Here is a 57,671-nt window from a genome sequence, read left to right as displayed (position 1 = left end):
ATGCCTGATATTCTACAAATATTACAGCTAATCGTTGTGACGATGCTGTTTCTTGTTATGATTTTTGGAATCGGTTTTATTCTGAATATGCTGCTCAAAACAACCTGGTTTCCGATCTATCTGTTCGTTATCGTATTGCTGCCGCTCGCGATTTGGTGGACGTGGGATGACAGCAAATCGACGCTGGACAATTTTACAGCCTTCTCTTATGTCGATATTCTTCCGGTTATCGGCGGTTTTATCGGAGCGTATGTCAGCGGTGCAGCCATTCGCGCGCTGCGGCGCGGCGGCTACAAAATGTTCTAGAATGGTATACCGACAGAGGCACGGCCAAACGAAGGAGCTTGCTTGCCAGCTATTCAGCAATCAGGAACCCTTGAATAGGCGAGATGCCTCTTTTTTTATTATAATGTTCCCTCAATCGGGGGAATTTTCTTTTTTTCAATCCTGAAAGACCGCTGTCATTTATGTTAAACTAGTAGAAAGTAAACGTCGGACGGAGTGCATGGGATGCGGATCGGGAACTTGCATCAATTTACGGAGCATCATCGTTATTTCATCTTTCGCGATTTCTCGCTAAGCGCTGTAGACCGCAAGATGATAGGACTTATTTATCAACCGATGATCGGGGCGTTTGCGATCGGTTTATACCAGCAGATGTATCAGCAAATTGCTGATGATCGTGTCGGGTACTCCACATTGGAGCCGCAGCGCAAGCTGCTTCTAGGCTCGGGACTTGATATGAACGAGCGCGGACGTCAGGAGCTTGTCGATCAAGCTTCTCGCCTTGAAGCGGTTGGACTGCTGCAAACCTCCAAGCTTGGCGTGGCGGACAACGAAGACGTTGTTTTCGAATATGAGCTTGTGAAGCCGTTGTCGCCGGATGAATTTTTTCGCAACCCTCATCTGATGATGCTGCTTCGCGACAAGGTCGGCAAATATACCGTTATTGCATTGCGAGAATCGTTCTATGAGAAGGAATCGGATGAGCTTGCAGGAGCAGAGCTGGTACGCGAGAATATTACTGTGCCGTTCTATGAGCTGTTCAAGCTGGGAACAGGGACAGTCGATTCAGAGCTTGAACAAGCGCTGACGGAGGTTGCGCCTGCGCGTCAGGTTATCCCTAAGGAGAAGCTGGAAACAGCGGGCATTCAATATGGGGAGATTATTATGCGGTTTCCCCGCAATTCTGCGAATCGGCAGTATGTGGAACGGCTTCGCGGCGATGAAGAGCAGATGGCGCAGTTGAATTATATTGCTTATAAGTACAGTCTGACCGTGGTGGACATGTGCAGGCTGCTCGATGAGGATCATGTATTTAATTCGCGTGGCGAGCTGTTGGTGGATGAGCTGCAGCTTCGGGCGAACGGGATGTACCGTCAGGACCGCAAGCGTGATGACGAACGACAGCGCATGTTTGGACGCAACGGGGCGGCAGCTGGCGGCAGCAGCGCTGCAGATGATTCGGGAAGCGACGATATGCCGGATGAAGTGGCGGTCAATGCTGAATTTTATATGGAAGTGCCCGCTCAGCTGGCAAACCGCTGCGATATTCATCAATATAATATGCTGATGCGCAATGAGCCCCATACACGGTTCTTGTCCCGCTTTTTCCCTGGTGCTGTGCCGGAATGGATCATTCGAGTCTATGAAGTGATCGATTTGAATTACAGGCTCCCCGGTTCAGTCATTAACGTACTTATCCATTATGTATTCGGTATGAATGATGCACAGCGGGTGACGAAGACATACATAGATGCCGTTGCATCGAATATGCTCGTGAAGCAGGTTGATGGATTCGAGAAGGCTGTTCGTTATGTCAGAGAGCAGGTTCGAATGGAAGCGGAGAAGGAGCGCAGACGCGAAGGCGCTGGCGGTGCTTCAGGAGCAGCATCAGGGGTGAGAGGAAGTGGCTCAGGGGCTGGCGGAGCGCGTGGAGGACGACGCAAGCCGGCGATCTCCATTATTCAGGATTCACAGGGCGACTCTGCGTTGACACCGCAAGAGATGGAAGAAATACGAAGCCTGGCTCGTAAACTAGACGGAAAATCGTAAATCGAGGTGATTTCGTATGGCGATGGAATCGCTTGGCGAGCTGCTGAAATCATTCCCCAGCGGCAATAACGCGCTTCAACAGGCAGAACGGCTCATGGAGGAGCTGCTCCGAGATCCGCTCGTGGAGCGGCTGATGGCCAAAAACCCAGAGCTAAACCGAGAGACGATTCGGTTGAATTTGAATCGGGTTTACCAGCATGTAACCGAATATCGCAACTGCTCGAACTGTCCGGGTCTGGACAGCTGTCCCAATGATTTTGAAGGGCATTATACACTGCTTTCCTGCAATGTTATTGGGGATCAGGTTCAGCTGACGGATCGGAAGGTGACGTGCAAGAAGCTGCTTGCGCGTCAGAGCGAGGAGCAAATTCGGAGCCGGATTAACAGCTTCTATGTCGATGAGCGGGCGCTATTGCAGGGCTACTCTGCCGATGAGATTGTGTCGAGCGATCTGGAGCGGATGAAAGCGGTCGGACAAGTGCTGAACTATATTGAACGAACGAAAGAGCAGGGACTGCAGAGAGAGGGCATGTATCTGGCGGGCCTGTTCGGTACGGGCAAGACCTTCCTCATGTGCTATATGCTGCATGAGCTGGCTAAAGCGGGCTTCACCGGTGCAATTGTCTATATGCCGGAGTTCGTAGAGGACTTGAAGTCGCTTATGTTCGAGCCGGGCAAGCTGAAGGAAACGGTAGATTTGATGAAAGAAACGGATCTCCTTATCTTCGATGATATCGGTGCGGAGAATCTCAATCCATGGGTGCGGGATCATGTGATGGGCGCCATTCTGAATTATCGGATGAACCGCAAGCCGACCTTCTACACCTCCAATTACGATCTGGATGCTCTGGAGCAGCATTTCAGCTTCACGAATAAAGATGGCGATGAGCTGCATAAAGGTCAGCGGATCATGGATCGGATCAGACCTTACGTGGAGATTGTTCATGTAACGGGACATAACAAGCGCGGGCGAAAAAGCCAGTAAGTTGTCAGTCAGCGAATAGTGGTGCAATGAACAATGGCCGAACAGGGGGTGTCTCCTGTTTGGCTGTTTTTTTCGTTCATCGGCCGTCTTTCTTATATTCATATTTCCTTAACTGGGGATAACATGCTGTCAAAATATTTCATTGTTATTCACCTCCATTACTCGCAATATCGCATACCTCCAGGGACTTTCATGAGCCCACTGTACCATATCTCCAGAGACAGCCGCGCATAGCTGCACAAACTCTCATAACATCGTTCACGTCACCCCGTAATGAAAATAGGAGTAGCTATCTTTTTTCGCATCAGATGAAGTTCCTGCATGGAAAGCGGCTTCATTTAGCCGAAAGTACTGCATAAATCAAGCTATTGCAAAAGCTTAGGGGACATTTTCCCGATGTAAGCTGTTCCAAACGTTGCTTGCTGGCTGGCATCTCCGTTACTGCTGAAATACAGGTAATATGGCTAGAAAGGACGTTTTCAAGCCATTTACCTGCGAAAGTACATCAAAAAGTCAGTAAAGTACCGCATACGCTGGTTTCTGGCGATAGTTGATGTATTTTTACAGTTACTCCGTCCGTGTGCTGCTATATTTGATGCAGGAGATGTATTTTCGCTTTTGCAGGTATGTGCGATTGATAGCAGGTTAGATAAGACGGCGGATGATCCTTCCACAGATAACGAACGGTCGCGGTTCTCTTAAGCGAGAAGGCTGTCCCATTTAGCTGGGACATGGCTCCTGCTATCGGAAACAGCCTATTTTCCATATCGAATATCGGCACTATATAAGCAAATATTATATGGTCGATCAATAATTCGAAAAATAATGATTGACAAGGGAGCTTGTCCGTTGCTATTATTCTTCCATAACCAACTAAACAGGTAGGATTAATTTAGTTTATAACCGGACAACCGGAGTAGGCCATTAGCCCGTTATCTGTCACATGAAAAGACTAGGGGTGCTTGTTATATGTCAACTCAAACAAACAGAAATCATTTTCCGGTTCGTACTTTAATCGTCTTCCTTGTACTAGCGATCGCGCTGGTCGGATGCGGCAACAGCAGCAACTCAACCGACAACAATAAGAAAGCAGCTAATGCTGCCAATACATCAGGTACTGACAAAAAAGACAACGGTGCAGAAACAACGCCAGAGCCGAAAGAAGCAGTAGAATTGCTCAACGTATCCTACGATCCAACTCGTGAATTGTATGCAGCCTACAATGAGCTGTTTGCGAAGCATTGGAAGACGGAACAGAACCAAGAGGTTACGATCAAGCAATCGCATGGCGGATCAGGCAAGCAAAGCCGTGCAGTTATCGATGGACTGGAAGCAGATGTCGTTACATTGGCGCTTGCTTACGACATTGATGCCATCGCAGATCAGCAGTATTTGAAGACCGACTGGCAGAAGCAATTCGATAAGAACAACTCGCCATATACTTCCACCATCGTATTTCTAGTTCGCAAAGGAAATCCGAAGGGCATTAAGGATTGGAATGATTTACTGAAGGCAGGTGTAGAGGTTATTACGCCGAATCCGAAAACAAGCGGCGGCGCTCGCTGGAACTATCTCGCAGCATGGGGCTACGCGCTGAAGAAGAATGGCAACGATGAGGCGAAAGCGCAGCAGTTCGTAACGGATCTGTTCAAGAATGTGCCGGTACTGGATTCTGGCGCGCGCGGATCAACAACAACTTTCGTTGAACGCGGCATTGGCGATGTACTGCTGGCTTGGGAGAACGAAGCTTACCTGTCCGTGAATGAGCTGGGCAAGGACAAATTCGAGATTGTATATCCATCATTAAGCATTCTTGCTGAACCGCCAGTTGCCATTATTGATAAAGTGGTTGATAAAAAAGGAACGCGTGAAGTAGCGGAAGCTTATCTGAAATTCTTGTACACAGAGGACGCTCAGAAGCTGGTAGCAGAGCATTACTACCGTCCGACATTGGAGTCGGTAGCCGAGCAGTTTACGGCTCAATTCCCTAAGCTTGAGCTGCTTACCATCGATGGCGATTTCGGCGGCTGGAAAGAAGCCCAGACGAAACATTTTGCAGATGGCGGCGTATTCGATCAAATCTATGTGCCGGGATCTTAAGGCTAATGACAGGAGCTGACTTCTCATGAAAGGTTCCAAATCCCGCAGCATATTGCCAGGGTTCGGTTTGTCGCTTGGTTTCACCATTTTCTACCTCAGCGTGATCGTACTTATCCCGTTAGCCGGCGTGTTAATCAAAACCGCCGGGTTAACCTGGGAACAGTTCTGGGACACCGTCACCAATGCACGCGTGCTGGCCTCGTATCGAGTCAGCCTTCTTACAGCCCTTACAGCAGCTATCATTAACCTTGTATTCGGACTGTTGATCGCATGGGTGCTCGTCCGTTACCGTTTCCCAGGCAAAAAGCTCATTGACAGCCTTGTCGATCTGCCGTTTGCTCTGCCTACAGCAGTAGCAGGGATTGCGCTTACTGCGATCTATGCTCCGAACGGTTGGATGGGCCAGTTTCTAGAGCCGCTGGGCATTAAGGTTGCTTTCTCGCCGATTGGCATCACAATCGCGCTAATCTTCATCGGCTTGCCCTTCGTTGTCCGTACCGTTCAGCCTGTGCTGCAGGATCTCGATAAGGATGTGGAGGAAGCTGCTGTCATGCTGGGCGCATATCGCTGGCGGACCTTTCGCCGGATCATAATGCCGGAGCTGCTGCCGCCATTGCTTACTGGATTTGCACTTGCATTCGCTCGTGGTATTGGTGAATATGGCTCGGTCGTATTCATCTCCGGCAACATGCCGCTCAAGACAGAGATCGCTCCGCTTCTTATCATGACGAAGCTGGAGCAGCATGATTACCAAGGAGCTACGGCAATTGCGCTTGTTATGCTGGTCGCATCCTTCATCATGCTGCTCATTATTAATTATTTGCAATGGCGGAGCAACCGCCGTGTAGCAGTGGGTTAGGGGGCGTACATCATATGGCTGGAGCAATTACCGCCCACTTGTCCGAGAAGGCGTCTAAGCGACCGAAGCATATTACGGAATCACCTATAATACGTGTTGTACTTATTGGAATCGCACTGCTTTTTCTGGGACTTATCGTTCTGCTGCCGCTTGCCTCGATATTCGTTGAAGCATTTAAGAAAGGTTTCGAGGTGTATGTCGCTTCGGTAACCGATCCGGATGCAATATCGGCGCTCAAGCTCACTTTAATGACAGTTCTTATCGCTGTGCCGCTTAATACAGTGTTCGGTATTGCGGCGGCTTGGGCAATCAGCAAGTTCCAATTCCGCGGTAAAAATGTCCTTATTACGTTGATCGATCTTCCTTTTGCCGTATCGCCGGTTATTTCAGGTCTTATCTTCGTGCTGCTCTTCGGAGCGCAGGGAATGTTTGGACCTTGGCTGGCAGAGCATGATATCAAAATTATTTTTGCGCTGCCGGGTATCGTACTGGCAACGACCTTCGTTACATTCCCGTTCATTGCCAGAGAGCTGATCCCGCTTATGCAGGCTCAGGGTGTGCAGGAGGAAGAGGCAGCAGCGAGCCTCGGCGCCAAGGGCTGGCAAATCTTCTGGCGTGTGACGCTGCCGAACGTCAAATGGGGACTGCTATACGGCATTATTCTTTGTAATGCTCGCGCTGTAGGGGAATTCGGGGCAGTATCCGTCGTATCCGGCCATATTCGCGGAGAGACGAACACACTGCCGCTGCACATTGAGATTCTTTACAATGAATACCAATTCTCAGCATCCTTTGCCGTTGCATCGCTTCTTGTTCTGCTTGCGCTAGTTACGTTAATCGTGAAAAGCCTCGTGGAATGGAAATCGGCTCAGCAGCAAGCTGAGGAATGAAGCAGGCTCAGCAAGCAAGGCGATGGATGGAATCAGACACAACAGCAAGTTGCGAGATGGAAGCAGATATAGCCGCAAGGCGAGGAATGGAAGTTGTCAGAGAAGCGAGCGCGGAAATGTAAAAGGCTATCGGGTTTTGCTTGGAATAAGTGAAGGGCAAATGACCGCAGCGGAAGGGAGAGGTCCAAATGCATATCGAGGTACGTGGAATATCGAAAAATTATAATGGACATCAAGCGGTTTCGGATGTGAGCTTTTCCATAGAGCGGGGCAAGCTGATCGGGCTGCTGGGGCCGAGTGGCGGAGGGAAATCGACGCTGCTTCGCATTTTGGCAGGATTGGAAAGTCCGGATGCCGGTGAAATTTACATCAATGGCAAGCTTGTGAATGATGTTCAGCCGCAGCAGCGCGGGATCGGCTTTGTATTTCAGAATTATGCGCTGTTCAAGCATATGAACGTATTCGATAACATCGCGTTTGGATTGACAATTCGCAAGAAGGACAAGGCGGAAATCAAGCAGCGGGTGGATGAGCTGTTGGACCTGACTGGACTGCGCGGCTTTGAGAAGCGATATCCGCATCAGCTGTCAGGCGGTCAGCGCCAGCGTGTCGCTTTCGCAAGAGCGTTAGCTCCTAGACCGGAGCTGCTGCTTCTGGATGAACCGTTCGCAGCGATCGATGCTAAAGTACGCAAAGAGCTGCGCACTTGGCTGAAGCAGTTGATTAGTACGATAGGCATCACATCGATATTCGTTACGCATGATCAGGATGAAGCGGTTGAAGTCGCAGATGAAATGCTGATTGTCCAGCAAGGAAGATTAGAGCAGCAGGGGACGCCGGTTTCGATCTATACAGAGCCGAAAACCGCCTTTGTTGCCGGATTTATTGGACATTCTACTGTCGTCGAGCAGCCGACCTCTCTGCGGGGCTTCGAGCTAACGAAGCTGTCAGTCGGGACACAGGCGATCATTCGACCGGAGTTTGTTGAGGTAGGACGAGAGCAGGAAATCGCCTTTCCTTCTGCGGCGGCAAAGGGCACTGTGAGGCATATTTTTTTCCGGGGGGCGCATCTTGAGCTTGATATTCAAGTAGGCGATAACCGTGTCGCTGCTCATCGTTCACTGGATCAGGAGCCGCTGCAGCCGGGAGAGGAAGTTTCCGTACTTATCCATCGTTTATATGTTGTATCTGAGCAGTCTGCCACCATGGTGGAGAATCCGCTCAAAGTCGATCCGCTGCCGGTCCATATATAATATTGAGTAGGAGTGATAATAATGGCAAAGCCTATCGTGCTTGATCAAGAATGGCTGGAGCGTATTGCGACACAAGTGAATGGACTGGAATATGGATCGGTGCTCATCACCGTCCATGATGGTCGTGTCGTTCAGATCGACCGAACCGAGCGGAAACGGTTTGACGCCGCGAGCAGCAAGCAGCAGCAACCGCAATCCCAAACACAATCACAATCACAGCAAGCTCATCAGCAATCGCAACAACAGCGGCAATCGGCGGGCAATGGCTCTGCTGACAAGCTGAAGGCTGTTGGCGGGTAGAGCGGGGATAGGGGCAAATGCTCACAGAAGAGCTGTCTTTTCAACGAATGCGTATCGTTGATAGAGACAGCTTTTTCTTGCGCAGCAGCCATGCACCTGGATCTCTTGTTGTCAGCTATGAACGTATACGAGTAAAGACGCCCCCTCCCCTACGAAAATAGTAGTCTTGGAGGCGTTTTTGCTCATTATTAGGGACTGGCTCCCCGCTTATAACCTTTGGCGACAGCCGACAACCTTATCTATAGCTGCAACCCTGCTCTCACAGTTTATTACTCCAATCGATATCTACCTCCCTTGGAGGCGGCTCGTTTGTTGGAGCTTTTTTTGAGACGCTGACTGACGGATTGCTCTTTGCGTGCCATGTGGGCAAGCTCCTTGCCGGTTTTTTTGTAGCTGGCGAAGCGTTTGGCATCGAGCGTGCCCTCGGCTATCGCTTGCTTCACCACACATCCGCTTTCTTGTTCGTGTCGGCAGTCGCGGAACCTGCATGCTGCAGCCAAAGCTTCGATGTCGGCGAATGCTTCCTGCCAGCCTTCATCGGCATCCCAGAGCTGGAGCTCGCGCATGCCAGGCGTATCAATCATAACTGCGCCGCTCGGGAGTGGGAACAGCTCGCGATGTGTTGTCGTATGACGGCCTCGCGCGTCATCTTCGCGAATGCCTTGCACACGCTGAAGGTCATCTCCTGACAGCCAGTTCAGCAGCGTTGATTTGCCGACGCCGGATGAGCCGATGACAGCTATCGTACGGCCGCGCTGGAGATAAGCCTCAAGCGCTTCTTTTCCCTGATCATTCATTGCACTAACCGCGTGCACCGCTACACCTGGCGCAATTGACTCCACAGTAGCAACACGGCTTGGCGCATCCTCGCACAGATCCGCCTTGGTCAAGAGAACGACCGGCGCAGCACCGCTTTCCCATGCGGCAACGAGATAACGTTCGAGTTTGCGCAGATTGAAATCGTCGTTGAGCGCATTTACGATAAACAAATAATCCATATTCGCACCGACTACCTGCTCGACTGGGACACTGCCGGCGGCTCTGCGGATCATGGCGGATCTTCTCGGCAATACAGCATGGATAACTGCCTTCGGCTCTCCCTGTAACGGCTGCACTGCTACCCAATCGCCAACAGCTGGAAATTGGCTTCGTAATACCGCTTCAAACTCAAATTTGCCGGTTACCTCAGCAATTCGCTCGCCCTCCGCCATAACAATTCGATAGCAGTGAGAATACTGCGCTGTCACACGCGCAGGCAGCAGCCCTGCATAACGTTCCCCGTTCATAGTCGCTTCCCAGCCATCATTCCAGCCATATGTGGTCAATAATTGATTATCATTTATAGATGTTGTCATTTGTATATAAGCTCCCTTATTCGTATCTTGTGTGATAAAAGCATAAAAAAAACCGCAGGAATGTATCTCCTGCGGCAGAGAAAAACAACCAATAATAAAAGCCGCAAGAAACCTGTGCGGTCTCTTACGGCTGGGTGTGAATAGTGAACTTCAAAGCAGCTGCAGACTTATATCAATAAGTCATGCGCCGCTCCAAAATCAAGTTGTCGGGTTCCGCCTGAGACCGCTGCATATGCAATTAACGTGTTCACTGCCATATTCGTTGAATTGTACATCGTGCATCAGCCTCCTTGTTATAACCTATAATTGACATTGTATGTTCTAACGAACGAGATGTCAACGGACAACATTACGGACAATATTATGAAAATAGCTTCATACCGAGATGAACCGGTACGAAGCTATCTTGTAACGTATCGTTACGAAATGAGAAGTTTAACAATCACCGCAGCGGCGAATATGACGAACATAACGCCGAAAAAACCAATGAAGCCGAATGCGACATCAAACAGGTCATCGCGCGGTTCCTCGTTCAAATGCTCGCGCGGATCTCTAACGTTTTCCATAGCTACATTTCCTCCTCAAAAACAACGATTGCTCCCCATAGTATACCCAACTTCACGAATCATTGTAAAGCCGCTGTTCGTGACAATTATGAGGCGAATTGCACCTTGGCTCCGCGGAATCCTTGAAGCGCTCCCGTTTTTTATTCCCCCGCTATGCTACAATAGAGACAATGACAGGTCGGGAGGAGAGTCGGGATGGAGGAGCAAATGACAGCACGCTCGGCGGCGGAGCATATTCGCGGCAAGCTGGCGCTGCTGCCGGATCAGCCGGGATGCTACTTAATGAAGAATGCTGACGGAAGCGTCATTTACGTCGGCAAAGCCAAAGTTCTTAAAAATCGCGTACGTTCTTATTTCAACGGAAGCCATAATGGCAAAACACAGCGGCTCGTATCGGAAATTCGCGATTTCGAATATATTGTCACCTCAAGCAACATGGAAGCACTCATATTGGAATGCAATTTGATCAAGCAATATTTTCCAAGGTACAACGTTCTTCTCAAGGATGATAAAACTTTCCCTTATATCAAAATAACAAACGAACAGCATCCCAAGCTGGAGGTAACCCGTCGGATCGTGAAGGACAAGGGCAAATATTTTGGCCCGTATCCTAACGCATATGCCGCGCAGGAGACCAAGAAGCTGCTGGATCGGCTGTATCCGCTGCGCAAATGCAAGACACTGCCGGACAAGGTATGTCTGTATTATCACATCGGACAGTGCATCGCGCCCTGCGAGTATGACGTTGCCCCAGAAACTTATGAGGGAATGGTGCAGGAAATTACCCGTTTCTTGAATGGCGGACATAACGAGGTCAAGAGGACGCTTGAGACGAAAATGTCGGCAGCAGCCGAGGCGCTTGAATTCGAGAGAGCCAAGGAATTTCGCGATCAGTTGATCGCTATCGATGCGGTCATGGAGAAGCAAAAAATTAATATGGCGGACGCAATGGACCGCGATGTGTTCGGCTATTTTACGGACAAAGGGTGGATGTGTGTCCAGATTATTTATATGCGTCATGGCAAAATGATCGAGCGGCGAGCGACCACGTTTCCATATTACGGGGAGCCCTATAATGATTTCATGACGTTCGTCACGCAATATTACAGCGATAATCCAGCGTTGCCCAAGGAAATATTGCTGCCTGCCCCCCCTGAATCAGAGTCGCAGGCTGGAGAGCGGGAGAATGAACCGGAGGAGGGCTCCGCTTCGTCGGAAGCTGCTGCTGATGAGGTTGGCTCCACCCTCCAGGAATGGCTGAAGGTGAAGGTATTCGTTCCGCGCAGAGGGCGCAAACGTGAGGCTGTCGAGATGGCCGTAGCCAATGCCAAGGTCTCGCTCGACGAGAAATTCCGTCTGATCGAACGGGATGAGGAGCGGACGTTCAAGGCTTCAGAGGGTCTTGCGGAAGTATTGGGATTGCCGACAGCAAGCCGGATCGAGGCTTTTGACAACTCGAACATTCAAGGAACGAATCCCGTATCAGCCATGGTTGTCTTTACCGATGGCAAGCCTGATCGCAAGGAATACCGCAAATACAAAGTCCGAACTGTTACAGGACCGGATGATTACGAAACGATGCGAGAGGTTATTCGCCGCCGTTATGAGCGTGTGCTGAAGGATGAGCTGCAGCCTCCTGATCTTATCGTTGTGGACGGGGGACGCGGACAAATATCTGCGGCGCTGGACATTCTGGAGAATGAGCTTGGCCTTGCAATTCCGGTATGCGGCCTTGTGAAGGATGCCAAGCATAAAACCGCGCAGCTTATGATCGGCGAGCCGCCGGAGATCGTTCCTCTGGCGCGGGACAGCCAAGAGTTCTACCTGCTGCAGCGCATTCAGGATGAGGTTCACCGGTTTGCCATTACGTTTCATCGCGAGCAGCGCGCCAAATCGATGGTCGCCTCGCGTCTGGATGCGATACCGGGCATTGGCGAGAAGAGGCGCAAGCTGCTGCTCAAGCATTTTGGCTCCATTAAAAAAATAAAAGAAGCCGGAATTGAAGATTTCCGGCCTCTGTCTATCGGCGAGAAGCTTGCCGCCCAAATTTTAGAAGCGTTGAGGGAGGAACCGTAACTTGGGTCCCTCTTCTTTTTTGGACACAAGCAATTCGTGTACGAAGGTTGTCGTGATATGCGTGGAGTGAGGGGCGTCGATGCTGGAGACTGCTGTAAGCAGAAAAATCCTGCTTAAAGCTGCTGAAAGGGAACGCGATCGGTCGTTTAAGCGGGGAAAATCGCCTTACAGCGCGAGCGAGCGAGTGAAATGGACTTCGGTGGGGACGATAAGCAGACAAAAACCGCTTACAGCTACCAGAAAATGCGCGATCCTTCTTATAAGCCGGAAAAATCGTTTTACAGCACAGCCCGAAGGAGTCAATGAGAAGGAGTCAAGGAGAGTGCCTGGAGTATTACAGAGGTACACTAGTGTGCGATGTCGAAGCAACATATATTTTCCAATTCCACAAGGGGGGCTGTCCCAAAAGTCATTCTTGGAGATTTCAACTCCCGCCTTCTTCGTAATATTTAGTTAAAAAAACAACCTTCATCTCCACTTTTATAGTGGTTTTGAAGGTTGTTTTTTGAATTTTATGGAATTGACCTAATCGGATTTACCCTTTTGCGATAGCCCCTTTAAAAAAACTAAGTGGCAGGGTTCGGGTCCTTGTCAAGGGATGGAGACAGCGGCTGCGGCCTGTTCCGCGCTGCTCTGTTGTCCCACAGCCGGATGAGCCAAGCAATTGGGATCGGCAGCAGGATGTAGAAGATGCCCCACAGGATATTGCCCAGCGAGCCCATGAACATGAGGGAGATCGCCATCATGACGCTGTTGAAGATCGCATGGGTGAAGACGGCCGTAATAAATCCGTATCGCAGAAACAGGAAGCTGAAGATTAGTCCGAGAATCGTCAGCTCGACCAGCCGCGTAGTTGCCGGAAAGATCGGGTAGGTGACATGTCCCAGCGCCCAGATCACAGTGGGGATAAGCGCGGCGACAAAGGTATTCTTGAACCACTTCTTCATGAGTCCGATTCCGAACAGCCGGTAGATGGCCTCCTCGGATATCGCTGCACACCAGGCAAGGAGGGGGAGCAGCCATGGTATCGACAAATTATAAGGAGACTGGGTAACATCGGACGTTGCCCAAGCGCCTGTCATGCTGGTCCAGATTATGAAAATAACGGTTTGAAGGCCGAGCAGCATGAAAGCGGCCAAATATCCGAGCCACATACTGCGCCACACATGATCGCCGTAGCCTGCTTCGCGGAATCTCGGCCATAGCGTGCGTCCCGTGGAACGCCACAGTCCATCTCCGCCGACAAGGGAAAAGTAAACAGAAACGGCCAGCAAAAACGTGAAAATGGTTGTAATGATCAGAGTGATGGCGATTATTGCGCCTTCGTCGGCAATGGTGTCCTCCCCTGAGCCTGCAAGTATGCCATCGATCATATTAAAATTGTTCACCGCATAGAACCCAAGGAATATCAAGGTCAGCAATATTCCCCGCACAAATGAAGTATGCTTCCGGTACAGGATGGCGTAGATGACCGCAAGAACAAACAGTACAAAGGTTAAGAACAGATACCCGCCGTAGGACAGCCACATGGCAAGCGTGCTTTGCTGATCTACATAGTGCTCATAATCCTTTGGCGCGATAAAAGCAGGCTTATACTTGGTAATAACGATGCTGCCATCGTCAATCTGTTGGCTGCGAATCTCCAGCATAAGTTCTGCTTCTCCGATCGCGGCTCCTTTGGGCTTGAGCCACACGGTTCCATTCAATGCGTTGTGCTTGTGCACATCCAAGTCGGCTTCCTTGAAGCCTTGCTCCTTGGCAAAGGCAATCGCCGCTTCAAGCTGCTCCTTCGTTCCTGGAACCGCCGCATAGGAAGCCTCTCCCCAGTTCCAGCTAACGACCTTGCCGGTTTCCATATGTACATAAATAAAGAGCATGCTGTCATCCGGCATCACCGTGTTGACCTGAAAAGTATCGGTTGGGAATGCCTGATCGTAATCCCTGTCGTAGCGGTCGAACAGCTCTTCTTTGGACAAATAGCCGTAGAGCAAGCTGTCTGACTGATGAACAGCATGCGTGCCTAACGGCTGCAGATCGAAATGGCTTCGAACGAAGTCGTCTGCGGCTTGCTGTGCGTCGCTCTTCTCGATAATCTGACCGCCTGTATCACTCTCGAAAAAGGATTGTGCTGTAGCAGGCAGCACTTGAATCACAATATAAATAACGATGCCGATTGCCGCAAAGATCGAATACAGGGTCCAATTTGGCTGCAGCTTGTTGTACGGGTTCATTCATACACCTCTATCTTTGAAATATAAGCAAATAATCATTTACATCTACCATATCATACAACTTCCGTATTTATCCATCCAATTGCGGTCATTTTCATACATTGGGCGAGATAGAGGCTGGATAATACAAGCCCTGAGCCGATTTAAGCGGCGCATGGGGTTAATATGGCGTTTTTCGGTTCTATTTCTCCTTAATTGTCGGTTGTTCTTTCTATACCATTGGTTTTATAATGTGAATCAATTGCATATGAAAAGCCGAATTTCACACGAAATCGGGGGAACCAACTGCTGTCGAAGATATGGGCATCATGAACAAGATGCTGCTCGGCGGCAAGGGGTGAATTTCGCGCAAGCGAATAGGGCGGCCTGTCCGGGCCCGAATCCGTCAGCTAACCTCGTAGGCTTCATGGAACAGGACTCACCGCATCATTGCATTGGGACTCCAGTGCTTTTTTTGTGCGCTGAATCTGCAATGGAAGTGAAAGGGCGTTCAACGTTTCTGTATTGCAGATTTTCAAGTGAGTGGGGGTATGACTATCATTTCTTTCTTTCGTTTGAGCAGATGGTCGCCGCCCCGTGTGTTAATGACAGGTTTCGCGCTCATTATCCTCATCGGGGGCGTGCTGCTGTCGATGCCGTTCGCATCGCGAGACGGCACTGCAACTGCATTTATCGATGCCTTGTTCACTGCTACTTCAGCTACTTGTGTCACAGGACTTGTAACCGTGGATACGGGAAGCCACTATTCCATTGCAGGACAGATCATCATTCTTATTCTCATTCAGATCGGCGGACTTGGCTTCATGACGATGGCGACATTGTTCGCGCTCGTTCTCCGCAAGCGGATTTCGCTCAAGGAGCGGCTAATTCTGCAGGAAGCGATGAATCAGAACAGTATGGAAGGGATAGTCAGACTGATCCGCAAGGTGGTCCTCTATGCCTTTATCATTGAGCTGGTCGGCGCCGCGTTATTCGCGATTCGCTGGTCGCTTGATATGCCGCTTGGGCAAGCGATCTACTTTGGGATCTTCCATGGCGTATCGATGTTCAACAACGCAGGCTTTGACCTGTTCGGCCAATTCGGCACGCCTTATGTCAGCTTCACGCAATATGTGAACGATCCGCTCGTTAATATCGTGACCATGCTTCTTATTATATTGGGAGGCATCGGCTTTATCGTTATGTCCGATCTGCTTGAATTCCGCACCCTGCGGCGGCTTTCACTGCACTCCAAGGTCGTATTGTCGGCAACGGGAGCATTAATCGGGGTCGGAACGATTGTAATCTTCATCTTTGAATTTTCGAATAAGGGAACACTAGGCTCACTTGGCTGGGGCGGCAAAATATTGGCTTCCTTCTACCAGTCAGTTTCTCCTAGAACGGCCGGACCTAATACGGTTGATCTTGCATCACTGAGACAGGCCACGCAATTTTTTATCATTATTCTTATGTTTATCGGCGCTTCGCCGGGCTCGACCGGCGGCGGGATCAAGACGACTACATTTACGACATTGATCGGCGCCGTTATTGCCATGATAAGAGGCAAAGAGGATATTGTGCTGTTCAACTATCGTCTGGCGCGCGAGCGAATCTTCAAGGCATTGACCATTACGGTGCTGTCGTTGGCTCTCGTCGTGTTCGTTACGATGGTGCTTTCAACAACAGAGGATAAAGCTTTTATCAAAATATTATTCGAAACAACTTCCGCCTTCGGCACCGTCGGATTATCGCTTGGCGTAACTCCGGAGCTGTCGATGATCGGCAAGATCATTATATGCCTTACTATGTTTGCCGGACGGCTTGGTCCGCTTACGCTTGCGTATGCGCTTGGACCGCGTACAGAGAAAGAGCTGTACAGGCATCCGGAAGGGAAAATTATTATCGGATAGGGGAATAGGAAGCAGGATGAAGACCAAACAGTTTGTCATTATCGGCCTCGGCCGTTTCGGATCAAGCCTTGCAAGGGAATTAATTGAGCTGGGCTACGAGGTGCTCGGTGTTGACAAGGACGAGGAAGTTGTGCAGGAAATGAGCCATGTGCTCACCCATGCCGTCGTTGCGGAATCGACCGACGAGGAGGTATTGCGCTCGCTGGGCGTGCGCAATTTCGATACGGGCGTAGTGGCGATCGGCGATGATATACAGGCGAGTATTCTGACTACGATTCTGCTGACCGATCTTGGCGTTAAGCATGTTGTGGCGAAGGCAATGACGGAGCTGCACGGCAGGGTGCTGGAGAAAATCGGCGTGCATCGCGTTGTCTACCCGGAGCGGGACATGGGCATTCGCGTCGCGCATCAGCTCGTATCCCCGAACCTGCTGGATTACATTGAATTGTCCAAGGAATATACGATTGCGGAGCTTTCTGTTCCCAAATGCTTATCCGGCAAATCGTTGCAGGAGCTTAATCCGCGCGCCAAATACGGCTGCAGCATCGTGGCGATCAACAAGCCAAGCGGCATCATTATTGCGCCAGCAGCTACGGATGAATTGCAGGAGAAGGATGTTATGGTCGTCATCGGCACGAATGATCAAATCGAGGAATTCGAACGGTCGGTCACACGCTGATTCGGCTTGGAGAGCAAGGATTGCTATGCGGCGGCAGTACGGATGGATTTAGATGTGAAAGTTGGCAACAATATAAGGACAGGGCTGCAGCAAGCAGCTGCTGTCCTTTCTTTAATTAGAAGGAATCGGCGGCGCATACCTATTGCGGCCGCTTGAAATGCGATGTGATATGGTCAATCCACAGCCTTACCGCAGGGCTGAGGCTTTCTTCCTCTGCGTGAATAAGCGAGGTCGTCCGTTTCGATTCTTCCAGCTCGCGTATCGGGATGACGATCAGATCATTATCGCTGAGCAGCTCCGGGCGCAAATACGATTTGGGCAGCAGCGTTCCGGCGCGGCAGGTGTGCAGGAGACGGAGAATCGCCTCGAAGGAATCGATTTCCATTCGGACATCCGGCCGTAGAAGGAATCGCTCGAACAGCTCGTCCGTCAGAATCCGGTACCAGGTTCCTTTGGAGAACAGAATCATTGGAAGCCCGTTCAAGTCGCCGATAACAGGCTGCCCCTTGTCCATGACAAACTGATTGCGCGGCATGACAAGGACGAGATGATCGTCGAACAGCGGGATGCAGTGCAGCGCAGGATCATCGATCCGCGAAGCAACGATGCCGATATCGGCTTTTCTGTCCCTGACCAGCGTAACGATTTCATGCGTCTTCCCTGTAATGGCCTTAATATCCAGCTCGGGGCTCGTTGCAGTTAACGCCTGAATCAGATCAGGGAGCGTCGTTTGGAGGGTCGTGAGGCTCGCCCCGATCGTCAGCGCTGAACGTCCGGCGGAATTGTAGTCCGCCAGCATTTGCAGGTATCGCAGATGCCGCTGGCGCAGCTCTACAGCGTAATCATAGGTGAGCTGGCCAATGCGCGTCAGCTCCAGCCGCTTGCCGATGCGCCGGAACAGCACAACACCCAGCTCCTCCTCAAGCTTCGCTATTTTGCGCGAGAGGGCGGGCTGCGAGAGATTAAGCTTGGCTGAGGCTTTATTCATGCTTGATTGCTCGACGACGATGGCAAAAACATGCAACTCATCCAACATATCGAAATCCACCGCCTGTATATGCGTATTGGTTATAACCTTTAATGAAAAATATGCAATTCCATTATAAGCGTAAAAGGAGTATGATGTGAAGTGTGGCTAATTTGTGTCGCAAGGATTATTGACGCCAAATTTAGCCAGCGTTACAATGATACATGGTTTTGGCGAAGTTTGGAGAAGAATGCTACCCACAGTCTTGAAAGGAGAACGTAAACGTTATGAAAGGTAATACCTACTTATCGCGCAAGATCCACTCTCTTCTTGGAGTGATCCCGCTCGGCCTGTTCTTCATTGAACATATGGTGACGAATTTCGCCGCAGTCGAAGGCGGCCCGCAGGGCTTCAAGGATGCGGTGATTTTTCTGAACAGCCTGCCGCTTGTTCCGGTTCTGGAGGCGACCCTTATTTGGATTCCGCTGCTGTTCCATGGCGTATACGGTCTGTACATTGCTTATCAGTCCAATCTGAATACGGGACAGTACCATTATGGCCGCAACTGGGCATTTACATTTCAACGGATATCAGGTGTCATTACGTTTATTTTCATTGTCTGGCATCTATACCAGACGCGCGTTCAGGTAGCAATTGGCAATGTAGGGCATGATGAGCTTGGCGGTGTCATGCATGACATCTCTACAAATGTATTATTCCTGATTTTTTACGTGATCGGTGTTGTTGCGGCAGTGTTCCACTTCAGCAACGGCATGTGGTCATTCCTCGTTAGCTGGGGCATTACGGTCGGACCGCGCGCACAGCGCATCTCGTCTTACATTTGGATGGTCGTGTTCGTAATTGTAACGGCTATGTTCCTGATGTCGCTGTTTGCATTCCGCGGAGATGAATTTAAAGAGGCGGCATCTGCTGCTATCGCATGGACGAATATTGTATAGGACTTAGACAAGGAGCGAATCGAGATGGCTAAGAATAAAGTAATTGTCGTCGGAGGCGGCCTTGCCGGTCTGATGGCTACTATAAAAGCAGCGGAAGCAGGCGTGCATGTCGACCTGTTCTCTGTTGTGCCCGTGAAGCGTTCACACTCCGTGTGCGCGCAAGGCGGCATTAACGGTGCGGTGAATACGAAGGGCGAAGGCGACTCCACATGGGAGCACTTCGATGATACAATCTACGGCGGCGACTTTCTTGCGAACCAGCCGCCGGTTAAAGCAATGTGCGATGCGGCGCCAGGCATTATCCACTTGATGGACCGGATGGGCGTTATGTTCAACCGGACGCCGGAGGGCTTGCTTGACTTCCGCCGCTTCGGCGGTACGAAATATCACCGTACAGCATTCGCAGGCGCAACGACCGGCCAGCAGCTGCTGTATGCGCTTGACGAGCAAGTACGCCGCTGGGAGACTGCGGGTCTTGTAACGAAATACGAGCATTGGGAGTTTCTTGGCGCGGTGCTTGACGATGACGGCGTATGCCGCGGCGTATCCTGTCAGGATCTGCGTTCGATGGAAGTGCACATCATTCCTGCGGATGCGGTTATTCTGGCTACTGGCGGACCTGGCATTATTTTTGGCAAAACGACGAACTCTGTCATTAATACAGGAACTGCGGCGAGCGCTGTTTATCAGCAGGGCGTTCATTACGCCAATGGCGAGTTTATCCAGATTCACCCGACAGCCATTCCAGGCGATGACAAGCTGCGCCTTATGTCTGAATCCGCTCGCGGTGAAGGCGGTCGCATCTGGACGTACAAGGACGGCAAGCCATGGTATTTCCTTGAAGAGAAATATCCCGGCTACGGCAACCTCGTTCCGCGCGATATCGCAACTCGCGAAATTTTCCACGTGTGCGTCGATATGAAGCTCGGCGTGAACGGCGAGAACATGGTTTATCTGGACCTGTCGCATAAGGACCCTAAGGAGCTTGATGTCAAGCTTGGCGGCATTATCGAGATCTATGAGAAATTCATGGGCGATGATCCGCGCAAAATCCCGATGAAAATTTTCCCGGCTGTTCATTACTCCATGGGCGGCATGTGGGTCGATTACAATCAAATGACGAACATTCCCGGCCTCTTCGCAGCAGGCGAATGCGAGTATCAATACCATGGCGCGAACCGTCTGGGAGCGAATTCGCTTCTGTCGGCTATCTATGGCGGCATGATTACTGGACCTAAAGCGGTTGAATATATTCGCGGCTTGAAGAAATCCGCTGAGGACATTTCCTCCACCGTGTATGATCGCGAGAAGAAGGTTCAGACCGAGAAGTATGAGCGGATTCTCAAGATGGACGGCTCAGAGAACGCTTACGTGCTGCACAAGGAGCTTGGCGAATGGATGACCAACAACATGACGGTCGTTCGCTACAACAAGAAGCTGGAAGAGACAATTGCGAAGATCAAGGAGCTTAAGGGACGTTTCGGCAACATCAACATTAATGACACGGCACGCTGGAACAATGCAGGCGTCGCCTTCACACGTCAATTATGGAATATGCTGGAGCTGTCCGAAGCGATGACCAAGGGCGCCTTGCTCCGTGATGAAAGCCGTGGCGCGCACTATAAGCCTGATTTCCTTGAGCGCAACGATGAGAAATTCATGAAGACGACGATTGCGAAATGGACGGCGGAAGGTCCGGAAATCTCGTATCAAGATATTGATGTCTCGCTTATTCCACCGCGCAAGCGCGATTATACGACGGACAAGAATTAGGAACGGATAAGAAGAAAGGAGAATAACGATGGCTGACACGACGGTTGCTAACAAAACAATCAAGTTTATTATTACGCGTCAGGACAAACCCGATGCGCCTTCTTATACGGAGCAGTTCGAAATTCCATATCGGCAGAACATGAATGTGATCAGTGCGCTGATGGAGATTCAGCGCAATCCGCAGAAAGCCGATGGAGCAGGCACATCGCCGGTATGCTGGGAATCCAACTGCCTGGAGGAAGTATGCGGCGCTTGCTCGATGGTCATCAACGGCAAGCCGCGTCAGGCTTGTACGGCGCTGGTAGACAAGCTGGAGCAGCCCATCCGCCTGGAGCCGATGAGCACCTTCCCGGTTGTCCGCGACCTTGTCATTAACCGTGAGCGGATGTTTAACGCGCTGAAGCGGGTTAAAGCATGGATTCCGATTGACGGTACGTATGATCTCGGTCCTGGACCGCGGATGGCGGAGACGAAGCGTCAATGGGCGTATGAGCTGTCCAAGTGCATGACATGCGGCGTCTGCCTGGAGGCCTGTCCGAATGTGAATGATCGGAACAGCTTCATCGGTCCTGCAGCGATCTCGCAGGTACGTCTGTTCAATGCTCATCCAACAGGTGAGATGAACAAGGCTGAGCGACTGGATGCGCTTATGGAGGAAGGCGGAATCGAAGGCTGCGGGAATTCGCAGAACTGCGTCCGCTCCTGTCCGAAGGGCATTCCGCTTACAACGTCCATCGCGGCTATGAATAAGGATACGACGAAGCAATTATTCAAGAAGTGGCTTGATTTCTAATTAACCGATCATACGAAGAGGGCTGTCCTGACCGTCATCAGCAATGATGGCAGGGGACAGCCCTTTTTTGTATGAACAGTCGATCGTGGAGGCATGAAAGATTAGTAGAAATATAGGGCTCATAGGAAATTCGGGCTATTTTTATTGACACTAGAGGAAGATGATATGCTACTATAGTTGTTAATAGGTAGTGTTTGCCATAAATAACGGAAAGTGTGATTGTCTTTTTTTAGCGGAACATAGCTGATACGGAGAGAGAAACAACATGATGATGAAGGGGTTTTCACAATGCGCAAACTTTCGATGCTTTTTGTTTTAGTTGCGGCTTTTTTTGTTGGCACTACGAGTGCCTATGCTGCCGAACCTTTATTTAAGGTGTATGTGGATGGTCATCTCGCTGCATCGAACGCTCTGGTTAAGAATGGCTCCACCATCGTTCCATTCAGAAGCATTCTAGCAAAGCTGAACTTTTACATTGAATATGATGCTAGAGCAAAAATAGTGAAAGCTTCCAAGGACAGCACGGAAATTATTTTTACAGTAGGCTCCAAAAGGGCTGTGTTGAACGGGAAGTCTGTTCCGTTGACAGCTGCGCCGGAAGTAATCAACAACAGCACGTATATTCCGCTTCGATTTGTAAGCGAGTCGATGAACTACAATATCGAATTCGATCAACCGACCAAAGCGATCTATATCGACTCCAAAGAAACGACGAGCAGCGAATATTCGCCTCTGGTCACTCCTGCGCCAGCGCCAGAACCGGCGCCTAAGCCAGTGGAGACTGCTCCTGTTAATACGGCGCCGACATCAACCGAGCTTTCTACAAAGGCGATTACAGAATTGAATGACAGCAAGGTCGTCATTGTAAATACAGACACATCACAGGGCAGCGCCGTTAGTCTGGGAGAAGGTGTGTTTATTACTAACTACCATGTAATAGAAGATGCGAAGGCGGTCTCCATCACGGATATTGACGGTAACACACATGATATTGCCGGATATATTTCTTTGGATGAGAAAAGAGATTTGGCATTGATCAAGACAAAGAAGCGCATAACGATGGGTTCCGTTGCGATCGGCACTCCAGGCGATTTGAAAAAGGGTGATAAAGTAGTCGCGATAGGCAGCCCGCTTGGGCAGCAAAACACAGTATCGCAAGGGGTCATAAGCAATATTGGCGTAATCGACGGTGTGAATACATTGCAGATTAGCGTTCCGATTGACCATGGCAGCTCGGGTGGCGGATTATTCGACACACAAGGGAAATTAGTAGGCATCACGAGCTCGGGGATTGATTCAAGCATTGCTGATTTGAATTTTGCGGTATCGATCAGTGAAGCTCGAAGCATGATTAGCAGCATTGCCGGCAAGAGTCATGGTGATATACCAACAACGGCGTTTAGCCCTGCTGCTACTGCTACGAAGCCTGCTACCCCCAATAATGGCGGGTCTGGCGGGTCCAGCTCGGCCAAAGAAGCAGCAACACTCATAACGGAAGGGTTGAATAAAGGGGTAACCTTTATTCCAACCGATGAAGCTGACATTCCGCTGGAAACTTGGGTGGGCGGCGTGCCGACCGGCCGAGTATTCATTATGAGCCAGATGCTTGGCGAGAACTATCTCACTTATCTGGAAGGATGGCCGAATAACAAAAGCGATGTTAAAATCTGGGCGACTGCACTTGGCGAAACTGTGAGTGAGCACTTCCCCGGACACGATGTTGTTATGGTTGTTTATTACGAAGGATTTTTCAAAACCTATCCTGATGGTTTCAAGCCATCAGAAATCACTACCGTCAATGGCGGATATGAAGTGACTCATTTCATTGTTACCATCATGATAGAGGACGGCGTAGTGACTACTATTGTAGGATAAAATCGCAGAGCATTGAGTTGTGAGAGGGCTGTTCCACTAGTAGTTGCTACTATAGGGACAGCCCTCGGTCTTTGACGCCCGAAGCTCGGCGGCATATACAGCAAAAAAGCTGCCGTATCCATAACGGCAGCTCTTAACACCAATCCTCGCTCCAATCCTGAATGGATTGAATAACAGGCTCCAATCCGCGTCCTTTGTCAGTAAGCTCATATTCGATCCGGACAGGCATCTCCGGATAAACTTGTCGTTTAATGATCTGACATTGCTCTAGCTCTTTCATTCGGTCAGTCAACATTTTGTCGCTCATCTCGGGAATCTGCTCTTTAATTTCCTTGAACCGCTTAGGTCCGCCAAGAAGGACACGAACGATCAGACCCGTCCATTTCTTGCCCAGCAAATCCGACGCGCACTCATACTTTGGGCACATTTTGGAATAATCCATGGTATCACCCCTCTTTAACTTCTTCTATTGTAGCATAAATGAGTTCAATTGCGTGCAGCTTTCGACATGAATTGCGAAATACTATAAAATAACTATATACAATATATAAGTAAGTTAAGTTGCGGTGAATAAAGCGATGGTGCATAATAAGTCGAATAATGATTAGCACGCACACGGGTGAAAACGTTATAATAGAATAGATAAAATTCATTACTTCGGAGATGTCTACAGGATCGAGGTGCTTCATGAGTGACAATTGGGGTTTCTATGAACGCCGTACAGAATCGGAGCAGCTGCGCGTCCTGGTTAACGCTGGCTTTAAAACGGACGCCCCATTGGAAGGTTACAATGATCTGCTATCGGTTACCGTCAATTTATATCCCGTACGTGAGAAGAATCATACCAAGCGCGAATTTGTGAAGCTTCTGGAACGTTTCGAGGCTGGGCTGGAGCAATGGCTCCAAAGCTTGGGTGAGGCTCATTATGTTGGTCGAATCAATTCCTTGACCCGACTTGAATTTTATTATTACATTGGCAACGGAACTGTGAACGAGGGAATGATTCGCGAGTGGGTCGACAGTAACTGGAAGTTCCGTGTGCAATATTATATGAAGCGGGATCCGCAATGGACGTTCTATAATTATATGTTGCCTGATCAGCTCGAAGAGCTGTTCGTTCATAATGCCCAGATGATCTATGCGTTGATTCACAAGGGCGACAATATTAATCAGCCGCGCAATGTATACCACTGGCTGCTCTTTCAGCATGATATGGACCGTCAGGAAATGGAAGCAACCTTGAAGAATATGGGGTACAGCATAGAGAAGGACAAGCAGACGGAGCCGGACAACAGCTATCCATACCCGCTTGTCATCAGCAAGTTTGAAGATGTGCGTCTTGATACGGTCAATGACCGTGTAAGAGAGCTATACCGCCTTATAGCAGGGTACGGAGGGCGTTATGACGGCTGGGGTTCCATAATGAAGCAATCCTCCGGTCATCGTGTGAAGCAAGGGCTCCGGCGTTTATTGGGACGGATAGAGTCCTCCATTAGGAAAATGCGCTCCACTCGAAGATCGTAGAGGACTGTCCGGCCACAGCTATCTGCTCCTTCTCAGTATCTGGATCAAGGGGCCAAGCAATTTGTTACACAAATGAAATGCTGTTGTTATCTCTTTATCACATTCGTGGGCTATTATAATAAACAAGACCCCCTTTTAACGATATATGATTTGGGACCTGTAGCGTGCAGGTCCATTTTTTTTGTCTTAAAGGGGAACGACAATTGGCTTCTTCTGTTTGTAATATACCCAATGCTTGAACCCGATCTCCTTCAACCTCTGCCGTACAAGCTCCCAATCATCGCCAACCCGGCTCGGAATATGAGAATCAGAGCCGAACGTCACCTCCACCCCATAGAACAACGCCCGCTCCAGAATGGCATCGGATGGATACCAGCCGCCCACATATTTGGTCTTGCCTGACGTATTAATTTCAATTGCAGTGCTGCTCTCGGCTATGACGCTGAGCGTGGAATCGATTGCTTCGTCGGCTGCGATGTCGGAGAAGGGGGGATAATAGCCCTTCATCGCATCAATATGTCCAAGCACCTGAAAGGCGCCGCTGCGCGCGGATTGGGCAATAAGCTCATAGTAATGCTGCTTCTCTTCAACCTGCACGGGGGTGGATAAATTTTTCCACCGATTGCGATTGAAGATGCTCACGCCGCGTGTCTGATGAATGGAGCCGATAATATAGTCGAATGGATATTGCTCGTATACACTTTTGTACAGCTCAATATGCTCGGGATAATAATCCGACTCAACGCCGAGCAGCACGTCAATGGTTCCTTCATACTTGGCCTTCAGCCGAAGGACCTCCTCGACATAACCCGCAAATGCGCTCTTCGCCATCGCGATGCCTGGCTGGGGCTGATCGATTTCATTGGCAAAGTATGGCGAATGATCAGAGATGCCGATCACGTTCAGCTCTGCTTTTATCGCTGCCTGTATGTAATCCTCAATAGTGCCGTCTGCATGTCCGCAGCGGAAATGGTGGGTATGTAGATCGAATTTCATGATAGTCGCTGCCTCCTATTCGCTGCTGATGAATTGATCCTCCGGCATGCCCTTCACATCACTGAGAAACTGCTGCATCGCAGAGTTCAAATAACGTCCTGACTTGTATACGACACCGACGGGGTGGCTCAGGTCCAACTCATTTACCTTGATTCTGTTCAGCGTTCCCAGCCGTACTTCATTAACGATGGACAGCTTGGAGACGACAGCGGCGCCGAGATTGATCTCGACCATCCGTTTCACTTCTTCGCTGCTAGACAGCTCCATGACGATATTCGGCTGAAGATTGTAGCGTTTGAAGATTTGGTCGAGGAATCGTCGTCCAAGGGTATCTGGCGAGAGCATAATCATGGGAATATCCTTGAGGGATTCTACCGTTGTATGCTTGAGGTGGCTCATCGGGTGCTCTGGAGAGACGACAAGCTCATACGTGTCGTAGTAAAGAATAGAGGTTTCGACGTTGGGATTGCGTTCTGACAGGTAGGTAATGCCTATATCCAAAGTGCCATTCTCTACACTGGCCATGACCTGCGAGGAGGGCATGGAATGAATCCTTGTCTTTATCATTGGGAATTGATCCTTAAAATATGACAATACCCGAGGCAAAATTTGAACGGCTATAGATGCAGTTGTGCCAAGCACGATTTGTCCTTGCGGGATCTGGTTCAGGTCTGACAGCTTCTGCTTGAGCTCCTCGACAATTGCGAGGATTTGCTCGCCATGCTCCAGAAACACTTGACCGCGGTCGGTTAGCGTAACGGGCTGGTTCCGATCGATCAGAACGGTTTTGAACTCGTCCTCCAGACTTTTGATCTGTGCGGAAACGGCTGGTTGCGTCAGATTGAGCAGCTCGCCTGCTTTGCGGAAGCTCATCGTCTTGGAGATCGTCAATAACGTTTCGAGCTGACTAATGTTCATTGAATCCTCCAATTCGATTAAAGATTTTTATCACCTATCTATATATTATAAATGAAAACGGTACGGACAGCAAAAGGTAAAAGTGATGCTGCATCTTGACAGAATGACTGGAATGAGAATAGTTTTAGAGATTCTTTACATAGATATCAGAAGGAATCAGTGCAGGGCTGTCGAAAGGAAAATAATAGCATTTACTTCGTTGTCATAATGAGAGGAGCAGTTCAGTTGAATCACAAAGCAGTCCGGGGTTGGTTAATGTATGATTGGGCCAACTCAGCATTTGCCACAACCATTCTGGCGGCGATTATGCCGATTTATTACGTATCGGTAGCCGGAATTCATTTGTCTGAAGAGACAGCGGCCTATTATTGGGGTTTCACGCAAACAATAGCAACGCTATCAGTCGCTCTTCTGTCTCCTATTATGGGGGCGATTGCCGACTATACGGGCTCCAAGATGAAGTTTCTATCCTTCTTCGCGGTTCTCGGAGCGCTTGCGAGCGCTGCCATGGCCTTTACCGGGGAGGGAGATTGGCTCCTGACGTCTATTCTTGTCATTGTCGGAACGATCGGCTTCTCGACAGGGAATACCTTCTACGATGGGCTGCTCGTTGATATCGCGCCTCCTGAGAAGCGAGATGCGATTAGTATGCGGGGATTCGCGTACGGCTATTTGGGCGGGGGGCTGCTGCTAACCCTGAACATTGCGATGATTGAGGGCTGGAAAATGTTCGGCTTCCCGGATAAAACGATTGCCACTCAAACGGCATTTTTCACAGTAGGGCTGTGGTGGCTTCTATTTGCGATTCCGGTTATGCGGCATGTGAAGGATAAGGCTGTACAGCGGTCAGCCAGCGGGCTTGGCGATACCTTCAAGAACGGCTTTGTCCGTATCAAGCATACGATAAAGACGCTGAAGCGTTATCCGGAGCTGCTTAAATATATGATCTCGTACTGGTTTTATAATGATGGCATCAACACGGTAATCGTCATGGCAACGGTTTACGGCAAAGGAATCGGAATCGGCACGCTGCATTTGATCATCGCGCTCCTTATTACGCAGTTTATCGCATATCCAAGCACACTGCTGTTTATTCGGCTGGCATCGGGCTTTGGCGTCAAAAAATCGTTGTACGGATCGCTCTCGCTATACGTGTTGATCGTCATTCTCGGATATTTCATGACGAATGCGGCTCACTTCTACGCGCTGGCTGTAATGGTTGGCCTTGTACAAGGCGGCAGCCAGGCGATATCGCGCTCCATCTACGCGAATCTGGTGCCTCCTTCGCGTACGGCAGAGTTCTTCGGATTTCTGAGTCTGTCCAGCAAGTTCTCCTCGGCTGCGGGCCCCTTCATATTCTCCATCACGGGGACGTTGACAGGCTCGATCCGGTTAGCAATATTATCTTTGATCGGCTTCTTCGTCATCGGCATGATTATGCTTATATTCGTTAATTTGGAGAAGGGGCGCGTGCAGGCTTTAGCTGAAGAGAATGCGTAGCTGATAGCCATCTGCACCGCGCGCAGCTCCAAGCGCGGTGCTTCGCTGCATGATGGCGGGTCGGTCGACCACGCCCGGCGGCCATTATTCCCGCTGGAACGGCGACAGAGGCTTCGACATCGTAACAGACACATCACTTCCTACAGAGTAGGGAATATGCTCGATTATGCGATAGCCAAGCTTCTCATACATGCTGATATTGGCAGGGAGGGACATGCGAACCTCAAGCTGCATCTCGTGTTTCCCAAGTCTGGCAGCCTCCTGTTCTGCGAAAGCAAGCAGCGATGTCGCGAAACCTCTTCCTCTGTAATTCGGCAGGACAGAGATTCGTCCAATGTAAACATGATCCTGCTTGACCAAATAACGTGCGGAAGCGATCGGCAGTGCGCCGATCCTTCCAATAATTGCGCGTCCTGCCTGTTCCGCCAGCATGACATGCAAATCCTCTTCCTGCTCCTGCAGCGCGCCTGACGGTGGATACAGGAAGCCGGCATATTCGGCGAATGCCTGCTGCATGATGCGATAGACAAGGTGCAGCTCATGATCCTCTGCATGATGAATGGCGATGTCCATTCGTATTTCTCCTCCTCTGCTTATGCCTCACTTTTATCGCTTCCTATCCTCCATTTACAGTGATTGCAGGCCATCGATAAACACTTTTACAGTTAAAACAAGAAAAATAGCAGCAGACACCAAGGATACGACTCGCACGAAACCGACGCTTGCCCGCTTGCGGGATATGCCCGAAAGAATGGCGATGAATGCCGACCACAGAAGTCCCGCAATAAAAAAGCCGGAGATAAAGATAATCAGTGTTCGGGATTCCCGAACCTCGAAGGTAGCGAGCAGAGGACCGGCAACGACGACGAACCAGAGTATGACAGATGGAGATGACAGGGCAAGGCCAAGTCCCCACAGAAAGTATTTCTTGCCCGACCGTGAAGCTGCCCCGTCATTGTCCAGCTCAAGCTTATCCGGCTTCAGCGTCTTCTTAATCATCTGGAAGGTCAAGTAGGCAAGAACAATCGTACCCCCGATCCACAACACCCATCTGATGAATGGAATCTGGAAAATGACGGCCACTCCAAGCAAAGACAGAATCAGATACGTCAAGTCTCCGAAGCATGATCCGAAGCCAAGCATGAATGCTTGCCTGAAGCCCTTCTCTAATCCGGTCTTGATCATGGCTACATTAACCATGCCCAGGTCACAGCATAATGATAATGAGAACAGGAAGCCTTTAATAAAGGGAAGCAGCAGTTCCATGATGAAATATTCCTCCGCATCTGTTATTTTTTTCATTATCATATAAAATGTTAGTTATCATGTCATCAACCAATTGGCATCTGATTTCGCAGGCCAATTTGAATAGATTTGTCGAATGAGTGTTCTACTAGAGGGGAGCAGGTCGAGTGTGAAGCTGGATTTGGATCGGGGGCATAATGAGCCCCTTCATCAACAGATCGTCAGACAGGTGGAGACGTTGATTCTAAGCGGAGAACTGCCGCCAGGAAGCGGGATGCCGACGGAGAGGCATCTTGCCTCGCTTCTGAGGATTCATCGCAGTACGGTAACCAAAGCCTATGAGCAGCTTCGTGCAGCGGGCTTGATTCATTCTGTCCAGGGACGAGGGACCTTTGTCGCCGATAGTATGTGGGATTTGCAGACCAACCATTTTCCCCGCTGGTCGCAATATATGTCATCCGGCGTGTTTCGTCCGACGATCTCGCTGCTTCGCAAGGTTCATCAATTAACGCCGGACCCGAGCTATATTAATTTGGCTGATGGGGAAGTGTCGCTGGACCTGCTGCCGACTGCCATTATGAAGGAGCTATTGAAGGGGGAGGATATGGCCTCCTTCATGCACTACTCTGATCCCAGGGGAGAGCGTAAGTTTCGGCAGGCAATAGCAAGACATGTTCAGAAGCAGTATGGAATTGAGGCTGATGAGGATGAGATTCTCGTTACCTCAGGCGGTCAGCAAGCGATGCATCTGATTACACAATGCCTGCTGTCATCCGGGGACAGCATAGCGATAGAATGCCCTTCCTATCATTATTCGCTGCCGCTGTTCATGTCCTCGGGCATTCGGCTGCTGCGTATTCCGGTCGATCAGGATGGGATGATTCCGTCATCGCTGCCGGAGCTGCATCGCGCCCATCGTATCCGAATGGTCATTACAAGCCCGACCTATCAGAATCCGACGGGCGTTGTTCTTGCGAAGGAGAGGAGATTGGAGCTGATTCGAATATGCAGGGGACTGTCCATTCCGATTGTAGAGGATCATACCTTTAGCGATATACGCCTGCATGGGGAAGCTCCGCCGCTGCCGCTTATCGCGAATACTGGAGTGGAGGGCTCCGTGCTGTATTTCGGCAGCTTGTCCAAATCTGCGGCGCCGGGATTCCGCATTGGCTGGATAATCGGTCCGAGAAGCGTAATCTCGCGAATGGCGGATATTAAGCAGCAATTCGATTTCGGCACGAGCCCGCTTATGCAGGAGTTGACCAGCCGGTATCTGGAGTCAGGGGGCTGGTCTGAGCAGCTCGAAAGAATTCGCGCCGCATTAAGTCGTAATCAGGAAACGATGCTGCATGCGCTGGACAGGCATCTGCAAGGAAAGGCGGAGTGGACGCGTCCGGGAGGAGGCTATCATATATGGTGCAGATTGCTGCAGCCTGCAGCCGAAACCTCCCTGCTGGAGGAAGGCATTCGGCAAGGCGTTCTGATGGTTCCCGGGCGTGTATATGGCGCAGAGGCGGGCTATGTCAGGCTGTCTTACGCACGAGCTAACGAGGGAGAGATTGCAGAGGGAATTGCCCGATTGGCGAGGGCGGTGTCCATTGTGGCAGTGGGGCAGCGATGAAGATGAAGACGAAGCTACATTAAGCTAACGGCAGAATAGTTCGATCCCTAAAGATGGTATTTTTTGCGAATCTCATACATAATAAATTACACTTAATTGCATAAACCTCCTAAATTTTGAAACCAATTTTAAGTTCGACCGTAAATTGTTGTGAATTAATAGAAATGGGGTGTACGATGTCCGCCTAAGTAAAGGGCAGGATAGTGCAGCGAAATTGACGAAAGTGCTTGTACCCATAGCTCTTGAACTGATCGGAAGTATAATAATTTAGTTAGGATGGTGCGTATGAAAAAAGTTGCTGTGATCACAATGCTAATTTGCTCCCTAACCATAGGGTGTACGACATCCAATAACCATCAAAATTCGGTACCGAGCTCTGCCGCGCCGAAACAGACTCAGCCAACAGCCAGCTCAGAAGTTGAATCCTTCTCAGACAAAGTAGATGCCTATCTGCACAAACTCAAATTCACCGGTTCTGTATTGCTCGCTAAGAAAGGCAATGTCTTGGTTCGCCAAGGATACGGGATGGCGAATCTGCAGAAGAACACACCAAACACACCAAACAACATTTTCCTAATCGGCTCCGTCACCAAACAATTCACTGCGCTTGCCATCATGCAGCTTCAAGAGCAAGGAAAGCTGAATGTGAAAGACCCTGTACATAAATACCTGCCCGATTATCCACATGGCGACGTAATCACGATCCACCATTTACTCACCCATACTTCCGGTATCCCGAATTACACCACCTTTCCGGATTTTATGGAGACGATAGGGCAGCAAGTAACGGTCGAACAGAACTTGGACAAATTTAAAGACAAGCCGCTGAATTTTGCGCCGGGAAACAAGTATCAATACAGCAATTCAGGCTATATCGTACTCGGTGCCATCATTGAACGAGTCAGCAAGCAGACATACGAAAACTATATTTACGAGCATATTTTCAAACCACTTGGGATGAACGATTCAGGTTTTCGGGATGACGGTATAGCGAATAAACAATTCGCGGTTGGTTATACCAACGGTCTTGATACGCCTTCCGAGGCGCTGTTCGTCGATAAGAGTATTGCTTATTCCGCCGGAGCGATCTATTCGACGATCGATGATCTGTACAAATGGGATCGGTCGCTCTATACGGAACAACTCATCAAGAAAACATCGGCCGAGGCCATGTTTACACCTTTCAAAGATAATTATGCCTACGGTTGGATCGTCGAGGATGAAGAAAGAAAAATCTATGCTCACAACGGAAATATTAACGGTTTCGTCGCATATCTCAAGCATTACACGCTGGATGACATGACCGTCATTGTGCTGAGCAACAATGACAGTATCGATATTAAAAGAATAGGAGATACGCTTGGAAAGCTGCTTGAGGCGAATCCATGAGGATAGCTTTCGGAGCGGGCAGAGAGTACAATTTGTTCAACTAACGGAGATCGTTAGTTGAACAACACAGCGGAATTGAATGCAAGGTTAAGCGAAGAGGCTGTCACATTAAGCAGAAATCTGCTTATGTGACAGCCTCTTCGAATTCAGTATTAGTATCGCGGCATGCTGTATGTGTGCACACTGCATTGCCGCGCCGATGGCGTGCTGTTGTTTGGCTACAGCCAATCCTTCTTGCGGAAGTAGTACAGCATCCCGCCAGCCAGGAAGAGCATTATGCCGATCAGTATATATGACCCTCCAGCGGTATGAAGGCCGGGGATATAGTCGAAGTTCATTCCATATATGCCGGTAATAAAGGTTAGGGGCATGAAGATCGTCGTCAGCGCGGTGAATACGCGCATGATTTCGTTCGCCCGGTTCGCCAGGCTGGATTGATAGGCCTCGCGCAAGTTCGCCATCAGATCACGGTAGGTTTCGAATGTCTCCGCAATCTTCACCGCATTCTCATAGATATCGCTGAAATACTTTTGCAGTTGGTCATCAATGAGCTTCAGATCTTTCTTATTCAGCGTTGCGATGACTTCCTTCTGCGGGCCGAGCACCTTCTTCAGCCACAGAATCTCGCTTCGCAAGCCGATGATTTCGTTCAGATGCGACTTCTTGGTATGGACCAGAATGTCTTCTTCCAGACTTTCGATCCGTGCCTCAATCCGATCTCCGACTTGAAAGTAATTGTCGACAACGATGTCAACAAGGTGATACAGGAAGCGGTCTGGCCGGTCAACCTGCTCTTCCAGCAGGATCGGCTTGAGCGAGCGCAGCTCATTAATCTTCTGCTTGGTTACGGTAATAATATAATGGCGTCCGAGAAAAATATTCAGCGCTCGAAGAAAAATTTCTTCATCATCGAAGCGAATGCTGTTAATTACAATAAAATAATGGCCGTCATGAATTTCGATTTTTGGCCGCTGCTCCTCTTCGCTCAGGCAGTCCTCCACCGCAAGCTCGTGAAGGGTGAAGAGCGGCTGCAGCACGGACAAATCATCGACATCAGCGTCGATCCAATAGAAGCCCTCAATTGGCGGCTTCTGCAGAGCATGAATATCATCAATCGGCGTGAACAGGCCGTTGTTAACCAGACGGATCTTCATCTCGCGCACTCTCCTCTCATCCTTGATGTAGTATTCCCGTTGCCGGCAAACTGGAAGAGAGGTGGGCAGAGCCGCTGAGCAAACGAAATCCGTCTAGCCGTGTATAGGACGGCGGTCGTCGACGAACAGGTTTGGCTGAGACAAAGCTGCATCACTAATCTCCCGGTTATACCGGTTATCAATGCGGTTTCCCGCAGGCCTCGGGTCGCCTTCCATAGTCGTCGACACCCCTTTGCATGATCGAATGGACTTGCTTGGTAATCCTTGCCCTAGTATACTCCGACAGCGACTTCCCATACAAGAAAAAACTGCTCCGCTTCTATGCTATTGTATGCGTGAGGGCGGGGGCTGTGCAGGAGGAGGAGACGAGGCGAACTTTTTCATTCATGATCATCTTGACTGGAATAAGGGAATGATTTAAAGTAATAATAAGTATTGCAACTGAACTGAATAGTTTCAGCTTTCTTATCAAGAGCAGGCGGAGGGACCAGCCCGATGAAGCCCGGCAACCGGCGTAATAGCACGGTGCTAATTCTTGCGGAAACGTAATTGTTTCTGAGAGATGAGAGGCGCATGAATAATAAACTTATGCCCCTACTCGTTTTCAGAGAGGGGTTTTTTATTTGCGCATAATCGTCTCGGGATAGCGAAGAGCTTGCTGACTAACGAAAAGGAGTGAGACAGGATGCCGATTAAAGTGCCGGATCATCTACCTGCAAAAGAAATATTGAACAACGAGAACATTTTTGTGATGGATGAAAGTGTAGCTTACCATCAAGATATCAGACCACTTCGTATTGCGATCCTCAACTTGATGCCTACGAAGGAGACGACCGAGACACAGCTGCTCAGACTTATCGGGAACACGCCGCTGCAATTGGAAGCTGTGCTGCTCCGTCCGAAGACACACACATCCAAGAATACTTCATCGGAGCATCTGGAATCGTTCTACAAAACGTTTGATGACATTGCGCATGAGTATTATGACGGCATGATCATTACCGGCGCGCCTGTCGAGCACTTGGGCTTCGAAGAAGTAACCTATTGGGAAGAGCTCAAGGACATTATGGATTGGAGCGCTCGCCGCGTAACCTCTACCTTCCATATTTGTTGGGGCGCGCAGGCTGGACTGTATCACCATTACGGCATTGAGAAGTTTGATCTGCCGGAGAAAATATTCGGCGTCTATCCGCATACGGTCGAAAAGCGGAATGTACCGCTTCTGCGCGGGTTCGATGAGCTGTTCTACGTGCCGCAATCGCGTCATACGGAGGTGCGCCGTGAGGATATCGACCGCATTGCGGATCTGGAGGTGCTGTCGGTGTCTCAGGAAGCAGGTGTCTACATCGCGGCTTCGAGGAATGGCAAGCAAATTTTTGTTACAGGCCATTCGGAATACGATCCGCTCACATTGAAGTTTGAATATGACCGGGATAAGGCGAAGGGGCTTGGCATCAACGTGCCGCGCAATTATTTCCCGAATGACGATCCGTCGCTGCAGCCGCTGGCCAGTTGGCGCGCTCATGCTAATCTGCTGTTCTCGAACTGGTTGAACTATTATGTATATCAGCAAACCCCGTATGATCTTGGGGCGCATATATAAATATATCCTTCAATTTGAATTAAAGGAGCCGTTCACGAATGAAAATTGAAAGCCGTTTAGCCCAAATTGGATCACAAAACGAGCCGGTAACCGGCGCGGTCAGCTTTCCGATCTATCAAGCGACTGCCTTCCGCCATCCAAGGCTTGGAGAGAGCACTGGCTTCGATTATGCGCGCACGAAGAGCCCGACGCGCAGTGTGCTCGAAGATGCAGCCGCTCAGCTGGAGTCCGGCGATGCTGGCTTCGCATGCAGCACTGGAATGGCCGCGCTTCAGACGATTTTCGCGATGTTCCGCTCTGGTGATCATTTGATCGTATCGCTTGATCTCTACGGGGGAACGTATCGTTTAATCGAACGAATATTAAGCAAATTCGGTGTTACTGCATCGTATGTAGACACCAATGATATTGATGCGATGTCCCAGCTCTGTACACCGAACACGAAGGCCGTTCTGATCGAGACGCCGACGAATCCGCTTATGATGATTACGGATATCGAGCGCGTCTGTGCGTGGGCGAAGGCTAAGGGTCTGCTGACGATTGTGGACAATACGCTGCTGACACCGTATTTCCAGCGGCCGATTGAGCTTGGGGCAGATATTGTCGTTCATAGTGCGACCAAATATTTGGGCGGACATAACGATGTGCTTGCCGGACTTATTGTAACGAAAGGCAAGGAGCTGTCCGAGGAGATGGCGTTCTATCACAACTCACTCGGCGCAGTGCTTGGCGCTCAGGATTCCTGGCTGCTTATGCGCGGCATGAAGACACTTGCGCTGCGGATGGAGCGTCACCAGGAGAATGCGACAGCGGTTGCGAACTGGCTGCTGGATCACGAAGCGATCGAAGAGGTCTATTACCCCGCGTTGCCGAATCATCCGGGACATGATGTTCAGAACCGCCAGTCATCCGGCAACACGGGGATTTTCTCCTTCCGTGTGAAGGATGCCCGTTATGTGGAGCCGATTCTCCGCCATATTAAGCTGATTGCTTTCGCGGAGAGTCTGGGCGGTGTTGAATCGCTGATGACTTATCCTGCGGTACAGACACATGCTGATATTCCTGAAGATATTCGCCGCCAGATCGGCGTAGATGATCGACTGCTTCGATTCTCTGTCGGCATTGAGCATGCCGACGATATAATTGCAGATTTGGGACAGGCATTGGAAGCTGCGAAGAGCGAGATAAGTGAGCTTAGATAGTGTAGCGATCGGTATACAAAGGAAAAATGCAAAAGGCGATATAAAGCGATTACGCGGTTGTCCGGGCGGACAAGCCGCGTTTTCCGCATCTGGGGAAGGTTTATCTTCATTTATCGGCGGATGACTATGCTGCTTTATTTATGATAGTATGAATACGAAGCCTTATTGGGTTACGGACCACACAAGCTGGGCAAACAAGGAGGTCATATTGACCATGAATAATGTTGATCGCATATTAGATAAAGCGCTTCAGGGCACAAGAATCGGGCTTGAAGACTGTGTTGCCCTGTTCGAATCTGACGAGATTGAGAAAATGGGCCATGTCGCCAATCAAATCATGCTGCGAAAGCATCCAGATCCGATCACAACGTTCGTCGTTGGACGGAACATCAATTATACGAATGTGTGCGATGTTTACTGCCGATTCTGCGCTTTCTATCGAGCGCCTGGCTCCAACGAAGGATATGTCCTGTCCGATGAAACGATATTAAGCAAAATCCAGGAAACAAAAGATGTTAACGGTACGGAAATTCTTATGCAGGGCGGCACTAATCCGAATCTTCCCTTCTCGTATTATTTGGATTTATTGCGCAAGATCAAGCAGCATTTTCCGGATATAACGATGCATTCCTTCTCGCCTGCGGAAATTCATAAGATGCGCGATGTGTCGGACGGTCTCTCACTTGAAGAGGTTATTCGTCAAATTCATGAAGCGGGACTTGATTCGCTGCCCGGTGGCGGAGGAGAGATTCTGGATGATCGCACACGCCGCAAAATAAGCAGACTGAAGGGCTCCTGGACCGACTGGATGGATGTTATGAAGATCGCCCATCGGATCGGAATGAACACGACTGCAACTATGGTTATCGGCTTTGGCGAAGAGATGGAGGAGCGTGCGCTTCACTTGCTGCGCGTTCGCGATGCACAGGATGAATGCATAGCTAACGGTTACGATTCGAAGGGCTTCCTGGCGTTCATTCCGTGGACATTCCAGCCGGAGAACACGAATATGAAGCGGGAGAAGGCAACGCCGGAGGAATACCTCAAGACGCTGGCAATCAGCCGTATTGCAATCGACAATATCGACAACTTCCAATCCTCGTGGGTAACGATGGGACCGGATATCGGCAAGCTGTCACTTTCCTATGGCTGCAATGATTTTGGCAGCACGATGATGGAAGAGAACGTCGTTTCCGCCGCAGGCGCGACACATAAGGTGAACATTGAGCTGATCTTGAAGCTGATCCGCGAGGCAGGGAAAATCCCCGCGCAGCGCAATACGAAATATGAGATTTTGAAAGTATACAATGAGAATGACAGCGTGCAAAATGATTTTGTGATGCAGAACTAGGGTGGAAATTTCATATCTAAATAAACGGAGGTGCTGCAGTTAATGTGGCGGTACTCTGTTATTCTGCAAAAGTGACTACAACGCCTGTCGATTATTCATTCCAAAGGGAGAGAATAATTGACAGGCGTTCTTTGTCGTGCCACAGGGCGGTAAAATTTTAAGTTTTTAGTATTCATTTATTTGGATGAAATTCCGATAGTATAACTTAGATGGCACTATTTTACTAAAGAGGAAATGGAAGATGTATATTAGTTCGAATATTATGGCTATCAATCTAGAAACGGAAGTAGGCCAAGCCATGCTGGCTCAAGCAAATACACTTCCGCAAAACATATTGAAACTACTGGGTTGACGCGTTCTAACGCTGCTAGACAGTGGTCGACTGCTTATGCAAGGCGATTCTCGGCCGCGACATTGGAGGCGATGACGGTCTTGTTCTTGCCGGTGTTTTTGGCGGAATAGAGCGCTTCATCAACACGGTTGAAGAAATATTCCTTCCCTTCGTTCGATGAATATTCTGCGAATCCGATACTGACCGTTACAGGTGTGTTGTTCAGCTCTTCGTATGGGGTCGACGCTATTTCTTGACGGAGGCTCTCAACAACCTCCAGCGCAGCGGCTCGTGACTTGTCGGTGAAAAGAATAGCGAATTCCTCCCCGCCGTACCTTGCTGCAAAATCATTCATGCATGTATTGCATCGAATAAGCTCGGATACTCGCTTTAGAACAGCATCTCCAGCTCGATGCCCGTATGTATCGTTGACCCGCTTGAAGTTGTCGATATCAAGAATAGCCAGCTGCAGCGGAAGGTCGTTGCGTTCGTGCTGCTCGATTAATTTCTCGAAATATTCATGAAAGGTCATATGATTGTACAGCTCTGTCAGCGCATCCATTTTGGACAGCTTATCCATCCAGATCGTCTTGACAAGCAGCTGCTGATTGGACTCGAAATAGGTTTTGAGATGGCCCATAAGCTCGCGTCCCCGCAGCAATATTCCCCAAGCGATCAATGAAAAGATAGAGAACATAACGATGATTGTCGTCAGTCCTACATATGTAATCGTCGAATTCACAGCTTCATTGAAGAAATAAAGGACATTCACCGATAGCAGAGTGTTGCTTAACGCAAACACAAGTTTTCTGGTATGAAAATAATAAACAGATACAATAACTGGTAAAAAAAGCGCTAACAACAAAAAGTTAATGCTGTCGTGAATGTAGGCGAGTACAAAAGCCAACAGAGAAGAAGTGAGTATGATGACATAATCCTGGTACTTCGGTTTGAGAAGACGAAGACCGGCTTCCGATAGAAGTATAATTCCAAGCTGAATGAGAGTCGGAATAACAATGTAATCAATAATAAATACATCCAAGGGCACTTCAGATATCGTTAAGTACAGGCCTTCCAACAGGATGGAAATAAGCAGGATGAACCAAAAAGCGTTTAGCAGCATGCGATTCCAGCGGCTGCGATTATAATCCAATGTTTCATAGTCCATGAATGTTCACTCCAACAGCAACGTTTATCAGAATCAATATACCACGAATAGCCAACCATTCCAATCCTAATCCATTATCGCCATTGCATGCATCGTATATATGATTCGGCCGGACCATATACTGATAAGGAAATGCAAATGCTTACGAAAATCGTTTCGGTTAACCAAAAATTCGTAGGAGTGAGCCAATGGAACTGTTCACCATATCAGTCGCGTCGGATTCAGTTGACAAGATCGCTTCACTACATCGATTTTTAAAAGAGGAATTTGCCGATTTACATAGCGCAGCCGGATTTATCAATTCTGAAGCGGAGCTAGTCGCTTTAATCCCCGAATTTCAGTGCAATGCGATTCAATGCATTGGCGGGCTGCCGCACTTCTCGCTAGTGGATCATGGTCCACTCGTATATGCCAAGGCGGCAAGTGCAATTGCCCAATTCATTGTGATGGAGCTTGAACCGGTGCTGCTCAGAGCGATAATACGCAAGCAGTTCCATTATGACGAGCCTAATGAAATTGAAACGGTTGAGCGATATTGTCAGCAAGTTCTCCATGGCACAGTCTCTTCATCGGAAAAGGATATCGTATATACGGATGTCCATCATATCGACAGAGAGCGTCGCAAAGGGAAGGTGGCCGAGGAGCTTGAGCTTTACTTGGGAAGCAGCATCAGGCTTCATTTGGACGGATTCGTCACCTTTCGTCTGACTGCCTATTGGGAGGAGCTGCGGGAAATCGTAGCGTATGCGGTAGATGAATATGTGATGGATCGGCAGTATCAGGAATTTATTTCATTGTTGAAATATTTTGTGCGCATACAGGAGGTCAAGCTGCCTGTTGTCCATGTCCTTCATAAAGGGGATAATGAATTTGCGCTGTATGATGAACAGTTCCAGCTTCTCGAAGCTGCGCCGGTTGATTTGATCGTCGCTGAAATGCTGGAGTCAGAGATGAACATGGAGGATATGATCGTCAGCACACTCATAACAGTGTCACCGGAGCAGATTGTTATTCATACTCGCTACCCGGACCAGCCCGTTATGCGGACATTAGAAACGATTTTTGAGCATCGTGTTCGGCTGTGTACGGAGTGTGGGCATTGCGGGATTTACTTTGAAGATACACAAGAGCCAGCAAAGGCAGTTTCCTCGAAGACGACAATTATTAGACGGATATAGCAGTGCAGCAACGATGACATATGTTGAAAATATAAGCTTGACCGTATTGCGGTATCGGATTATAATTATGAGCAGTAAAAAGCGTTGACAAAGACATGTATCAGTCACTCACGCACGTTTCAGAGAGAGGAAACCAGGCTGCAATTTCCTTACGCAAGCGTTGACGGATATACCCCTTTGTAGCTGCGTTGTTGAAGCCGGATTGCATCATAGCCGGTTGTAAGCTGCGCCGGGCAGTTCCCGTTACAGAATGCCGAGAGGATCGCATATTCCTGCTGCAAGAGGGCGGATTTCGATCGAATCAGGGTGGAACCACGGGTCATACAAGCACTCGTCCCTTCTTAGGGATGTGTGCTTTTTTTGTTGTCCGAAGCACGCAAAAACAAGCATAAGCTTACGAAGCAAGTTTTTGCTAATTCAAAGCAGTGAAATCAGGAGGCACGCAAAAACAAGCATAAGCTTACGAAGCAAGTTTTTGCTAATTCAAAGCAGTGAAATCAGGAGGCACGCAAAAACTTTTAGGAGGAAAACAACATGGCTATTCAAGTGAAGCTTCCGGACGGAGCCGTTCGGGAATATGCGCAAGGAACGACGATTGAAGAGGTTGCAGGATCGATTAGCCCGGGTCTGAGAAAGGTTGCCATCGCCGGCAAAGTGGACGGCAAAGTGGTGGATGTCTACACCCCGCTGGAGAGCGATGTTTCGCTGGAAATCGTGACCGTTGATACAGCAGACGGTCTGGAAGTATATCGTCACAGCACCGCGCATCTGATGGCGCAAGCGATTAAGCGTCTGTATGGCAATACAACGGTCAAGCTGGGCATCGGCCCGGTAATTGAAGACGGCTTCTACTATGATATCGATATGGAGCAATCCATTACGCCAGAGGACCTGATCAAGATTGAGAAGGAAATGGACCGCATCATTAAGGAGGATCTCGCGATTCGCCGCCGCGTTGTGGGCAGAGATGAAGCGATCGCGACGTTCACAGAGCTGGGCGACCCGCTCAAGCTGGAGCTTATTCGCGATTTGCCAGTTGATGCCGAGCTTACAATCTATGATCAGGGCGAGTTTTTTGACTTGTGCCGCGGACCGCATCTGCCATCCACAGGACGAATTAAATCGTTTAAGCTGCTGAGCGTGGCCGGCGCTTACTGGCGCGGAGATTCGAAGAACAAGATGCTGCAGCGTATCTACGGTACTGCTTTTCCCAAGAAATCGCAGCTCGATGAGCACCTGCATTTCCTGGAAGAAGCGAAGAAGCGCGATCACAGGAAGCTGGGCCGCGAGCTGAAAATGTTCACCTTCTCCCGCGAAGTCGGCCAAGGCTTGCCGCTCTGGCTTCCGAACGGCTCCAAGGTACGTCGGACGATGGAGCGCTATATTGTCGATCTCGAAGAGCGTCTTGGTTATCAGCATGTCTACACTCCGGTTCTGGCGAATGTCGACCTCTACAAAATAAGCGGTCACTGGGAACATTACAGTGAGGATATGTTCCCAACGATGACGATGGATAACGAGGAGCTCGTGCTTCGTCCGATGAACTGTCCGCATCATATGATGGTGTTCAAGAGCGATATGCGTTCTTATCGCGACCTTCCGATTCGAATTGCGGAGCTGGGCACGATGCACCGCTACGAGATGTCGGGTGCTCTGACCGGTCTGCACCGAGTTCGGGCAATGACGCTTAATGACGCGCATATTTTCTGCCGTCCTGACCAGATCAAGGATGAATTTGCCCGTGTTATTAATCTAATCCGTCAAGTGTATGAGGACTTCGGAATTAAAGAGTATCGCTTCCGCCTCTCTTATCGTGATCCGCAGGATAAGGAGAAATATTTCCAGAATGATGAGATGTGGGAAATGTCGCAGCGCATGCTGCGCGAGGTCGTGGAAGAGCTTGACCTGCCGTTCTTCGAAGCGGAGGGCGAGGCGGCTTTCTACGGTCCGAAGCTTGATGTTCAGATCAAAACAGCTCTGGGCAAAGAAGAGACACTCTCAACTGCTCAACTCGACTTCCTGCTGCCAGATCGCTTCGAGCTGGAGTACGTTGGAGATGACGGCAAGAAGCACCGTCCAGTCGTTATTCATCGGGGAATCATTAGTACGATGGAGCGCATGACCGCGTTCCTGCTGGAAAATTTCGCAGGCGCTCTGCCGCTCTGGCTGTCTCCTGTACAAGCGAAAATCATCCCGGTATCCACCGCTTACGAAGCTTACGCGCGTGAATTGGAAGAGCGCCTGCAGCTTGCCGGTATCCGAGTCGAAGCCGATCTTCGCAATGAGAAGCTGGGCTACAAAATTCGTGAAGCGCAGCTCGAAAAAGCGCCATACATGCTCGTTATTGGTGAGAACGAGGCGCAGTCTGGTACGGTATCCATTCGCAAACGGGGCGAAGGCGACATTGGTGCGAAGTCAGTAGCGGAGCTAATCGCATTGCTGAACGAGGAAATTAACTCGAAACATATTTAAGTACAGCAAGCTTTTCTGAAAGTTTACATAAAGCTTGTTGCATTGGGGCATCCTTCAAGTGAGGAGGACAGCAACCAAATGATGACAAGCTTTATGTCGTTTAAACGTGTCCTGACAATAACAATATTCGCATTAATTTTGTGCATGCTTCTGCCCGGGCTTTGTACTGCCCATCGTTCGAACCCAGCGGGCAGGCATGTAGAGGTTATTGCGACAGGGTATACAGCAGGGATTGAATCAACTGGGAAGAAGCCGGGACATCCGCAGTATGGCATCACCTATTCTGGGGTGAAGGTCAGACGGGGCACGGTATCTACAATCGCCGCCGATCCTAGTGTATTTCCGATTGGAACGCTGCTCTATATTCCGGGGTACGGATATGGAGTCGTGGCCGACACAGGCTCTGCAATTAAAGGCAAGAAGATCGACCTTTATTTTGAAACGAAGAAGCAAGTATTCAAGCAGTGGGGCAAACGGACGGTTGAGGTTCAGGTAATTAGACGAGGCGGAGGCAAGCTTACGGAAGCATTGCTGAATGCGCTTGATGATGCGATAACGGCGAATAAGACGCTGCCTGACAGTCTATTCGAATCCTAATATAAGGCGAATTAAGAATGTTCGGCAATTATAAATTATGCTGGACATTCTTCTTTTTTTGGGCGATTATATAATAAGACAGGGTTTTGATGCAAACGCTATCATATTAATGTGAGGCGAATTATAATGGTCGTTAAATACTCAATTTTTGACAACATAGATTCGACACAAGAGGAACAGTATGAGGCTAAGCTAAGGGAATTATACTTGCAGATGAGTCATGTAGCGCAATCCAAAGTCATTAACAAATCTGATGCACAGGATGCAGTGCAGGAAGCATGGATTCAGATACTGACAAAGTACGGAACGCTTCGGGAGCAGGGCAAGCTCTATGCATGGGCGAAGACGATTACAGCCAATATCGCACTGAATTTGAACAAACAAACCAGACGCGCACAATCAAAAAGCTGGAACGAATCAGATGAGGACAGCTCCTTGCATCAGCAGGGAGAGGAGCCAGACTTAATGCTGGAAATTTCCGAGATGCTGGCTATGCTTGATCCCCGTTCACGAACGATGCTGCTGTACAAATTTTATTACGGATTCAAGGATCAAGAGATCGCGGATGCCATGCATATGCCTGTCGGTACAGTAAAGGCGCGCATTCATCGCAGCAAGCTTCAGCTAAAGAGATGGATGGTCGGACCACAGCCAGGCATTAATTAATTTTTTGTTACATAAAGTCATTTTGCCTTTGCCATACTATTGTTGTATGGGAGGTGAGCACAATGGCGAAAAACAAAAACAACAAATTGAATGCATCCCAAAATCAATACAATGCTGAATTTGCTGAAGAAATCAAGACAGCGAATGCAACGAACAACGCAGCAAACAATGCTGCTGCTAACAACGCGGAGAAGTAACACTCTGCAATCAGCAAAGTAGAATAAGATTGCTTCAAGACTGTCGAGAGTTTTCGGCAGTCTTCTTCTCGTTTTGGTGCGGAATTCCACCTTTTTAATGATTTTATTTGGGATATAAAGGTATAATATTCACTATCATTCACCAAGGTTTTTCTTTATTTTTGTCGAATGCTGAATTATAATGTGGTTTATTCCGGCATGATGCCGACAAAAAGGTGGTAAGATTCGGATGAATCCACTACAACGACTATGGTCCAGAGTCTCGGCTGAGGGGAATTCCTCCGATTCGGGCAAGCCAGATAATGATGATGTGCTGCGGATGCTGATCAATGAATCGCTGGTCATTTCAGATCAGCTGACTGCTGCGGTTGAAGAAGTCAATCAATCGACAAGCCAGCTAACGGAGATCGCGGATCGATCAGCGGTGACTGAAGGGGAGCTTCGCGTCAGCAGCAAGAAGGCAATGGAACGGATTGAAGAGACGTTCTCCAATCTGCAGGAGGTTGCAGCTTCAGCAGAGCAGATAAGTGCAACCGCAGACCAATTGGATGAGGAAAGCAAAAGCACGAAGGAGGTTGTTCTGGAGGTATGCCGTTCGCTAACGACGACTGATCAAGTGATGAACGATCTTAATACCCATAACCAGACGATGGACAAGCATATTCGCGAGCTTATCGAACAAACATCGCGGATTAACGAAATTAATAGCTTTATTCAGGAAATTGTCTCCCAGACTTCACTTCTTGCGCTCAATGCATCGATAGAGGCTGCACATGCAGGAGAATATGGACGCGGCTTCTCTGTTGTCGCACAGCAAATCAAGAAGCTGGCCGAGCAGAGCCATGAAGCGGTCAAGCGGTCGAGCGGTCTTGTGCAAGAAATTGAATACGGTGTAAAACAGGTTGTGTCCTCAGTCGATCTGGAGAAAGCTGCGGTAGAACGCGGTATCGCGGAGATGGGACAGACGAAGGATCGAATGGATGCTATTTTCACTCGCATTCAAGAGGTTGACAAGCTTGTCAGCAAGAGCAGTACGGCAAGCAAGCGGCAATCGGAGCATATGTCGGCTACGACTTCGATGCTGAAGGGGGTTGTCGATACTGTGAATGAGACGCTCGGGAGTGTGGATGAGACGCTGGAGCTGACACATAAGCAGCGGCGCCAAATTGCGAAGCTGGATCGGATCAGCACCAATCTTCACAAATCATCAGGAGAGCTGTCCAAGGCGATTCAAAAGGTTGGCGTGAAGCATGAGGTTTTCGATGTAGAAATCAATGCAGCTGCGACGATGGAGAAATTGTTGGCCATCGCTTCGGATGAGGGGATCGTTACTTTGCAGGAAGCAATCCATAAGACGAAGCTGACGAGCTTGCTTCAGAGTACGCCTGAAATCGAAGCGATATGGTCCAATCGTGAGGATGGCTCCTTTATCTTCTCGCTTCCTGAGGCTGGACTTCTCAATGCCAGGGGACGTGAATGGTGGAAGCAGGCGATGAAGGGCAAGTCTTTTACTTCAGATGTTTACATATCGGCTATTACGAAACAGCCGTGCTTAACGATCTCGGTTCCAATCACTTCAAGAAACGGAGAATTGCTGGGCGTCATTGGAGCTGACATACGTGTCAAATAAATACCAAATCTGCTCAGAAAAAAGATGTTTTCAAATGCCCTCCATTCGTGTATTATAATTGGTGTGATAATTTATGACACGTAAGGACAGGTGATTGCAGATGACGGACCCGATTGATTATATCGCGCCATCGCGTTTGAGGCATCGTAAAGCTGCAGAGGTTATTCCTTTCCTGGAAGCGTATATTGCGAAGAAGCAGCAAGAAATTATTGAAATTGAAGCGATGGTGGAGCGTTATGAGAAGCGTCGCATGATGGAAGAGCGTGCCTACCAATCCATGTCAGCTTTCCGGCGACTTATCTCCGGCAAGAAGCCGGATCACCACCTGGCTGTTGAATATATTCATTATGTGAAGAAGCCTATGGAGAAAGCGCGTGTGCTGCGAATGGAAGTTGAGAATGCGCGAACGATATTGAGCTCATCGAACTCCTCGGATACGATCGCGGTTACTGGCGACATTGCGGATGCAATGATTTAATTATCTATATGCGAATGGCTGAAAATGAAAGAACCTTCAAATCCACGGTTGCTGTGGGTTGAAGGTTCTTTTTTTTGAAATCAAAGGAAAGAACAACAGAGTGGAGCAGGGGAATGTTTCTGAAGAAGCGTCAGCGCTCGCCTTTGTTCCCGGAATTCCACCATGAACCGTTAAAATTCAAGAATTCTGGGAACAACAGCGATCGTAAGAACATTCCCCAGCGCAGCGGTCCCCTTTGTTCATTTCATTCGTTCACTTCTTGATTCGTTAGGTGTGATCATGCTGCTGTTGGTTCAGCTTGAGCTTTTCCAGGTCGAGGAAGTCATGCTCTTGATTGTATGCAGGTACGCCGTGAATGCCGACATCAAGACCGACCAATTCTTCATCCTTGGAGACGCGAACGGGCATGACCCGTTTGATTAACCATAGGGCACACCAAGTTAATAGAAATCCCCATATGCTGATGACGGCGAGTCCAAGCGCCTGAACGCCAAGTAAATTCCAGCCACCGCCATAGAACAGTCCGTAATAGCCTTGCCCGATTCCTTGAGTTAGCTCCGGCTGTGCGAATAATCCGACCGCAAGCGCTCCTAGACTGCCGCTTACGCCGTGGACAGCGAAGGCGCCTACAGGATCGTCGATCCGCTTGCTTTCTAGAAATTCGGTGGCAAGCACCATGGCGATGCCGCATACGGCGCCGATGATGATAGCTATACCATCGGATACGAAGGCGCAGCCTGCTGTAATGCCGACCAGTCCTGCTAATGAACCGTTGATGACCATTGGCGGGTCTGCTTTTTTATAGCGGAACATCGTGAACAGGATACAGGCCGCTCCGCCGGCTGCCGCCGCCAGCATCGTTGTCACTGCAATGTGGCCGATGGAGCCGTTGGTCGCGCTGAGTGTGCTGCCTGAGTTGAAGCCGAACCATCCAAACCATAGAATAAAGGCTCCAACGGATGCCAGCGGCAGATTGGAGGGAGGGACGATATTGCTCTTGCCATCTGCGGTAAATTTGCCAATTCGCGGGCCGATGAATATTGCCGCTGCCAGCGCAGAGAAGCCGCCAAGGGCATGAATGACTGCGGAGCCTGCGAAATCGATCATGCCGAGCTTGCCGAGCCAGCCGCCAGCCGCCCATACCCAATGTCCGGCCATGGGATAGATGAGTGCGGTCATCGCTATGGTGTACAGAATATAGGCCCGGAAATGAATGCGCTCTGCCACAGCGCCAGAGACGATGGAGATGACTGCGATAACAAATGCACATTGAAACAGCCAGTACGTATCATGCGTAATGTTGAGGCTGATATGAGACAGATCGCCGGTCATCATGAAGCCGTTAGTGCCGATGAAGCCAAACGCATCCCTCCCATACATGAGTCCGAATCCGACGAAGTAGAAGACTAATGCGCCGAATGTGATGTCCACAAATACTTTCATGATGATGCTGACCGCATTTTTCTGCCTGACAAAACCTGCCTCCAATAGTGCGAATCCGCCCTCCATAAGCAGTATCATGGCCGCTGTAAGAACGACCCAGATTGTATCAAGCCCCTGGGACAGTGTGGCCAAATCCATCGTTTCATCCCCTGTCTCAATTTTCATGTAAGGTTTCATCTCTTTCTCTAATCCGTCCATCATTATATAAGCGCGATGTCAAATATGTCAACGAGGGAAGTTAACTCCTATAACATAGTAATTGCTGCTGGACTTGCTTTACAAGCGGGCCTCGGTCTCTAGACGGAGTACGGTTTCAATCGTCAGACCCTTTATGCTTGCGAAGCCTTCCGTTATACTGTGAATACAAACATGCAAGATTGAATTGGGAGCTGGTGATGATGGATGAATAGTCATTTCTTGAATCGCATATTGTGGGGATTGTTTATTATTGTAATCGGTGTTGGGTTTATGCTGCGCCAAGGCGGCATCATTGATTTCAACATTGGCGAGTTGATCAGAACGTTCTGGCCTGTTATTCTGCTGTTTCTCGGATTTCAGGAGTTGCTAAAGGAACTTACGAGCGGCAAAGGCTCCTATTGGGGAGCAGGCGTATTATTGGTGATCGGATTCGTATTCCTGGGCCGGAATTTGGACTGGCTCAACTGGTCGATTGGAGACATCGTGCAATTGATATGGCCGGCGGTCATTATCCTCGTCGGGCTGCGGATGATTTTCAAGCCGAAGAAGAAGGAACACACCTCTCCGGCTGATGAATGGAAAGAATACAATGACTCAGACCATCGTTCAGATCGATATGTCCCGCCTGCTCCGCCGCTTCATCCGGACCCGACGCAGCCGCCTGTGGAATCTGGTTCGAAGCAGGAAGCGGAGGGCCCTCGTGATGAAGGGATGACAGATTCATATAAGGGGTCGACGGGAAGTATTAATCTGGGCAAGCATCCGCATGCCGACAAGTACTACGATTATAAGCAGGAAAGAATGAATGCGAAGGCTGAGCGTCATTCGCAGCGTGCGGAGAAGATTCGGTCACGCATCGAGCACAAGGCACATGGCTGCGGAAATAAGGGCCGCGAGGAATGGTGGAACTATAATCCCGATGCCCAGACGCGTTCCGGTTTTATCGGGGACATCTATATGGGAAGCGATTATTGGGAGCTAAAGCCGCTTAATATCTCTCATTTTATCGGAGATACGGTGCTGGATCTGACGAAGGCGCAAATTCCGCCAGGAGAAACCAAAATTAATATTTCGTCTTTTATCGGCGATGTTAAGGTGTTTCTTCCTAATGATTTCGAAACAGGCATACGTGTCGTATCCAGTGCATTCATCGGAGATGTTGCGGTTCTTGAGGAAAAGGAGGGCGGAATTTTCAAGCATATGAATGTGGAGACGCCGTACTTCCATGAGACAGAGAAAAGAATCAAGCTGCAGGTCAGTACCTTTATCGGCGACGTGCGCGTTACGAAGGTAGGGTGATGCTGCAATGATGGTCAGATTGCTGCGCAACAGCAAATGGGACATGATTCTGATGGTTGTGGCATCCTCGGTCCTCTCGGTTATCATTTGGCATTTGTACAACACATACGTTGATTCGCAGGTTTGGGACACCGACCTGTGGATCGGCGTTGCCGCCGTTATATTGCTTGTCAGCTGCGGCTTTGGCTATTGGAGCGCTCAGCGCATTCAGCGGCGGATCGATATGATGTATCTCGGGATCAAGCAAGCGGCGCACGGCAATTATGAGGTAAGGCTTCCGCAAAGCGGCGCGCGTTCTTTTACCGCTCTGTTTCTGGAATTTAATGAAATGGTGCAAACGCTGGAGACGCGCATGAAGTGGATACAGCGTACAGGCGAGGAGCAGGTCATGCATGAAGCGGCTTCCAACGAAGCAGCCGTGTTGGAGGAACGGAAGCGGCTTGCGCGAGATTTGCACGATACTGTAAGTCAGCAGCTGTTCGCTATTCATATGTCTTCCTCTTCACTGCCCAAGCTGCTTGAGCTGGATCAGGAGCGTTCCGCCGCAGTCATGAATCAGCTCATATCGATGTCCTCGCTTGCACAGAAGCAGATGCGCGGTTTCATCGCCCAGCTGCGGCCGCTGGAGCTGGAGGGGCGATCATTGCAGGAGGCGCTGGACAAATGGTTTCCTGATTATTGCAGGCAGAATGGACTGCAAGGGGTTCTGGAATGGCGGATTAAGGAGAAGCTGTCTGAGGCTAAGGAGCATCAGCTATTCCTTATTATACAGGAAGCGATGGCCAATATCGTGAAGCATGCCGGCGCTAGGACTGCCCATCTGACGATGGCGGAGACCGAACGACAGATTGTAATGACGCTTCAGGATGATGGATCGGGATTCCGGGCCGATCAGGTTAAGCGCGGCTCGTATGGTCTTTCGACGATGAGAGAGAGAGCCAGCAAGCTGGGCGGAGATGCTTCTATAATAAGCAAGCCGGGCAGCGGCACGCGAGTTCGAGTGATGCTGCCGAATTATATCAACAAGGGAGCCGAAGCTGAAGATGAGCGGAATGGATAAATGCAAATTAATGATTGTTGATGATCATGATATGGTGCGTGCCGGACTTCGCACGTATTTAATGCTGGAGCCGAAATTTGATGTTATTGCTGAGGCGAGCAATGGACTCGAAGCGCTGCGCATGCTGCGCAATAGCGCGCCGGAAGAACGTCCGCATCTTATTTTGATGGATCTGATGATGCCGGAGATGGATGGCGTCGAAGCGACCAGAATGATTATGAAGGAGTTCCCTGAGCTCAAGATTGTGATGCTGACCAGTTTTCTGGAGGATGAGAAGGTTGTTGCTGCTGTCGAAGCGGGAGCGGTCAGCTATGTGCTGAAGACAGTATCTGCGGAAGAACTGATCTATGCGCTAAGCGGAGCGGTTAAAGGGATGCCGGTTATGACGGCAGATGTTTCTCAAGCGCTGACACGAGGATTGCGGCAGCGAACGACGCAGGGGGCAGATGAGGGATTGACCGAACGAGAGCGGGAGGTGCTGCTTCTTATAGCGGAAGGCCAGTCCAACAAAGAGATTGCCGAGGAGCTTCATATAAGCATCAAGACGGTGAAGACCCATGTCAGCAACCTGCTTATGAAATGCGAGCTGGAGGATCGGACACAGCTGGCAGTCCTTGCACATCGCAAGGGATGGGTGAAGACGGGATAATCGGGACTGCGTTCGCGCATTCTAAGGATAAATCCCGCGAATAAGGAGAAGGTCAGCTATGATCCCACTATCTTCCGTCCTGGAGTCAAGCAAACACGAATATGTTGAGGTCAAGCAAATGCTGGAGGAGCATCAGTTCGCGCTTGGAGGGAGCTGGGATTATGATCACGGCTCCTTCGATCGGAGCTTGGACGAAGCGAATAAAGTATGGCTTCGCCTGCCCTTTACGATTACGAACGGCAATTTGGACAGTGAAACGGTGGATAATGACGCCAAGATACAATTCGGCCAGCCATTCGTTCTCAAGCATATTTACAATGATGGACTGGATTCTTCTGCGGATCTGAGTACTGTAGGGGGTCTTGTCAATCAGTTCCAGCAGCCTCTGGATCCCGATGCGGAGATCGAGTCCGGATGGGTGGACAAAGCCAGGAAAGTGCTCCACCAAGTGGAGTCGCTGTTTCCTCACTGACATTTTGAATGAACAATTGGAAAGGCTGATTCGTCCGGCGCGTCTATGAGCAGGTGGTAGATGTCCGGATTTTTTTATTTTTGTTTATAAACAAATTAAGTTTGTTTTAAGGTAGATTGTGCAAGATAGAACTATAGCAAGCAAGTTGAGGTTAATGAGGAGGAAGAAGGATGGACGATCAGAACAAAAAAAATTCTTATGATGATTTCTTTCACCATAACACGAGCGGGCAGGACGATGAAGGTCAAGGGCCCCACGCACAGGAAACGGTAAACGAGGAGCCGGAGCAGTCCAAGACCTCATATTATTATTCTTATGGCCCGTTTAAGTCAGGAGAGCTCAATCAGCAGCAGCAGGCAGGCAATAATGATGGGGCGTCAGCCCTCTCGCAGAGTCATGCCAGTCAAGGTGTTGTAGTGACGCCGCCGTCGCAGCTCCGTCCGTTCGCGCCGACCCAATCGTCGACGAGCAGCGGTTGGCAGGTGAAGGAGCCGAAGCGGCGCACCTCGTTCAGGGCAATTTTCCTCTCCTTCCTGGTGGGGGTTCTTACGGTAGGCTCGCTTATGTATGCCGCTGACCGTCAGAATTGGTTCTCAAGCGATCAGGCATTAGGTCAAGCAACGACGACGACCCAAGGGGTTAATACCGGGGCCAAAGCTGGTGATGACGGCGTAGTATCCACTGCTTCGGATGTGGTGCGTCCCAACAATATCGCTCAAATATTCGAGCAGTCAAGCCCGGCTGTTGTCAAAATCGAAACGCTGGTCCAGCAGCGAAGTGCAGGCGGCAACAGAGGCCTGCTGGATGATCCTTTCTTCCGTCAGTTTTTTGGAGATGAGGAATCAGGCGATACGGGAAGCAGCCCGGACAGCAATCAACTCGTGCCTAGCGGTATGGGAACTGGCTTCTTCTTCGACTCTACCGGCTATATTTTGACGAACCAGCATGTGCTTGGCGATGCAACCGAAATTCAAGTGACGGTTCAAGGGTATGACAAGCCGCTGAAAGCGAAGAAGCTCGGCGCGGATTATAATCTTGATCTTGCTGTTCTGAAGGTAGAGGGGGAGAATTTCCCGACCTTGTCTCTTGGAAGCTCTGAACAGATTGACATCGGCGACTGGGTTGTGGCGATCGGCAATCCTTATGGATTTGATCATACGGTGACGGTTGGCGTGTTAAGCGCCAAGGAGCGTCCAATCAGCATTCAGGATGAACAGGGCGAACGCAAGTACGAGCATCTGCTTCAGACAGATGCATCCATCAATCCCGGCAACTCCGGAGGACCGCTGCTCAACCTGAAGGGGGAAGTAATCGGGATTAATACGGCAGTCAGCTCGCAGGCGCAAGGCATTGGCTTTGCGATTCCGACAAGCACGATTCTGGCGAATCTTGATAACCTGAAAGCGAACAAAGAGATTCCTAAAGCGCCGGCTCCTTACATCGGAGCAAGCCTGGGAGAAGTGACGGATGAGATGGTGAAGCAGCTCGGATTGCCGGAGAAGAGCGGCGCAATCGTGCAAGGCGTCCAGCTCAAATCGCCAGCGTACATGGCTGACCTCCGTCAATACGATGTCATCGTTGGCCTGGATGGTACGAAATATGCGACTACCGCGAAGCTGATTGAGCAAATCCAGACGAAGAAGGTTGGCGATCAGGTTGTGTTGAACATCTATCGCAATGGGAAGGCGATGGATCTGACTGTGGAAATCGGCAACAAAAATGATTTGGGATAATATTGTTAGTGAGGTCTACGGTGCTGTTCCAGTAGCAGGTTCTGCTATTGGGACAGCACCGTCGCTTAAGCGGACTGTGTATGCTTGAAGAAAACGATATAAGTGGCAGCGGACTCGTCCTCTTTTGAGACAGAGCTTGTTTGATATGCATTTGTGCTATGATGATAGCAGATTAATTATGATAATAATGAGATATGAAGATAGATGGGGGAAGCTGACGATGCTGCGACAACATATATTGGTGGTTGATGACGATGAGAAGATCACTTCGCTGCTTAGGCGCAGTCTTGCATTCGAGGGGTATGAGGTGGCGATTGCGAACAATGGCTTGGAAGGGCTCAAGCAGATGCTGATGAGCGATCCGGACCTGCTTATTCTGGATGTGATGATGCCGCAGGTTGACGGGTGGGAAGTGTGCAGACGTGTTCGTGAAGGGGGAAGCACCGTCCCGATTCTTATGCTGACCGCGAAGGATGATATTCAGGATCGGGTCAAGGGGCTTGATCTTGGAGCGGACGACTATCTTGTTAAGCCCTTCGCGCTTGAAGAGCTGCTTGCTCGTGTCCGGGCGCTGCTTCGCCGCAAGTCTGATAAGCTGGAGGAGGCGAGCAGCAGGCTGCAATTCGAGGATTTGACACTGGATCTGGATTCGAGGGAAGCGATCCGTTCGGGTCGCCGTGTAGATCTGACTGCCAAGGAGTTCGATTTGCTGCTCTTATTCATGCAGAATCCACGCAGAGTGCTGACACGGGACGCGATTATGGATAAAATATGGGGCTACGACTATAGCGGCGAATCCAATGTGCTTGAAGTCTATATTGCAATGCTCAGGCAGAAGACGGAGGATGGCGTCGGGAAGAGGCTGATACAGACTGTAAGGGGCACCGGTTATGTGCTGCGGTCGGAAGGGAGCTGACTCTGATGTCGATTCGGCTTAGACTTACGTTATGGTATTCGGCTGTGCTAGCTGTCACCTTGGTCGCATTCGGCGTTGCCATTTATTTATTCGTTAATTTTAATACTTTCAGCGAGCCCAAGGCGCGTGTCAAAGAGCAGGCGCTCCAAATCCAGGTTACACCCTCGCTTGATTTCTGGGACCGGCTGGATTTGAAGATCAACCCTTACACGATTCAGGATCAGGAGATGTTCATTCAACTGGTCAATTATAAAGAAGGTGTGATGCGCCGATCGGATAATCTGATTGCACTCAAGCTGAAGTTCCCTTACCCGCATCTTAAAGAACCAGCAACAAAGGAAGAAGGGCATGTGCATTTGACTGCGGGCAAGTACCCTTTTGTCGTCTATCAGGTTCCGATTGTAAATCCATTGACGAATGAAACGGTAGGGCTGCTGCAGGTTGGCGCTTATACGGGAAGTCAGGTCAAATTTCTGGATGAGCTGCGCACGACGCTTATTTTTGCATCGATTGGCGTTGTGCTGATCGCCTTCACGATTGGCCTCTTTCTTGCGCGGCAGGCTTTGCGGCCTATTGAAGGGGTTATTCGAGCGACGAACCAGATTCAGCATGGCTCTGATCTGAGTGTTCGCATACCTCGGGAAGGACCAAATGACGAGATGGGCCGGCTTACAGATACGCTCAACGGCATGCTGGGGCGATTGGAGCTTACCTATAATGGTTTGGATGAGCTATACAAAGCGCAGAGAAGGTTCGTATCGGACGCATCGCATGAGCTGCGTACGCCGCTGACCACGATTCGGGGCAATATTGAATTGCTGGAAAGAATGTGGCTGCCTTCATTGGAGCTGATGGGCGGTCAAGGCGAGCTGGACGGATTTAGGAATGAATCTCATGCTGAGAACAAAGAGGGGATAGTGCAGCGAACTGTATTAACGCGCGAAGCGATGCAGGATATCGCGGATGAAGCAAAACGGATGAGCGGCCTTGTCAACGATCTGCTTGCGCTGGCTCGCGCCGATGCCGGCTATGAGATGGAGAAGCGGCAGCAGCAGCTTCTGCCGCTTGTTGAGGACGTCGCCCGCAGAGCGCAATTGCTGCCGAGAAGCGCGGAATGGCGAATCGGAGATTTGAAGGAGCTGGAGGGTGTGGAGGTGAACGCGCATGGCGATTATCTCAGGCAGCTGCTTTTTATTTTCATTGAGAATGCGTTCAAATATACAGAATCGGGTTATGTTGAGCTTGGCTCGCTTCGTTCATCCGAGGCTGCGGGCATCGTTATTAAAGATACAGGGATCGGTATGAACAGTGACGAAATTCCGCATATTTTCGAGCGATTCTACAGAGCAGATGTATCGCGTGGCCAGAAGAGCGGTACAGGACTTGGCTTGTCCATTGCCAAGTGGATTATCGATGAGCATAGCGGTTCAGTCGAAGTAACGACCAAGGAAGGTGTGGGCACGACATTTATTGTGTGGCTGCCGATTGCTTTCCAGCACCAATCGAATGGGGTATAATAGATTGGAGCGGGAAGGAGAATGCCTTCCTGAACAAGTTACGGCTTGAGAAAGCAGGTGTCTGAATTGGAAATTGTGAAAATTTCTCCGCGAGGCTATTGTTACGGCGTCGTAGATGCGATGGTGCTTGCCCTGCAAACAGCGAAGAACCTTGATCTGCCGCGCCCTATTTATATACTTGGCATGATTGTGCATAACAGCCATGTAACGGACGCTTTTAAGGAAGAGGGCGTTATTACGCTTGATGGAGAGAACCGTCTGGAGATTCTGGAGCAGATCCAGAGCGGAACCGTTATTTTCACTGCTCATGGCGTATCGCCTGAGGTGCGCAGACGCGCGCGCGACAGAGGACTTACGGTTGTGGATGCGACTTGTCCCGATGTTACCAAGACTCATGATCTGATTCGGGAGAAGGTAGCGGAAGGCTACGAGATTCTATATATTGGCAAGAAGGGACATCCCGAGCCGGAGGGTGCTATAGGGATTGCTCCCGAGCATGTGCATATGGTGGAGAAAGAGGAAGAGATCGACCTGTTGAAGCTGCCTACGGATCGGATCATTATTACGAATCAGACGACGATGTCCCAGTGGGATATCAAGCATTTGATCAGCAGGCTGCTTAGCAAATTTCCGACTGCAGAGATTCACAACGAGATTTGCCTGGCGACACAGGTTCGTCAGGAAGCGGTAGCGGAGCAAGCTGGCCAAGCTGAACTATGCATCGTTGTCGGTGATCCAAGAAGCAATAATTCCAACAGGCTGGCACAGGTTTCCGAGGAGATTGCAGGCGTGAAGGCTTACCGAGTTGCAGACGTTTCCGAGATTAGGCGGGAGTGGCTGATTGGCAAGCAGCGTGTTGCTGTTACTTCCGGAGCCTCTACGCCTACGCCGCTCACGAAGGAAGTTATCGTCTATCTGGAACAGTATGATGATGAGAAGCCTGAGACATGGGAGCCGATTAGAACGGTGAATATGAGCAAGCTGCTGCCGACTCTCCGCAAGAAGTCGACGGTGTAGAAGGAGCGCACTCCTATGAAAAGCTTAAACAAGCCGCGCAACATCAAGAGATGGCTGAAGCTTAAATATACAGAACTGATGAGAGCGCCTGGCGGTCCTTCATTCGTTGCGCTTGGCTTCGCGATCGGTATTGCTATTGAGATGATTACATTGCCGACATATGGACTGGCCTTTTTTCTTATTTTCCCGCTTGTGTATTGGCTTCGCGCCAGCTTGACAGGCGCATTGATCGGTTTCGTTGCAGGCAAGATCATTTACTTGCCCATTGCCTTCGTCAACACGATTGTTGGCGGATGGATTCTATCGGATAAGCTGAACCCGCATATTCCGTATGCCCCTCATTGGTTGGATCATGCTCTGCTTGTCAACATGAAGCTAATTGTCGGAGGGACAATTGATGGTCTGCTGCTGGGGTTTCTGTTCTACTTTCCTGTTCGATTCGCTATTCATTATATGGCGGAGAAAAGAAGGGAGAAGCGCAGGCAGAAGCGTAGCGGCATTGCGGCACGGGCAGCGTTGGAATAATTTATTTGAATCCGATC

At 49.6% G+C, this 57,671-nt stretch carries 51 protein-coding genes and 2 riboswitches; of the genes, 39 read left to right on the top strand and 12 right to left on the bottom strand.

Annotation, left to right across the window (positions count from 1 at the left end; all coding sequences use genetic code 11):
- Positions 1-18: 18 nt before the first annotated feature.
- The 8 genes from L6H65_RS00450 (at position 19) to L6H65_RS00415 (ending at position 8,442) form a co-directional block, all read left to right on the top strand.
- A complete protein-coding gene (locus L6H65_RS00450; protein ID WP_371877612.1) occupies positions 19-306 on the top strand; it encodes a YuiB family protein in 288 nt (95 codons plus the stop codon).
- Between the two features lie 204 nt (positions 307-510).
- Positions 511-2,055, top strand: a complete 1,545-nt coding sequence (locus L6H65_RS00445) for a replication initiation and membrane attachment family protein (protein WP_236338260.1) — start codon at positions 511-513, stop codon at positions 2,053-2,055.
- A gap of 22 nt (positions 2,056-2,077) precedes the next feature.
- The gene (gene dnaI / locus L6H65_RS00440; RefSeq protein WP_236338521.1) at positions 2,078-3,040 is read left to right on the top strand and encodes a primosomal protein DnaI; all 963 of its coding nucleotides are present in this window, start codon (positions 2,078-2,080) and stop codon (positions 3,038-3,040) included.
- Between the two features lie 969 nt (positions 3,041-4,009).
- Positions 4,010-5,140 carry a sulfate ABC transporter substrate-binding protein gene (locus tag L6H65_RS00435; protein WP_236338259.1) on the top strand — a complete coding sequence of 377 codons (1,131 nt, stop codon included), beginning with the start codon at positions 4,010-4,012 and terminating at the stop codon, positions 5,138-5,140.
- 25 nt (positions 5,141-5,165) lie between these two features.
- The gene (gene cysT, locus L6H65_RS00430) at positions 5,166-5,999 is read left to right on the top strand and encodes a sulfate ABC transporter permease subunit CysT (protein ID WP_236338258.1); all 834 of its coding nucleotides are present in this window, start codon (positions 5,166-5,168) and stop codon (positions 5,997-5,999) included.
- A gap of 14 nt (positions 6,000-6,013) precedes the next feature.
- A complete protein-coding gene (gene cysW / locus L6H65_RS00425) occupies positions 6,014-6,889 on the top strand; it encodes a sulfate ABC transporter permease subunit CysW (RefSeq protein ID WP_236338257.1) in 876 nt (291 codons plus the stop codon).
- A gap of 188 nt (positions 6,890-7,077) precedes the next feature.
- Positions 7,078-8,142 (top strand): ABC transporter ATP-binding protein, encoded by a 1,065-nt coding sequence (locus L6H65_RS00420; RefSeq protein WP_236338255.1) that lies wholly within the window; start codon positions 7,078-7,080, stop codon positions 8,140-8,142.
- Positions 8,143-8,163: 21 nt separating this feature from the next.
- Entirely contained in the window at positions 8,164-8,442 is a 279-nt protein-coding gene (locus tag L6H65_RS00415) for a YezD family protein (RefSeq protein WP_236338253.1), read from the top strand.
- Positions 8,443-8,711: 269 nt separating this feature from the next.
- On the opposite strand, the gene rsgA is transcribed toward L6H65_RS00415, so the two are convergent.
- Positions 8,712-9,797, bottom strand: a complete 1,086-nt coding sequence (gene rsgA, locus L6H65_RS00410) for a ribosome small subunit-dependent GTPase A (protein ID WP_307728288.1) — start codon at positions 9,795-9,797, stop codon at positions 8,712-8,714.
- Positions 9,798-10,216: 419 nt separating this feature from the next.
- Positions 10,217-10,363 carry a YqzM family protein gene (locus L6H65_RS00405; RefSeq protein WP_236338252.1) on the bottom strand — a complete coding sequence of 49 codons (147 nt, stop codon included), beginning with the start codon at positions 10,361-10,363 and terminating at the stop codon, positions 10,217-10,219.
- A gap of 195 nt (positions 10,364-10,558) precedes the next feature.
- Here L6H65_RS00405 and uvrC point away from each other — a divergent pair, with 195 nt between their 5' ends.
- Positions 10,559-12,439, top strand: coding sequence for an excinuclease ABC subunit UvrC (uvrC, locus tag L6H65_RS00400; protein ID WP_236338250.1), 1,881 nt, complete (start codon positions 10,559-10,561; stop codon positions 12,437-12,439).
- 566 nt (positions 12,440-13,005) lie between these two features.
- Here the strand turns inward: uvrC and L6H65_RS00395 are convergent.
- On the bottom strand, positions 13,006-14,670 hold the full coding sequence (locus L6H65_RS00395; RefSeq protein WP_236338248.1) for a CPBP family intramembrane glutamic endopeptidase: 1,665 nt from the start codon (positions 14,668-14,670) through the stop codon (positions 13,006-13,008).
- Positions 14,671-14,913: 243 nt separating this feature from the next.
- Positions 14,914-15,089: riboswitch (cyclic di-AMP (ydaO/yuaA leader) on the top strand.
- A 111-nt stretch (positions 15,090-15,200) separates the two neighbouring features.
- On the opposite strand from L6H65_RS00395, the gene L6H65_RS00390 reads away from it, so the two are divergent.
- Positions 15,201-16,559 carry a TrkH family potassium uptake protein gene (locus tag L6H65_RS00390; protein ID WP_236338247.1) on the top strand — a complete coding sequence of 453 codons (1,359 nt, stop codon included), beginning with the start codon at positions 15,201-15,203 and terminating at the stop codon, positions 16,557-16,559.
- A gap of 16 nt (positions 16,560-16,575) precedes the next feature.
- Positions 16,576-17,238, top strand: coding sequence for a potassium channel family protein (locus L6H65_RS00385; RefSeq protein WP_236338246.1), 663 nt, complete (start codon positions 16,576-16,578; stop codon positions 17,236-17,238).
- 139 nt (positions 17,239-17,377) lie between these two features.
- Here L6H65_RS00385 and L6H65_RS00380 read toward each other — a convergent pair whose 3' ends face one another.
- Positions 17,378-18,274, bottom strand: coding sequence for a LysR family transcriptional regulator (locus L6H65_RS00380; protein WP_236338245.1), 897 nt, complete (start codon positions 18,272-18,274; stop codon positions 17,378-17,380).
- A 218-nt stretch (positions 18,275-18,492) separates the two neighbouring features.
- Here L6H65_RS00380 and L6H65_RS00375 point away from each other — a divergent pair, with 218 nt between their 5' ends.
- The 4 genes from L6H65_RS00375 (at position 18,493) to L6H65_RS00360 (ending at position 23,605) form a co-directional block, all read left to right on the top strand.
- The gene (locus L6H65_RS00375) at positions 18,493-19,164 is read left to right on the top strand and encodes a succinate dehydrogenase cytochrome b558 subunit (RefSeq protein WP_236338244.1); all 672 of its coding nucleotides are present in this window, start codon (positions 18,493-18,495) and stop codon (positions 19,162-19,164) included.
- A 24-nt stretch (positions 19,165-19,188) separates the two neighbouring features.
- Complete coding sequence (gene sdhA / locus L6H65_RS00370) at positions 19,189-20,937, top strand: succinate dehydrogenase flavoprotein subunit (protein WP_236338243.1); 1,749 nt, start codon at positions 19,189-19,191, stop codon at positions 20,935-20,937.
- A gap of 28 nt (positions 20,938-20,965) precedes the next feature.
- The gene (gene sdhB, locus L6H65_RS00365; RefSeq protein WP_236338242.1) at positions 20,966-21,730 is read left to right on the top strand and encodes a succinate dehydrogenase iron-sulfur subunit; all 765 of its coding nucleotides are present in this window, start codon (positions 20,966-20,968) and stop codon (positions 21,728-21,730) included.
- A 288-nt stretch (positions 21,731-22,018) separates the two neighbouring features.
- Complete coding sequence (locus tag L6H65_RS00360) at positions 22,019-23,605, top strand: stalk domain-containing protein (RefSeq protein WP_236338241.1); 1,587 nt, start codon at positions 22,019-22,021, stop codon at positions 23,603-23,605.
- Between the two features lie 133 nt (positions 23,606-23,738).
- Here the strand turns inward: L6H65_RS00360 and L6H65_RS00355 are convergent, their stop codons facing one another.
- Positions 23,739-24,047 carry a winged helix-turn-helix transcriptional regulator gene (locus L6H65_RS00355; protein WP_236338240.1) on the bottom strand — a complete coding sequence of 103 codons (309 nt, stop codon included), beginning with the start codon at positions 24,045-24,047 and terminating at the stop codon, positions 23,739-23,741.
- A gap of 245 nt (positions 24,048-24,292) precedes the next feature.
- Between L6H65_RS00355 and L6H65_RS00350 the strand changes: the two genes are divergently transcribed.
- The gene (locus L6H65_RS00350; protein ID WP_236338238.1) at positions 24,293-25,129 is read left to right on the top strand and encodes a DUF695 domain-containing protein; all 837 of its coding nucleotides are present in this window, start codon (positions 24,293-24,295) and stop codon (positions 25,127-25,129) included.
- Between the two features lie 186 nt (positions 25,130-25,315).
- Here the strand turns inward: L6H65_RS00350 and L6H65_RS00345 are convergent, their stop codons facing one another.
- Entirely contained in the window at positions 25,316-26,125 is an 810-nt protein-coding gene (locus L6H65_RS00345) for a histidinol-phosphatase (protein ID WP_236338236.1), read from the bottom strand.
- 15 nt (positions 26,126-26,140) lie between these two features.
- Positions 26,141-27,043: a LysR family transcriptional regulator gene (locus L6H65_RS00340; RefSeq protein ID WP_236338234.1), complete on the bottom strand. Its 903-nt coding sequence runs from the start codon at positions 27,041-27,043 to the stop codon at positions 26,141-26,143.
- Positions 27,044-27,268: 225 nt separating this feature from the next.
- On the opposite strand from L6H65_RS00340, the gene L6H65_RS00335 reads away from it, so the two are divergent.
- The gene (locus L6H65_RS00335; RefSeq protein ID WP_236338233.1) at positions 27,269-28,543 is read left to right on the top strand and encodes an MFS transporter; all 1,275 of its coding nucleotides are present in this window, start codon (positions 27,269-27,271) and stop codon (positions 28,541-28,543) included.
- 84 nt (positions 28,544-28,627) lie between these two features.
- Here the strand turns inward: L6H65_RS00335 and L6H65_RS00330 are convergent, their stop codons facing one another.
- The gene (locus L6H65_RS00330) at positions 28,628-29,116 is read right to left on the bottom strand and encodes a GNAT family N-acetyltransferase (protein WP_236338232.1); all 489 of its coding nucleotides are present in this window, start codon (positions 29,114-29,116) and stop codon (positions 28,628-28,630) included.
- A 54-nt stretch (positions 29,117-29,170) separates the two neighbouring features.
- Entirely contained in the window at positions 29,171-29,809 is a 639-nt protein-coding gene (locus L6H65_RS00325) for a LysE family translocator (protein WP_236338231.1), read from the bottom strand.
- Between the two features lie 148 nt (positions 29,810-29,957).
- Between L6H65_RS00325 and L6H65_RS00320 the strand changes: the two genes are divergently transcribed.
- Together L6H65_RS00320 and L6H65_RS00315 are read left to right on the top strand one after the other, a co-directional pair.
- The gene (locus L6H65_RS00320) at positions 29,958-31,409 is read left to right on the top strand and encodes an aminotransferase-like domain-containing protein (RefSeq protein ID WP_236338230.1); all 1,452 of its coding nucleotides are present in this window, start codon (positions 29,958-29,960) and stop codon (positions 31,407-31,409) included.
- 285 nt (positions 31,410-31,694) lie between these two features.
- Complete coding sequence (locus L6H65_RS00315; RefSeq protein WP_236338229.1) at positions 31,695-32,798, top strand: serine hydrolase domain-containing protein; 1,104 nt, start codon at positions 31,695-31,697, stop codon at positions 32,796-32,798.
- A gap of 218 nt (positions 32,799-33,016) precedes the next feature.
- Here the strand turns inward: L6H65_RS00315 and corA are convergent, their stop codons facing one another.
- Positions 33,017-33,952 (bottom strand): magnesium/cobalt transporter CorA, encoded by a 936-nt coding sequence (corA, locus tag L6H65_RS00310; protein ID WP_236338228.1) that lies wholly within the window; start codon positions 33,950-33,952, stop codon positions 33,017-33,019.
- A gap of 462 nt (positions 33,953-34,414) precedes the next feature.
- Positions 34,415-34,521: riboswitch (SAM riboswitch) on the top strand.
- Between the two features lie 116 nt (positions 34,522-34,637).
- On the opposite strand from corA, the gene metA reads away from it, so the two are divergent.
- The 4 genes from metA (at position 34,638) to L6H65_RS26735 (ending at position 38,460) form a co-directional block, all read left to right on the top strand.
- Positions 34,638-35,555, top strand: a complete 918-nt coding sequence (gene metA, locus L6H65_RS00305; protein WP_236338227.1) for a homoserine O-acetyltransferase MetA — start codon at positions 34,638-34,640, stop codon at positions 35,553-35,555.
- Between the two features lie 38 nt (positions 35,556-35,593).
- Complete coding sequence (locus L6H65_RS00300; protein ID WP_236338225.1) at positions 35,594-36,757, top strand: PLP-dependent transferase; 1,164 nt, start codon at positions 35,594-35,596, stop codon at positions 36,755-36,757.
- Positions 36,758-36,971: 214 nt separating this feature from the next.
- Positions 36,972-38,108, top strand: a complete 1,137-nt coding sequence (gene mqnC / locus L6H65_RS00295; RefSeq protein ID WP_236338224.1) for a cyclic dehypoxanthinyl futalosine synthase — start codon at positions 36,972-36,974, stop codon at positions 38,106-38,108.
- Positions 38,109-38,349: 241 nt separating this feature from the next.
- Entirely contained in the window at positions 38,350-38,460 is a 111-nt protein-coding gene (locus L6H65_RS26735) for a flagellin (protein ID WP_371877605.1), read from the top strand.
- Between the two features lie 34 nt (positions 38,461-38,494).
- Here L6H65_RS26735 and L6H65_RS00290 read toward each other — a convergent pair whose 3' ends face one another.
- Positions 38,495-39,607, bottom strand: a complete 1,113-nt coding sequence (locus tag L6H65_RS00290; RefSeq protein ID WP_236338223.1) for a GGDEF domain-containing protein — start codon at positions 39,605-39,607, stop codon at positions 38,495-38,497.
- Between the two features lie 188 nt (positions 39,608-39,795).
- On the opposite strand from L6H65_RS00290, the gene L6H65_RS00285 reads away from it, so the two are divergent.
- The 7 genes from L6H65_RS00285 to L6H65_RS00260 all read left to right on the top strand — a co-directional run bounded on the left by L6H65_RS00285 (position 39,796) and on the right by L6H65_RS00260 (position 46,825).
- The gene (locus L6H65_RS00285; RefSeq protein ID WP_236338222.1) at positions 39,796-40,785 is read left to right on the top strand and encodes a putative sporulation protein YtxC; all 990 of its coding nucleotides are present in this window, start codon (positions 39,796-39,798) and stop codon (positions 40,783-40,785) included.
- A gap of 534 nt (positions 40,786-41,319) precedes the next feature.
- Positions 41,320-43,257 carry a threonine--tRNA ligase gene (gene thrS / locus L6H65_RS00280; protein WP_236338221.1) on the top strand — a complete coding sequence of 646 codons (1,938 nt, stop codon included), beginning with the start codon at positions 41,320-41,322 and terminating at the stop codon, positions 43,255-43,257.
- A gap of 78 nt (positions 43,258-43,335) precedes the next feature.
- Positions 43,336-43,854, top strand: a complete 519-nt coding sequence (locus tag L6H65_RS00275) for a 3D domain-containing protein (protein WP_371877604.1) — start codon at positions 43,336-43,338, stop codon at positions 43,852-43,854.
- Positions 43,855-43,980: 126 nt separating this feature from the next.
- A complete protein-coding gene (locus tag L6H65_RS00270) occupies positions 43,981-44,520 on the top strand; it encodes an RNA polymerase sigma factor (protein WP_236338220.1) in 540 nt (179 codons plus the stop codon).
- Positions 44,521-44,582: 62 nt separating this feature from the next.
- Positions 44,583-44,717 (top strand): hypothetical protein, encoded by a 135-nt coding sequence (locus tag L6H65_RS26525; RefSeq protein ID WP_290370270.1) that lies wholly within the window; start codon positions 44,583-44,585, stop codon positions 44,715-44,717.
- A gap of 229 nt (positions 44,718-44,946) precedes the next feature.
- On the top strand, positions 44,947-46,347 hold the full coding sequence (locus L6H65_RS00265) for a methyl-accepting chemotaxis protein (RefSeq protein WP_236338219.1): 1,401 nt from the start codon (positions 44,947-44,949) through the stop codon (positions 46,345-46,347).
- A gap of 100 nt (positions 46,348-46,447) precedes the next feature.
- Positions 46,448-46,825, top strand: coding sequence for a hypothetical protein (locus tag L6H65_RS00260; protein WP_236338218.1), 378 nt, complete (start codon positions 46,448-46,450; stop codon positions 46,823-46,825).
- Positions 46,826-47,092: 267 nt separating this feature from the next.
- On the opposite strand, the gene L6H65_RS00255 is transcribed toward L6H65_RS00260, so the two are convergent.
- Complete coding sequence (locus L6H65_RS00255) at positions 47,093-48,406, bottom strand: ammonium transporter (protein ID WP_236338519.1); 1,314 nt, start codon at positions 48,404-48,406, stop codon at positions 47,093-47,095.
- A 264-nt stretch (positions 48,407-48,670) separates the two neighbouring features.
- Here L6H65_RS00255 and liaF point away from each other — a divergent pair, with 264 nt between their 5' ends.
- The 9 genes from liaF to L6H65_RS00210 all read left to right on the top strand — a co-directional run bounded on the left by liaF (position 48,671) and on the right by L6H65_RS00210 (position 57,654).
- A complete protein-coding gene (gene liaF, locus L6H65_RS00250; RefSeq protein ID WP_236338217.1) occupies positions 48,671-49,765 on the top strand; it encodes a cell wall-active antibiotics response protein LiaF in 1,095 nt (364 codons plus the stop codon).
- A 7-nt stretch (positions 49,766-49,772) separates the two neighbouring features.
- A complete protein-coding gene (locus L6H65_RS00245; RefSeq protein ID WP_236338215.1) occupies positions 49,773-50,825 on the top strand; it encodes a HAMP domain-containing sensor histidine kinase in 1,053 nt (350 codons plus the stop codon).
- Positions 50,809-51,474, top strand: coding sequence for a response regulator (locus L6H65_RS00240; RefSeq protein WP_236338213.1), 666 nt, complete (start codon positions 50,809-50,811; stop codon positions 51,472-51,474). The genes L6H65_RS00245 and L6H65_RS00240 overlap by 17 nt, the downstream gene beginning before the upstream one ends.
- 58 nt (positions 51,475-51,532) lie before the next feature.
- A complete protein-coding gene (locus tag L6H65_RS00235; protein ID WP_236338212.1) occupies positions 51,533-51,946 on the top strand; it encodes a YugN family protein in 414 nt (137 codons plus the stop codon).
- Positions 51,947-52,116: 170 nt separating this feature from the next.
- Positions 52,117-53,679 carry a S1C family serine protease gene (locus tag L6H65_RS00230; protein ID WP_236338210.1) on the top strand — a complete coding sequence of 521 codons (1,563 nt, stop codon included), beginning with the start codon at positions 52,117-52,119 and terminating at the stop codon, positions 53,677-53,679.
- Positions 53,680-53,902: 223 nt separating this feature from the next.
- Positions 53,903-54,595: a response regulator transcription factor gene (locus L6H65_RS00225; RefSeq protein WP_236338518.1), complete on the top strand. Its 693-nt coding sequence runs from the start codon at positions 53,903-53,905 to the stop codon at positions 54,593-54,595.
- A gap of 5 nt (positions 54,596-54,600) precedes the next feature.
- Positions 54,601-56,112, top strand: coding sequence for a sensor histidine kinase (locus L6H65_RS00220; protein WP_236338208.1), 1,512 nt, complete (start codon positions 54,601-54,603; stop codon positions 56,110-56,112).
- Positions 56,113-56,178: 66 nt separating this feature from the next.
- Positions 56,179-57,129, top strand: coding sequence for a 4-hydroxy-3-methylbut-2-enyl diphosphate reductase (locus L6H65_RS00215; protein WP_236338207.1), 951 nt, complete (start codon positions 56,179-56,181; stop codon positions 57,127-57,129).
- A 15-nt stretch (positions 57,130-57,144) separates the two neighbouring features.
- On the top strand, positions 57,145-57,654 hold the full coding sequence (locus tag L6H65_RS00210) for a DUF2062 domain-containing protein (protein WP_236338205.1): 510 nt from the start codon (positions 57,145-57,147) through the stop codon (positions 57,652-57,654).
- Positions 57,655-57,671: the final 17 nt, after the last annotated feature.

The organism is Paenibacillus plantiphilus (assembly GCF_927798095.1).
Lineage (GTDB): Bacteria > Bacillota > Bacilli > Paenibacillales > Paenibacillaceae > Paenibacillus_Z > Paenibacillus_Z plantiphilus.
The sequence above is the reverse complement of the archived record's forward strand: the minus strand, read 5'-3'. Positions and strand labels throughout refer to the sequence as shown.

Excerpts from the sequence above, each read along its gene's own strand:
- L6H65_RS00255 (WP_236338519.1), bottom strand. The coding sequence starts at position 48,406 with ATGGATTTGGCCACACTGTCCCAGGGGCTTGATACAATCTGGGTCGTT.
- L6H65_RS00315 (WP_236338229.1), top strand. The coding sequence starts at position 31,695 with ATGAAAAAAGTTGCTGTGATCACAATGCTAATTTGCTCCCTAACCATA.
- L6H65_RS00210 (WP_236338205.1), top strand. The coding sequence starts at position 57,145 with ATGAAAAGCTTAAACAAGCCGCGCAACATCAAGAGATGGCTGAAGCTT.
- liaF (WP_236338217.1), top strand. The coding sequence starts at position 48,671 with ATGAATAGTCATTTCTTGAATCGCATATTGTGGGGATTGTTTATTATT.
- cysW (WP_236338257.1), top strand. The coding sequence starts at position 6,014 with ATGGCTGGAGCAATTACCGCCCACTTGTCCGAGAAGGCGTCTAAGCGA.
- corA (WP_236338228.1), bottom strand. The coding sequence starts at position 33,952 with ATGAAGATCCGTCTGGTTAACAACGGCCTGTTCACGCCGATTGATGAT.
- cysT (WP_236338258.1), top strand. The coding sequence starts at position 5,166 with ATGAAAGGTTCCAAATCCCGCAGCATATTGCCAGGGTTCGGTTTGTCG.
- L6H65_RS00385 (WP_236338246.1), top strand. The coding sequence starts at position 16,576 with ATGAAGACCAAACAGTTTGTCATTATCGGCCTCGGCCGTTTCGGATCA.
- L6H65_RS00260 (WP_236338218.1), top strand. The coding sequence starts at position 46,448 with ATGACGGACCCGATTGATTATATCGCGCCATCGCGTTTGAGGCATCGT.
- L6H65_RS00240 (WP_236338213.1), top strand. The coding sequence starts at position 50,809 with ATGAGCGGAATGGATAAATGCAAATTAATGATTGTTGATGATCATGAT.
- L6H65_RS00395 (WP_236338248.1), bottom strand. The coding sequence starts at position 14,670 with ATGAACCCGTACAACAAGCTGCAGCCAAATTGGACCCTGTATTCGATC.
- L6H65_RS00340 (WP_236338234.1), bottom strand. The coding sequence starts at position 27,043 with ATGAACATTAGTCAGCTCGAAACGTTATTGACGATCTCCAAGACGATG.
- L6H65_RS00245 (WP_236338215.1), top strand. The coding sequence starts at position 49,773 with ATGATGGTCAGATTGCTGCGCAACAGCAAATGGGACATGATTCTGATG.
- L6H65_RS00325 (WP_236338231.1), bottom strand. The coding sequence starts at position 29,809 with ATGGAACTGCTGCTTCCCTTTATTAAAGGCTTCCTGTTCTCATTATCA.
- L6H65_RS00415 (WP_236338253.1), top strand. The coding sequence starts at position 8,164 with ATGGCAAAGCCTATCGTGCTTGATCAAGAATGGCTGGAGCGTATTGCG.
- L6H65_RS00270 (WP_236338220.1), top strand. The coding sequence starts at position 43,981 with ATGGTCGTTAAATACTCAATTTTTGACAACATAGATTCGACACAAGAG.
- L6H65_RS00435 (WP_236338259.1), top strand. The coding sequence starts at position 4,010 with ATGTCAACTCAAACAAACAGAAATCATTTTCCGGTTCGTACTTTAATC.
- L6H65_RS00290 (WP_236338223.1), bottom strand. The coding sequence starts at position 39,607 with ATGGACTATGAAACATTGGATTATAATCGCAGCCGCTGGAATCGCATG.
- L6H65_RS00235 (WP_236338212.1), top strand. The coding sequence starts at position 51,533 with ATGATCCCACTATCTTCCGTCCTGGAGTCAAGCAAACACGAATATGTT.
- L6H65_RS26525 (WP_290370270.1), top strand. The coding sequence starts at position 44,583 with ATGGCGAAAAACAAAAACAACAAATTGAATGCATCCCAAAATCAATAC.
- sdhB (WP_236338242.1), top strand. The coding sequence starts at position 20,966 with ATGGCTGACACGACGGTTGCTAACAAAACAATCAAGTTTATTATTACG.
- thrS (WP_236338221.1), top strand. The coding sequence starts at position 41,320 with ATGGCTATTCAAGTGAAGCTTCCGGACGGAGCCGTTCGGGAATATGCG.
- L6H65_RS00390 (WP_236338247.1), top strand. The coding sequence starts at position 15,201 with ATGACTATCATTTCTTTCTTTCGTTTGAGCAGATGGTCGCCGCCCCGT.
- L6H65_RS00345 (WP_236338236.1), bottom strand. The coding sequence starts at position 26,125 with ATGAAATTCGATCTACATACCCACCATTTCCGCTGCGGACATGCAGAC.
- L6H65_RS00230 (WP_236338210.1), top strand. The coding sequence starts at position 52,117 with ATGGACGATCAGAACAAAAAAAATTCTTATGATGATTTCTTTCACCAT.
- mqnC (WP_236338224.1), top strand. The coding sequence starts at position 36,972 with ATGAATAATGTTGATCGCATATTAGATAAAGCGCTTCAGGGCACAAGA.
- L6H65_RS00275 (WP_371877604.1), top strand. The coding sequence starts at position 43,336 with ATGATGACAAGCTTTATGTCGTTTAAACGTGTCCTGACAATAACAATA.
- L6H65_RS00220 (WP_236338208.1), top strand. The coding sequence starts at position 54,601 with ATGTCGATTCGGCTTAGACTTACGTTATGGTATTCGGCTGTGCTAGCT.
- L6H65_RS00285 (WP_236338222.1), top strand. The coding sequence starts at position 39,796 with ATGGAACTGTTCACCATATCAGTCGCGTCGGATTCAGTTGACAAGATC.
- L6H65_RS00375 (WP_236338244.1), top strand. The coding sequence starts at position 18,493 with ATGAAAGGTAATACCTACTTATCGCGCAAGATCCACTCTCTTCTTGGA.
- L6H65_RS00265 (WP_236338219.1), top strand. The coding sequence starts at position 44,947 with ATGAATCCACTACAACGACTATGGTCCAGAGTCTCGGCTGAGGGGAAT.
- uvrC (WP_236338250.1), top strand. The coding sequence starts at position 10,559 with ATGGAGGAGCAAATGACAGCACGCTCGGCGGCGGAGCATATTCGCGGC.
- L6H65_RS00380 (WP_236338245.1), bottom strand. The coding sequence starts at position 18,274 with ATGTTGGATGAGTTGCATGTTTTTGCCATCGTCGTCGAGCAATCAAGC.
- L6H65_RS00355 (WP_236338240.1), bottom strand. The coding sequence starts at position 24,047 with ATGGATTATTCCAAAATGTGCCCAAAGTATGAGTGCGCGTCGGATTTG.
- L6H65_RS00405 (WP_236338252.1), bottom strand. The coding sequence starts at position 10,363 with ATGGAAAACGTTAGAGATCCGCGCGAGCATTTGAACGAGGAACCGCGC.
- L6H65_RS00330 (WP_236338232.1), bottom strand. The coding sequence starts at position 29,116 with ATGGACATCGCCATTCATCATGCAGAGGATCATGAGCTGCACCTTGTC.
- L6H65_RS00445 (WP_236338260.1), top strand. The coding sequence starts at position 511 with ATGCGGATCGGGAACTTGCATCAATTTACGGAGCATCATCGTTATTTC.
- L6H65_RS26735 (WP_371877605.1), top strand. The coding sequence starts at position 38,350 with ATGTATATTAGTTCGAATATTATGGCTATCAATCTAGAAACGGAAGTA.
- metA (WP_236338227.1), top strand. The coding sequence starts at position 34,638 with ATGCCGATTAAAGTGCCGGATCATCTACCTGCAAAAGAAATATTGAAC.
- L6H65_RS00300 (WP_236338225.1), top strand. The coding sequence starts at position 35,594 with ATGAAAATTGAAAGCCGTTTAGCCCAAATTGGATCACAAAACGAGCCG.
- sdhA (WP_236338243.1), top strand. The coding sequence starts at position 19,189 with ATGGCTAAGAATAAAGTAATTGTCGTCGGAGGCGGCCTTGCCGGTCTG.
- L6H65_RS00420 (WP_236338255.1), top strand. The coding sequence starts at position 7,078 with ATGCATATCGAGGTACGTGGAATATCGAAAAATTATAATGGACATCAA.
- L6H65_RS00350 (WP_236338238.1), top strand. The coding sequence starts at position 24,293 with ATGAGTGACAATTGGGGTTTCTATGAACGCCGTACAGAATCGGAGCAG.
- rsgA (WP_307728288.1), bottom strand. The coding sequence starts at position 9,797 with ATGACAACATCTATAAATGATAATCAATTATTGACCACATATGGCTGG.
- dnaI (WP_236338521.1), top strand. The coding sequence starts at position 2,078 with ATGGAATCGCTTGGCGAGCTGCTGAAATCATTCCCCAGCGGCAATAAC.
- L6H65_RS00360 (WP_236338241.1), top strand. The coding sequence starts at position 22,019 with ATGCGCAAACTTTCGATGCTTTTTGTTTTAGTTGCGGCTTTTTTTGTT.